This window comes from Mycetocola lacteus, assembly GCF_003667575.1.
Classification (GTDB): domain Bacteria; phylum Actinomycetota; class Actinomycetes; order Actinomycetales; family Microbacteriaceae; genus Mycetocola; species Mycetocola lacteus.
Genome location: NZ_RCUY01000015.1, coordinates 164692 through 221279, shown reverse-complemented (window position 1 = coordinate 221279; position 56588 = coordinate 164692). Strand labels below are relative to the sequence as shown.

Sequence of the window (56588 nt, the reverse complement as noted above, 5' to 3'; positions counted from 1 at the left end):
GTGTGGCCGAGACGCTGAACCTCGGTGGTATCAGCGGTGGCGATCCGAAGGGTTACACGGTCAGCGTGAACTGGGGCGATGGCAGTGCCGCCGGCACCGCCACCCTGGGATCGCCGACGCTCGGGGTCTACCCGGTTTCCGGTTCGCACACCTATGCCGAGCCCGGTGAGTACCGGGTCACCGTGACCGTCACCGACGGGGCGTCCACCGCCTCGGCGATCCTCCCGATCACGGTGGACTACCTGGAGCCGGGCAGCCTGCGGGCGGCCTTCGACAGCCAGTGCATCGCCGATGACGGTGTGGGCGCCAACTGTGACGCCAAGGGCATCTCGTTCCCGCGCAAGGGTCTCGCCGATGGTGGCCTGACCCAGGGTGTGGAACACGGCGTCCCGGGCACCGACCTGCGCTTCACCATCCCGGTGATCCCCGCGGGCGCTCCGGACAACGCCACCGGTGCCGGTCAGGTCATCCGCCCGAACCTGGGCGAGGATGCGACCAAGCTGTCCTTCATCGGTGCCGCTACCGAGAAGAACCAGGACACCACCGCCCTGGTCACCTTCACCGACGGATCCACCGAGACCATTCCGCTGCAGCTCTCGGACTGGACCAAGGGTGGAAACTCGCAGGCGACCCCGCTGTACGGCAACATCGAGGTGGTGAAGTCGAGCTATCGTCTGGCCGGGCCCAGCCCGTCCAACGTGCCCTCGTACTTCTTCTCCACGGTGCCGTACTCGATCCCCGCGGGAAAGACCGTGCAGACGATCACCCTGCCGGTTCAGCCCGGACAGCCGGGCGTTGAGGGTCGCGTGCACGTGTTCGCGATCGCCAGCAACGGCACCGCCGCGGACACCGCCTTCACCGCGACCGCGGGCACGGATATCGCCGTGGTTGCCGGAGAGAAGTTCTCCGCCGACCTCGCCACGGTGACCCAGGCCGCCGGTGCCATCGCGCCGAAGGCCCGCGTTCAGTGGGGTGACGGATCGGACATCCAGGATGTGGAACTGGGTGCCCTCACCGACGGCAGCGCGACCATCACCGCCGAGCACACGTTCACCGAGCCGGGCACCTACCCGGTTGTGGTGACCGTGTACGGCACCTCGGGCACGCAGCAGCTGCGCCTGAGTGCCGAGGTGACACCGGTCAAGGTGCCGTACTCGCCGACCATCGCGGTAGCCCCGGCCGGCGGCGTTCGCGCCGGCGGTGAGGCGACCATCACCGGTGCGGGCTTCGCGCCGAATGAGAAGGTCAACGTGAGCGTGGCCATCGACCCCGCCATCACCCGAGAGACCACCGCCAACGCGGAGGGCGAGATTTCGCTCACCGTGACCGTGCCGAAGAACACGCCCGCGGGCGTACTCGGAGTCACCGCGGTGGGGGAGACCTCGGCCGTTCCGGCCAGCGGAACCCTGACCGTGCTGGAGAACACCACCACGCCGGTCTACACCCCGCAGGTGCGCTCCAACGCCCAGAACGCCCGCGTGGGTGACCTGGTGGAGATCACCGGTGAGGGCTTCGCTCCGGGAGAGAAGATCACCGTGGTGCTGCACTCCGACCCGATCACGCTGGGCACCGCCACCGCGGACCCGCGCGGCGGACTGGTGTTCTCCTTCACCGTGCCGAAGGGTGCGGAGGTGGGTCAGCACGAGATTGTGGTGACCGGTGCCACCTCGGCCGTTGATGCACGAATGGCGTTTGAGATCCTGCCCGCCCAGGTCCCGGGAGACGGGGGAACCGGCAACGGTGGCCCCGGATCGGTGGACCCGGTAACCGGGAAGCCGATCACCAAGCCGGGCGGCGGCATCGCCACCACCGGTGCCCCCGAGTCGAGCGCCCTGATCGCGGGCCTCGGACTGCTCACCCTGATCGCCGGAGCGGGAGTCTTCCTGCTGCGTCGTCGCCGGGCCACGCAGGACTAGCGTTCACCGCAGCGGCCCCTCCCGAATCCAGGATTCGGGAGGGGCCGTTGTGGTGTCGGGTCGGGGTTTTACGCGTTGCCCAGGGCGGCGGCCACGATCGCGCGGGCCTCCTCCTGCACCTGTGCCAGGTGTTCGGCACCGCGGAAGGACTCGGCATAGATCTTGTAGACGTCCTCGGTGCCGCTGGGACGCGCGGCAAACCAGGCGTTCTCGGTGACCACCTTGAGGCCGCCGAGGGCCGCGTCGTTGCCGGGGGCGTGGCTGAGCGCGGCGATGATGGTCTCGCCGGCCAGCTCGGTCGCGGTGACCGCGGCCGGGTCCAGCTTGCCCAGGGCTGCCTTCTGCGCCGGGGTGGCCGGGGCATCCACGCGCTCATAGGCGGGATCTCCGAACTCCTCGGTCAGTGCGCGGTACAGCTCGGAGGGGCTCTTGCCGGTGACCGCGCGGATCTCGCTGGCGAGCAGCGCCAGCAGGATGCCGTCCTTATCGGTGGTCCACACCGAACCATCAAAGCGCAGGAAGGAGGCACCGGCGCTCTCTTCGCCGCCGAAGCCCACGGATCCGTCGATCAGGCCGGGCACAAACCACTTGAAGCCCACCGGGACCTCCCACAGCTCGCGGCCGATGCGGGCGGTGACCCGGTCGATCATCGAGCTGGACACCAGGGTCTTGCCCACCCGTGCATCCGCACGCCAGTTGGTGCGGGTGCTGAAGAGGTAGTCGATCGAGACGGCCAGGAAGTGGTTGGGGTTCATCAGACCCGCATCCGGGGTCACGATGCCGTGCCGGTCGGAGTCGGCGTCGTTGCCGGTGAGAATGTCGTAGTCGGCGCGGTGCTCCAGGACCGAGGCCATCGCGTTGGCGCTGGAGGGATCCATGCGGATCTTGCCGTCCCAGTCCAGGGTCATAAACGCCCAGCGCGGATCGACCTCGGGGTTCACCACGGTCAGGTCGATCCGGTAGCGGTCGGCGATGGCCTGCCAGTAGGTCACGCTGGCACCGCCGAGCGGGTCGGCACCGATGCGGATGCCCGCCTCGCGGATCGCATCAAAGTTGATGATCTCGGCCAGCGCCTCGACATAGGCCCCACGGAAGTCATAACGCTCGACCAGTGCCGGCGGCTCGGCCGGGTTGATTTCGGCGACGCTCTGCACACCCTCCAGGTCCGCGGCGATCAGTTCGTTGGCGCGGTCGGCGATCCAGTTGGTGGCGTCGCTGTCGGCGGGACCACCGTGCTCGGGGTTGTACTTGAATCCGCCGTCGGCGGGCGGATTGTGGCTCGGGGTGACGATGATGCCGTCGGCGCGCTCGGCCCCGGTACGGGTGCGGTTGTAGTCGATGATCGCCAGGCTCAGCGCCGGGGTCGGGACCGCCTCATCGTGGGTGTCGATCAGCACGCGGATACCCGCGGCCACCAGCACGCGCAGCGCGGTGGCGAGGGCCGGGGCGCTCAGCGCGTGGGTATCAGCCCCGAGAAACAGCGGGCCGGTCAGGCCGTGCTGGGCGCGGTACTCCACGATCGCCTGGGTGATCGCCAGGATGTGAGTCTCGTTGAATCCGGTGCGCAGCGAGGAGCCACGGTGCCCGCTGGTTCCAAAGACCACGCGCTGTTCGGGGATGGAAACATCCGGGGTCAGCTCGTAGTAGGCGGCGATCAACGCATCAACGTTGATCAGATCGGATTCGGTGGCACGGGTGCCGGCACGGTCGCTCATATCCCCATTCTGCCAGGTTCCCCATCGAATACCGCGGAAGCCCGCGCTTCCGCCGAGACGGGCACTATGCTCGTACCATGTCTGACTCGCCCGTATCCGCGCCAACCCGTACCTATAGCTACCTGGGTCCGCGGGGCACGTTTACCGAGCGGGCCCTGGCTCAGGTGCCCGAGGCTCAGGGGCAGACCTGGCGTCCGGTGCAGAACCTGGGTGAGGCGCTGGACGATGTGATCACCGGGCGCAGCGATGCGGCGATGATCGCGATTGAGAACTCGATCGACGGGGGCGTCTCGGTTGCCCAGGACGCCCTGGCCACCGTGCCGGGCCTGCGCGTGATCGGCGAATACCTGGTGCCGGTGAGCTTTGACCTGGTGGCCCGCCGCGGCACCACGCTGGAGGATATCCGGGTGATCAACGCTCACCCGGTGGCCTATGCGCAGAGCCGCGAGCTGCTGGATGCACGCCTGCCCGGGCACGGCCACATTCCCGCCGCCAGCAATGTGGCCGCCGCCGCCGATCTGCTGGACACCCCGCATGCCGACGCGGCCGTGGCCCCGCCGGGCATCACCGACCATTACGACCTCGAGGTTTTGCTGACCGATATCGGCAGCAACAAAAACGCGGTCACCCGCTTCCTCCTGGTGAGCACCACCCAGGCGATTCCGCCGCGCACCGGGGCCGATAAAACCAGCCTGATCGCCGAGCTGCCGGGCAACGAGTCCGGTGCCCTGCTGACCATGCTGGAGCAGTTCTCCACCCGCGGGGTCAACATGTCGATGATCGAGTCGCGTCCGGTCGGGGACGAGATGGGACGCTACCGGTTCATCATCGACGCCGAGGGTCACATCCTGGATGAGCGGATGGCCGAGGCCCTGCTGGGTCTGCGTCGCAGCCTGGCCCGGCTCACCTTCCTCGGTTCCTATCCGGCCGCCGATCGCTCGGCCATCACCGTGGATTCGCGTTTCTCCGATTCGGTCTTCCTGGAGGCCCGTGAGTGGCTGCGTCAGATCCTGGGTGCCGATTCGCGCGGATAGCACTCGCGATCTGCGAGGTCCGATTCGCGCGGTTTGGGCGGCGGATGTGCAAGAAATTCCTCAAAATTGCGAACGTGCGTATTTACCGCGAGTTTCCGCGGAATTCCGCCGAATTTCAGGTACGTGAGGGTTCCCTAGAACGGAAAAAAGGTTGCCTGGGACGAATCTCGGATTGACGTGATGCCGCCGGACACGTGAAACTAACTCTTGGCCCCATAAGGGCCGCGAACCGCAACGTTGCGTTCTCCACTAGGAGTGGTCGGCGCACGCTGTCGGCCCTGAAGACCGCAGCGTTCCCCCCGTTCCGAGAGAGTTTCCTTCGTGTCTATCCCCTTTGCAACATCCGACACCGTTCGCCCCGTCTTTGAAGCCGCCGTTGCTCGCAACGCCGGAGAGCCCGAATTCCACCAGGCCCTGCACGAGGTGCTGGAATCGCTGGCACCGGTGCTCGCCGAGCACCCCGAGTATGTCGAGGCCGGCATCCTGGAGCGTCTGGTTGAGCCCGAGCGTCAGATCTTCTTCCGCGTGCCGTGGGTGGATGACTCCGGTGCCGTGCGGGTCAACCGCGGTTACCGCATCCAGTTCAACTCGGCCCTCGGCCCGTATAAGGGTGGACTGCGTTTCCACTCCTCGGTCAACGCGTCGATCATCAAGTTCCTCGGTTTCGAGCAGATCTTCAAGAACGCTCTGACCGGTCAGGGCATCGGCGGTGGTAAGGGTGGATCTGACTTCGACCCGCACGGCAAGTCCGAGGGCGAGGTCATGCGTTTCTGCCAGTCCTTCATGACCGAGCTGCACCGTCACATCGGCGAGTACACCGACGTTCCTGCCGGTGACATCGGCGTGGGTGGCCGTGAAATCGGGTACCTCTTCGGCCAGTACCGTCGCCTGACCAACCGCCACGAGTCCGGTGTGCTCACCGGTAAGGGCCTGGGCTGGGGCGGCGCGCAGGTGCGCACCGAGGCCACCGGTTACGGCGCCGTGTTCTTCACCCAGGAGATGCTCGCCACCCGTGGCGAGGAGATCGAGGGCAAGACCGCGATCGTGTCCGGTTCGGGCAACGTGGCGATCTACGCAATCCAGAAGGTTTCCCAGCTGGGCGGCAAGGCGATCACCGCCTCCGACTCCTCGGGTTATGTGGTGGACGAGGCCGGTATCGACCTGGATCTGCTCAAGCAGATCAAGGAGGTTGAGCGCCTGCGCATCTCGGTGTACGCCGAGCGTCGTCCCTCGGCTCGCTTCGTTTCCGGCGGCAGCGTCTGGGATGTTCCCGGCCAGATCGCCCTGCCCTGTGCCACCCAGAACGAGCTGAGCGCCGAGGCCGCGGCCACCCTGATCAAGAACGGTGTCCAGGCGGTTGCCGAGGGCGCGAACATGCCCTGTGTCCCCGAGGCCGTCGAGGCATTCCAGGCCGCGGGCGTGCTGTTTGGACCGGGTAAGGCCGCCAACGCCGGTGGCGTGGCCACCTCCGCGCTGGAGATGAGCCAGAACGCCGCGCGTCAGCACTGGAGCTTCGCCGATTCGGAGCTGCGCCTGCACTCGATCATGTCCGGTGTGCACAAGGCTTCGTTCGAGGCCGCCGAGCGCTACGGCCAGCCGGGTAACTACGTGCTGGGTGCCAACGCCGCCGGTTTCGTGCGCGTGGCCGACGCGATGCTCGCCCAGGGTGTTATCTAGTCTCTGCCGTCATAACGCCGCGGCCCGGCACCCCTCGTGGGTGCCGGGCCGCGGTGTTGTATTCCCTCGGTTCGCAAACAAAACAAAACAAAATTTGTTTTTGGTTTTGTTTTGCCGGGATCTGAGTGAGCCGGGCGGCGCTTCTAACCGCTTACTTCACCAGCGCCGGGTACAGCGCCGGGGTCGTGCGGTAGTGGGTCGCCTGCTCAAACGAGTAGGCGAGCCCGATCAGCGGACCCTCGGCGAAGTCGCGGCCGAGGAATTCCAGGTTGACCCCGGCCCCGACCGGTCCGCCGTCGGCGGCGATGGACTGACCCATCGGCACCGTGATCGCCGGCATGCCGGTGTTCGGGCTCAGGCGCATGTTGGTGCCCAGGCTCGCATACGGGTTACCCGAGGGGTAGACCAGGGCGTCGAGGTTCTGATCGTTCAGCATCCCGGTGACCAGGGTCTTCCCAGCGGCCAGCTGCAGCGTGTGCGAACCCTGCGGTCCCGCCCACGCCTGGTAGGTGTCCTCGGTGATGGCGGCTCGCTGCACGTAGGTGCTCCGACGCGAGGGAACAAACTTGCCCGAGTCCACAATCTGGGTGAGTGAGCGCGCGGCCACCTCGGGGGCGAGGTGCGCGGCCGCGTAGTTGTTGAGGTCGTGATTGAGCTCGTTGGTGCTGCCGCTACCCTCGGCAAGGACCCGGTTGAAGTCCGCGGTCGGGGCGATATCCACAACGGTGGCACCCTGGGCCTCCAAGGTCGCGCGGGCCTGGGCGAACAGGCGCACGGTGGTGGCGTTGGTGCCGATCATCGTGGTGACCACGCCGATCCGCTTACCCTTCAGCGCGTCCTTGTTCAGAGATGCGGTGTAGGAGGTGGGCACCTTGCCGGCCTGGCTCTGAGTGACCGGGTCGGCCGGGTCGATCCCCGGAACGGTATCCAGGGCAATGGCCGCATCGGTCACGCTGCGGGCGATCGGACCGCCGGTGTCCTGGCTGAGGGCCAGCGGGATGATGCCGTCACGGCTGGCCAGGCCCACCGTGGGACGGATGCCGACCAGCTGGTTGTAGGTCGAGGGGATCCGGATCGATCCACCGGTATCGGTGCCGAATCCGAGCCCGGCGAGGTTTGCCGAGACCGCCGCACCGGTACCGCCGCTGGACCCACCGGCCGACTGGGTCGTGTTGTACGGGCTGGCAACCAGGAGCGAGGATCCGGCGGGCTGACCGGCCGAGAACTCGGACACAAACCCGAACGCGAACTCGTCCAGGCTGGCCTTGGCGAGGATGATCGCCCCGGCCTTGCGCATCCCGGTAACCATCGCCGCATCGGTGCTGGTCTGGTTGTTGTCCCAGCAGCCGCAGCCGCCGGTGGTGGGCATGTCCCTGGTGTCGTAGTTGTCCTTGACCACGATCGGTACGCCGAGCAGCGGGCCGGTCATCCCGTGGGCCTTACGGTCGGCGTCGGCGGTGGCCGCGGCTGCGAGGGCCGTCTTATTGGTGTTGATGACCGAGTTGAGTGGACGCCCACCCGCGCCCTGGTCGACCAGGGTACGGTCATAGGCGGCGATGCGGTCCAGGTACTCCTGGGTGATCTTGACCGAGGACGTCACCCCCGCATTCATTGCCGCCTGCATGTCGAGCACCGAGGCCTCAACAAGGGAGAACGGGCCGTCGTTGTAGACCATCCGCTGGGACAGCGCGGCCACATCGTGCACCGTGATGACGCCGTCGCCGTCGGTGTCCGCCTTGGCCACCTTGGCCCAGTCGGCGTCGCCGGTGCGGGCACCCAGGTGGGTGGTGAGCAGGGTCAGATCCGCGGTGGTGACCTGGTGATCGCCGGTCAGATCCAGCTCGGTGTAGTACGGCGCGAGCAGCAGCCCACCGGGAACCGGGGCGGGTTCGGCGCTCGCCGCGGGGGCGACGATCGCGACCGTGCCGGTGATGATCAGGGCGGTGCCCAGTGCGGCGGCCGTGCGCAGGGTGCGGGGGCTGAGGGAGGTCATCGGGAAGGCCTTTCCAAAACGGGTGGGTGTGGTACTCATCGACGGGCCGCCTTTCGGCTCCGCAGGAGGACCAACCCGGCACCGAGTGCAACGAGGGCTCCCAGGAGGGAGAGCCCGATCGTGGCACCGGTGCCGGGCAGGCCGCCGGCGCTCCCGGCACCGGCGGTCGGGGACGCCGAGGAAATCGGTGCGGCGGAGCTGGGGGATCCCGGAGTGGCGGATGCGCTCGGGGAGGGGCTCGAGCCGGGATCGGCGGATGCGCTTGGGCTGGGGCTCGCGGTCGGCTCGGCGGCCGCGATCACTCGGATCGTGGTCTGAGGCAGGCTCGTTCCGGCAGTCTCGGTACCGGCACCGTCGACCAGGCTGAGCGCGGTCAGCGCCAGGGCGGTGGTTCCCGATCCGGTCGCGGTAAAGCTCAGGGTCAGGGTAATTTCTCCGTTCAGTGCGGGGGATCCGCCCAGTCGGGTGTGCACGATATCGATGCCGGTTGCCGACGGCGCAGCCGAGGTGAAACCGCCCTCGGGGCCGCTCACGCTGGACTCGGTGTAGTGCAGGAGTGTGGGGTCGGCGGCGAGGGTGGCCTGCAGGGCGAAGGTGTCGCTGACGCCGGTGAGGTGCAGGGTGACCGGCACCGCCTCGCCGGCCGTGACACTCTCCGGTGCGGTGATGGTCACCGTGGGGCTCGCGGGTGCTGCAACCGCGGGGCTGGCCAGGCCGAGTGCGCTCACGAGGGCGAGGGTGCCGATCAGGAGGGATGCCTGAAGGCGGCGAAGCCGGGACGAACCGGATGCTGTCTTGACGGCCGCAAAGTCGGGCTGCGGCCGTGTTTTGGGTACGGGAATGGGCATGGTGCAGGGTCCTTACTGCTGTGGGGACACCGGACCTAGCGCCCGTCGCGAACCCCCGCTGCCATCGGTGGTGGCGGCCGGGTGCGACGAAGGGGAATGGCGATGAGACGGTGGTGTTGGGGACACCCGTGGTGCGGGATTAACGCCGAAGCGGTTGTCCCCACAGTAGGGATGCCGTGTTCGGGCGCGATTGCGCGCGCGTTTCCGCCGTGTTACATGTATGGCAGGCGGGAGCATCGGACGGGCATCAGACGCCTGTCCACCGACTTCCTCCACAGGCAGGCAATTCCGCTGTTTTTCCACAGATCCCGTATCCCAAGCGCCCCCGGACATCGCCCATGACACGCTTCGTGCATGAGCGCTCCCGACCTTACCCCGGCCATCATGGCCCAGTTTGCGGCGTCCGGTGCGGACAAACACCTGACGCTCCTGCTCGGCGCGGGCGCATCCGTTGCCTCGGGCCTGCCCGACTGGAACGAACTCGCGGTGCGTCTGCTACTGCGCAGCGGTGCGGTGCGCGACCGCCGTCTCGCCGAACTCCTCGTCCGCGAGCAGGACCCCCTCCTGGTCGCCGAGGCAGCCAAGCAGAGCCTGGGCAGCGAGTGGGAGGCGAGCGTGCGGCAGGCACTCTACGGCAACTTTCAGGGGCCCGGGCCCTCGACCCTACACTTTGCCATTGCCAGGCATTGCTTGGATGAGCAGCCCGGAAAGACCACCCTCATCACGTTGAATTTTGACACCCTACTTGAACAGGCGGTTCGGTTGCTTTCCACCAGGCTGAGGGGCCGCGCGGGGGAATTTGCTGCTCAGGCCGAGTCTGGACATGAGCATGGAGTGAAGGCCCTGCCTCAACGCCAGGCTCGGGTTCATCACCTTCACGGCGTTGTCGGCCCCACCGGCACTAAAAATCTGATTCTCGCTCTTTCCGATTACAACGAGGTCCTCAGCGCCGGGATGCCCTGGCAGCAGGTTCTCCTGATCCAATCATTGCGTCGGGGTGCGCTCATCCTGGTTGGTACGTCATACCGGGACCCAGACGTCAGGAAATGGTTTCACCATGTGATGCGAGATCACCCGAGAAATCACTCGGCGATTGTCCTGCTCGTCCGCGAATCATTTCGGCTGGGCCGTGACGAGTTTGACGAGATTCTTCCTGCTCTTGCTAGTCAATGGAGGGCGATTGGCCTTGAGCCCGTGATCACTTCAGATTTTTCCGATGCGGTTCAGATTGTTCAGGAGCTCGCTCACATTCATCGTCCGGGATATCTGTCCCCGCAGGAGCGTGCCCGGCTTATTTGGGACGCTCACACGGCGAGGTTCAACGAGTATCAGGACTCATACGCGCGTCGGCTAGAGTCCGAAGCACACGACCTTTGTCACATGCTGCACGGTACCAACGTCCGAACGAGTTTATGGATCGCGGATGGTAACGGCTACTTGGTGAGATGGGCTGTAAGCGATCGTATATATCGGTCTCCGGACGTGCTAACGTCCGTGCCCACGGGGCAAGAAAGTTCGGTCCTTGCCGGGCGAGCTCTTTCCGCCGAGGCACCGCTCTGGGAAGAACCGACAGCGCATTCTGGTCACCAGTGGGGCTGCTCGCTAGCCATCCCCGTCTGGACCCAAATCCGGGAACTACCGCCCGCCGTAACCGCGGTGCATGTCATTGATTTTTTGGCACCAATTGGCCAGATGCGTGCCGCCCTCGAAATTAACGCGCTGGGGATCAACGGACTGGAAACCGGGTGGGGCGACCGCCTCTCCCATGTGGTATCCACCCACCCGGCTTAACGTGTGACCACCAAAATATGTGCGGCGCATCGACGCGCATGAGGAGATTCACATCATGAAAGGAGAGCGACATGACAAATTCCCGAACATACCTGCAGGACTTAGGCGGCGGGCGATACCGCGTACTGGGACTCCTGTTAGATCCGTGGACCGGCCGCTACATCACCGATGAGGAGGAGCTGGAACAGGCATGGAGGATTATGCGTGACGCGGCAGCCGAGGCTGAAGCTCCCGGCCCTCCCGGCTGATCCGCTTCTACGAGGTCAGCTCCACCAGCGGCACCCGCACCAGCAGGGTGCTCGGTTCGGTGCCCACACGGGCACTGACGATGCGGCCCAGTTCGTCGCCGTCGATCTCGAAGGACTGCGGTTCGTCCAGGCGGACGTTGACCTCGGCGGTGCGCAGGTAGCTGATGGTTTTGGTGCCCTTGCGGCCGCGGGTCACGGTGATGATGCGCTGGCCGATGCGGCTCTTGCGCAGCGAGCCATTCTCCCAGCGCAGCTTGCGCCACACCTTAAGCCAGCCAAACAGGCCCGCGGGCTGCAGCACGGCGAGGTCTAGCTGGCCGTCATCGATGGCCGCATCCGGCATCAGTTCGAGGCCCCCGGGCAGGCTGCCACAGTTGCCAAACAGGATCGTGGAGACACTGACGCTGTGCTCGGAGCGTCCGGCCAGCTGATAGCGCAGACGGAAGGGATGTGCGTTGGGCAGGGCGCGCATGCCCGCGTCCACATAGGCGAGCCAGCCCACGGCCTTTTTCAACGCCGGATTGGTATTGGCCATGACCGTGGCATCCAGCCCGATTCCGGCCATCACTAGGAATGAGTGTTCCGAGCCCCGACCCTGCTCATCAATCACGTTCATGATGCCCATGTCGATGGGACGCGACCGACCGGCGAAGCCGATGTGAGCGGCGGTGTCCAGATCGCTCAGCGGGAGGGAGAGGTTGCGTGCCAGCAGGTTGCCGGTGCCGCTGGGGATCAGGGCGAGCGGAACCTCGGCACCGCGCAGCGCATCGGCGACCGCCCGGACCGTCCCGTCGCCGCCGGCGGCGAAAATCAGGCTGGCCCCATCGGCGAGTGCGGTGCGGGTGATTCCCCCGCCCGGGTCGGCCTCGCTGGTCTCGTACCAGAGGGTCCGCGCCCATCCCTCATTCTCGGCGGCGGTGTTGATCGCGGCCTTGAGCTCGGACAGTTTGACCTTCACCGGGTTGTACACCACGGCTGCGCGCGGCCGGGAGTGATCGGGGCGAAGCGGATTCATGTTCCGACGATAGCGCGGTTTTGCTCGGATACGGCACGTTTGGCCGCGACACGGCCTAGACTGGGTGGGTGATTGATCCCGTACTTCTGCGTGAAAACCCCGACCGTGTCCGTGCCTCCCAGGCTGCCCGAGGGTCCTCGGTAGAGCTAGTAGACAGTGCTCTTGAGGCCGATGCGGCGCGTCGCTCGACGATCACCGCATTCGAGGAGCTCCGCGCCGAGCAGAACGCCTTCGGAAAGACCGTGGCCCGCGCGGCCAAGGAGGACAAGGCCGCCCTGGTTGCCCAGGCTCAGGAGCTTGCCGCCGCCGTGAAGAACGCGCAGCAGGTTGCCGGTCAGGCCGAGGAGACCTACCAGGCCGCGGTGCGCGCGATCGAGAACATCGTGATCGACGGTGTGCCCGAGGGCGGCGAAAAGGACTTCGTGACCCTGCGCGAGGTTGGCGAAAAGCCCACCTTCGACTTCGAACCGCGCGACCACCTGGCCCTGGGCGAGATCCTCGGCGCAATCGACATGTCCCGCGGTGCCAAGGTTAGCGGGGCTCGTTTCTACTTCCTGCGTGGCATCGGTGCGCGCCTGGAGATCGCCCTGATGAACCTGGCCCTGGACCGCGCCCTCGAGGCCGGTTTTGTGCCGCTGATCACCCCGACCCTGGTGAAGCCCGAGATCATGGCCGGCACCGGCTTCCTCGGTGCCCACGCCGACGAGATCTACCACCTGCCCGCCGACGACCTGTACCTCACCGGTACCAGCGAGGTCGCCCTGGCCGGATACCACTCGGATGAGATCCTCGACCTCGAAGCGGGCGCCATGCGCTACGCCGGCTGGTCCACCTGCTACCGCCGTGAGGCCGGTTCGCACGGGAAGGACACCCGAGGCATCATCCGTGTGCACCAGTTCAACAAGCTGGAAATGTTTGTTTACACCACCCCCGAGGAGGCCGAGGCGGAGCACCTGCGTCTGCTGGCCATGCAGGAGGGAATGCTGCAGGACCTCGGTCTCAGCTACCGTGTGATCGATACCGCGGCCGGCGACCTGGGTTCCAGCGCCGCCCGTAAGTACGACGTTGAGGCGTGGGTTCCCACCCAGGATGCCTACCGCGAGCTGACCTCCACCTCCAACTGCACCACCTATCAGGCTCGCCGCCTGGGCACCCGCTACCGCGATGGTTCGGGCAAGACTGCCCCGGTCGCAACCCTGAACGGCACCCTGGCCACCACCCGCTGGATCGTCGCCATCCTGGAGACCCACCAGCAGGCCGACGGTTCGGTTGTGGTGCCCGAGGCGCTGCGCCCCTACCTGGGTGGACTGGAAGTGATCACCGCCTAACCGATTACCCGGCACAGAGTGACGGGATCAGGACAAGACGGCCGTAATACGAGGAGTGGTGTGAGCGAACAGGTTGCCGAGATGGCTGCGGGACTCCCGGTGGAAAACACCGAGACGTGGCTGGTCGCCCTCGACATCGACGGAACCGTCGCGCACGAAAGCGGCAGGATTTCCCCCGAGGTGCGAGATGCCGTGCGGGCCGCCGTGGCGCGCGGGCACGAGGTGATGCTGGCGACCGGTCGTAGTTGGGGTGCCACGCACACCATCATGGCCGAGCTGGGGATCACGCCGAAGTACGTGGTGTGCGCCAACGGTGCGATGATCATGCGCCGCGAACCGGCCTCCCCGGATGCGGACCCGCAGGGCTACGTCATCGATCACGTGGAGACCTTCCTCCCCGACGACGTCCTGAAGACGATTCGACCGCACCTCAGCGACGGCCGCTACCTGATCGAGTATCCGGGTGGCTTCCGTCGCTATACCGAGGGCATGTACGAGTGGGACCTCAATAACGCCGAACAGGTGGAGTTTGAGGAGCTGCTGGGCACTCCGGTGATCCGTGTGGTGGTGGTTTCTCCCGAACATGATGAGGCTGAGTTCAGCCAGGTGGTGTCCGAGATGGGGCTGCACCAGGTGGCGTATGCCATCGGTTGGACCGCGTGGATGGATATCGCCCCGCTCGGGGTCAATAAGTCCACCGCGCTGGAGATCGTGCGGGACCACCTGAATGCGCCACCCGAGCGGATCCTGGTTGCCGGCGATGGCCGCAACGATGTGGAGATGTTTGAGTGGGCGCGCGAGCATGGTCGCGCGGTGGCGATGGGCCAGGCCCCCGAGGCCGTGTTGGCGGCTGCGGGCGAGATTACCGCGGGTGTGGCCGAGGACGGCCTGGTCCGGGTTCTCAATTCGTTGCCGTAGTTTTCTTCGGTCCTAGTAGGGTGCTGAGCGTCCGCTAGACTGGGAACGTTCGTGGGGAAACCCGCGAACTGGAGGGTTGTCCGAGCGGCCGATGGAGCTGGTCTTGAAAACCAGTGGGCAGAAATGTCTCGTGGGTTCGAATCCCACACTCTCCGCCAATGACTCCCCCGGGATTACCCGGGGGAGTTTTTTAGTACCCCCGTGGGACCCCCAGTCTGGGGGTCAAATAACGGGTCTTCGAAGACACCGGGCGTGTCACCAGGTAGCGTAGGAACGTTGCCTGTTGGTTACCCTGCCGCAGGCAACACGTTGCATCGTTCCGCGTGCGCCCACCCAGCGCCATACCCAACGGAACACCGCGGCGGCCTCACACTGTGACCCGAACTCAGTACGGAGAATAATTTCATGCTCGGCAGAAAACGCCGCTATTTGGCGCGCCACAAAACCGTTCAATCGCGAGGCTTTACCCCCTGGTCTCGCACCATGGCTATCGTGGCCACCGGAGTCAGCGCACTGCTGGTTGCCGGTTCGCTCGGTACCCTCCCGGCCCTCGCTGCCGGTGATCAGAAGCCCCAGTATCTGGGTGTGGAAAAGAGCGTCAACGCCGGTGCCGGCGACCAGAAATCGGTCAGCCTGAAGCCCGGAGACGAGTTCACCTACCAGATTCGGGTGACCTGTGATGAGGGCGACTGCACCGATGCGGTCCTCACCGACAACCTCCCGGCGGGCCTCGCCGGTTTTGAGGTACTCGAGGTGGGCACGACCGATGCGAAGGTGACGCTGACCGGCGTGAAGCCGGGCCAGGTTCTCGGTACGGCCGAGACCCTCACCGGCACCTTCGGCTTCCCGATTCCCTCGGGCGGCACGGGTCTGCCCGATCAGGGAAGCGTGATCATCTCGCTGAAGCTCCGGGTTCCCGCAAACCTCAGCCCCGACTGGGCATTCAACGGCACCGCGATTCAGAACACAGCGCGTGCCACCTCGACCACCGCGCGCGATGTGAACAGCAGCGCGAGTATCACCGTGGGCATCGAGAAGAAGACCGGGATCGCCACCACCAAGACGTGGGCGCCGGCGAACCAGCAGTTCAAGCCCGGCGACACCTCGACGATCACCCTGGGTGCGGGCAATACCGGCAACGTCGGGGCGAACCAGCTGACCCTGCAGGACCCGAGTGGTGCCGTGGACGGTGCCCCGGCGCTGGCCGCGGACAACCCGTTCTCGATTGTGGACTTCCAGGGCTTTGGCCCGGTCACCCTCGCGCAGGGTGCCACCCAGGTCGCCGTGGACGCCTACGTGTTTGACGGAACCAGCTGGAAGTGGGTGACCGGTGTCCCCGGTCCAGCATCGGCCATCGCGCTGCCCTCGGGCGTGAGCGCGTCGGATGTGGGCGGAATTCGGATCCGCCAGATCGGTGCCGACGGTTCGATCGTGGCGGGTGGGTCCGCCGGAACGATCGCGCTTCAGGTTGCCCAGCGCGAAACCACGCGCACGGCAACCCCCACCAGCCTGGTGGGTGGGGCCAAGCTCACCAACAAGGCTGCGGGAACCGTGACCTACCCGGACCTGGACCCGGTCACCACCACCGCGACCGCGCCGTTTGAAATCGGCGGCCTCAACGTCAGCGTGGGTGCCGGGAAAACCATCGATCCGAGCAAGATTCCCGCGGGCGGCACCGCCCGTGCGCACGTAACCGGTGCAAACACCTCCAACGGTCCGCTGAGCACCCTGGTGCTGAGCGACCTCGACTACTTCTCGCAGAGCCTGGCCTTTGGCGGCTTTAGCGAGGGCATCACCTATCCGCAGGGTGCGACGGCCGCAACCGTGACCTGGGTCTATGACGACACGAGCACCGAGGTGGTTCCCTTTGCCTCGGGCGAGACTCCGGCTGTCCCGGCGGGCAAGGTTGTGACCGGCTTTATCCTCACCTACACCGGTGCCATCGCTAAGGACGCGCAGACCGCCGCCGACTACCTGATCAAGCCGGCCGTGGACTATGTCAACGCCGAGACCGGCAAGGTCTCGACCAAGAACAATCTGAAGGTCACCGGAAAGAACGCCGCCGGGGAGTCCAGCCAGAATGCCTCGGCACCGCTGGACATCCACTTCCCCAAGGTGGATCTGGACCTCAAGAAGACCGTGACCCCGGGCTACCCGGTTGAGCCGGGCGCGCTGGTGACCACCGCGCTTGAGGCCACCACTCGAACCGGCACCGAGCTGGTGCCGTCCACCACAATCGTCATCACCGACGAGTGGACCACGGGGGACAAGACCACCAACTTCTGGGAGGCACACAACCCGGTGCGGGTGGCCCCGACGGTGATTCCGGCGAACACGTCGCTCACCGTGGAGTATAAGGACGCCTCGGGTGTCTGGCACGTCCTGGATGGGACGCCGACCGCCAGCGTACCCAAGGCCGGCAACTTCAGTGCCGATCTGCCCCGGGATGCCGTGGGCGTTCGCTACTCGTTCAGCAACCCCGACGGGTTCGCCCAGGGTGTCATCCTGAAGCCGTACACCACGTTTGAGGCGCGTGAGACCCTGCGCGGCACCGACAATATCCCCACCGCGGTGCCGGCCACGAACCCCAAGCCCAGCACCTACACCAACACCGCGACCACGAAGGCCACCGCCGAACGTCCCGGACTGCCGACGATCACCAGCGATACCAAGAAGTCGCAGGCCACCGCCCAGATTCAGATTCGAACGGATGACGGCTCGGGTATTCCCGGACCGCTGGTGAGCAAGGGGTGGTTCGACGTCACCAAGACCAACAACAAGGTTGGCATCCTGAACGCACAGTCCTCGGATCATGTGCTGACCAAGCTGGGCTGGGGTGTGACCCGCACCGGATTTAGCTCGGTCACACTGAACGAGCCCAATGGTGGGGAAAACACCCCGGAATCCACGGTTTTCCAGGCGTTTGACCTGGTGGGGATCGGGGCCGTCTCGCGGGCTGACGACCCGGCCCTGCACTGGGACCGCGTGAGCACGGTTGAGCTGTTCAACGGCACCGCCTGGACCGAGGTGAAGCCGGCTGGCGGCAGCTGGATGAACGCTGCCGGATTCATCGGGTATCAGCTGACCGATGCCGAGCGCGCCAGCACCACCGGTCTGCGGATCACCGTGGTGCCCGATGTGGATGCCCGGACCAAGAGCACCGATCCGCTGGCCCCGCCGGTGAATAGCGGGATCACGACCTCGGGCGGCGTTACCGCGAGCCGGATCATTCCGGTCGAGTGGAAGCTGCGCAACGTGCTGCGGGTGATTCCCGCCGACAACCCGGACAAGCGCTGGGTGGATGAGCGGGCCCCGTTCAACCTGCCCGCGACCGGATCGATCCGCAACACCCTCGGCGTGACCGGTGTGTATGACGGCCAGAATATCTCCGGCTCGGCCTTTGCCGATATTTCGCTGGCAAACCAGCCTCCGGGAGTCAAGGTCTTCAAGGACGCCAGCGCCGCCAGCGTGGTCCTGCCGAACCTGGCCGAGGTGCCCGAGGGCAAGTTCCCCGTGGTCACCTACCGGGTGGCGGCGATCAACAACTCCACCGCCGCCGCATCCTTCATCCGGGTCACCGATCCCACGATGTGTACGCTGGATAACTGCATTACCGATTCCCAGCGACCGGACTCGGTGATGTTTGGCACGAAGGCGTCGGACTACGATCCGGCAACCAACCCGTTTGAGCTGATGAACCTGCGTAAGCTCACCTTCACGCTGCCCGCCGGACAGGTGGACATCAACGCTTCGACCGTGCAGCTGTGGAAGCGGGATGCGGCCGGCACGCTGAGCGTTGAGACCGTGAGTGTGGCCCAGGCGGGTGCGCTGAGCGCCGCGGCGCTGGCCGATGTGGTGGGTGTGAGTGTGCTCTATCAGGGGACCAACCCCAAGCAGGACGGTGGTTCGATGCTCACCGGAACCCTGGATCCCAAGAACATTGCCAGCTCCAAAAACGTGCTGCTGATGAGTGTGGAGACCCAGGTTCGTGCCCACGACCGCAGCACCGGTGCGCTGGTAACCCCGGCGTCGGTGGATCGTTCGGTGGTGGCCAACACCAGCACCGCGCAGAGCTACGATCCGGTGCTCTACCCGAGCAAGGCCGGAACCGATGCGGCCTCGGCCGAGGTCAAGCTGCTGGATGGTGAGCTTCGGGTGAGTGCCACCAAGAAGATCGCTCCGGCCGCGCTGACCGAGGTGAAGAAGGGCGACCCGGTGACCCTGACCCTGGGTGCCGCCTCGAAGGATAAGGCCGGCGTCGAGTCGACCGTGTCCAGCCGCAAGGTTGTGATTGAGGACACCACGGACGCGTTCTGGAACGCCTATGCGCTGCAGCGCCTGGTCCCGAACCAGATCATGAAGCCCAACGGGGCCGACCGCGTGCAGGTGGATATTCGAACCGGTCTCGGGGCGGATGCCGTCTGGCACCTGGGCACCCCGGCCGCGGCCGCCGCGCTGCCCGCCGATGTGAGCGACCCGCAGACGGCATCGGGTATCCGATTCACCTTCACCAACTCCACCGGTCGGTCCTTCTCAACCACCGCACCGCCGGCGACCTGGAACGCGAGCGCGGTGCTGAACCTCGCCCTGCGGACGCAGACGCTGGATGGTCAGGCGATCGACTTTGCCAAGAAGAACACCATCACCAACACGGCAACCGTCGAGTCCAGCTACAACTACGCCCCGGGTACCCCCGTGGTGTACTCGCCGGCCACCGACAAGTCCCAGGCACCGATCGAAACCGGACCGGGACGCCACTCGCTGAGCCTGAGCAAGACCCCGGCCCAGCAGATCGTGCGGGTGGATGATGTGAACCTCTGGACGCTGAGCTTCACCAACTCGAATGAGTCGTACCTCAACATCACCCAGGTCGAGGACCGGCTGCCCGAATTCCTCAAGTGGGACGAGGAAAACCCGACCTTCGCCACCTCGGCCAACGGTCTGCTCTCGACCCAGGTGAAGACCGCGTTTGATCCCGAGACGCGCAAGATCACCTTCACCTGGCCGAGCGATAAAAACCGGATGGCCCCGGGGGAGAAGTTCACGATCACGCTGAACCTCGCCCTGCAGGCGGGACTTCCGCAGGGTGGTCAGGCGACCAACGCGCTCGTGGTTACCACCGTTCAGGACCTGGATTCCTGCTCGCGCGGCACCAACCAGGGCACCGTTGATGGGCTGGCACCCAACCAGTGCGGCACCACCAACTTCGTCAAGCAGCAGGCGGGTGCGCTGTTCCAGATCAGCAAGAGTGTCAAGGGTGAGCTGGCCGACCCCGACAAGAAGCTGACCTCCGGGGCAACCAACCGGGTGTCCGCCGACCGCGTATGTGCCCCGGATGCCGAGGGCTACTATGGTGCCGACTGTGTGGCCAACACCGTGGTGGGTGCCACCGACGGCTGGAAGCTGCGCATGGTCAACACCGGTGACACCTCGCTGACCACGGCGACCATCCTGGATATCCTGCCGTTTGCGGGGGATAAGAACCTCGTGGCCGGCGACAGCCGTGGCTCGACCTACCGTCCGATGTTTGACGGAGACTTCGGGGTCAAGCTGCGCGATGGTGCCCCCGTGGGAACAACCATGAGCTGGGAGATCACCACGGATCCGCGTGCCCGCGTCTGCGTGGGCGATGGGACCGGGTGGAAGGATGATCCCACCTGTAAGTCGGCTACCTGGCGGATGATGACCGCGGGAACTGTCCTCAGCGATGCCGAGGCCACCGCGGTGTCGGCGATCCGCGTGACCCTGGACTTCTCCCGTGTTCTCGGTGGGCTTGCCCCCGGCAAGGAGGCGGGCGTGGGCTTCCAGACGATCAACGTGCCCGACTCCGCCGATCACGTGGGCGGCGCCCATGTGGACCTGAGCGGCGCGAGCCGCGTGGCCGACGTGGCGATCAACCAGCCGGCCGCGCAGGGCGTCTTCGCGGGTGGTCAGACCCAGTCGCGTGCGTCCAAGTCGGTGGGTGTTCGAATCGCCACCGGCGTGCTGCCGCTGGCGAAGAACTTCACCGGTGAGGCGGCCAAGTACGCACCCGGTGGGGCTTCGGCGGACGTGTCCTGCCGGGTTCCCAGTGGGCGTAACGATGCAACCGGTCGTGCCCAGCTGATGCCGCTGAAGCTTGCCGACACCGGCAAGGTACTCTTCACCAACACCAATCGATTCGCGACCGTCTTCACCGGACTGCCGCTGGGTGCCCTGTGTGACGTGAGCGAATCCGGCGACCGTGGTCTCTTCGGTGAGACCGACCGTTCGGGTGGCGTGAAGAACATTCAGATCGTCGCCGGCGCGGCCTCGGCGCTGCCCACCGTGGCGCTGGAGAACCGTTACGACATGACCAGCCTGAAGGTGACCAAGAAGATTGACACCCTGGCCGATCCGGCGATCTTCGCCAACTTCTCGTTCGACTTTGCGCTCAGCTGCACCGCGGCCGTGAGCAAGATCCCGGTGACCTGGGATGGCGAAGAGGTGCTGAAGTTCTCGCTCACCCCGGGTGACGGGGAGAACGCCGAGCTCTCCCGAGAGGTCACCGGAATCCCGGTGGGTGCCACGTGTGAGCTGACCGAGACCGATACCCGAGGTGCCCAGCACACCACGGTCTCGCTGAACGGGCAGACGATCTCCGAGACCGATGCCGCGGCACCAACCGAGCCCGTGGCCACCCCGAGCGCCGTGTTCACCGCGGCCGCTGCGGATCCGCTGAAGGAGTTCGAGGTTGCCAACAACATTGAGGTAACCAACCGCTTCGACACCGGAAGGCTCTCGATCTTCAAGGAGCTGGCCGGTGCCGGTAAGGACACCTACGGTCAGGCCGAGGGTACCCACCTCACCGCCGCGGTGACCTGCACCTACGGCACCAGCCCGGTGCAGACCCTGTTCGAGGACACGGTTGCGATCACCGCGGGCGAGGCCACGGAGATTGAGCGCGACTTCCCGCTGGGAACCGCGTGCGAAATCACCGAGGTGAACACCGGTGGGGCGACCCACACGGACAACCCGGAATCCGGTTCGGTCATCATCACCGGCAGCGCGGTCACCGCGGACATCACCAACCACTTCGACGTGGGGTCCCTGGAGATCGTGAAAGAGCGCACCGGCAGTGGTGTGGACGCCTTCGGTCAGGGAACCTACACCGCCGCGGTGGTCTGCACCTGGCAGCGTGACGGGGACACCCTCACCGCGCCGCTGGTAAACGGTGGCATCGTGACCCTCGGCCCGGACAACAACTACCGTGCCGAGCTCACCGGAATCCTGATCGGTGCCCACTGCACCGTGACCGAGACCGACGCCGGTCTGGCAACCGCCGTGTCCTACGCCCCCGAGGATGGAACGGTGACCATCACCGATCCCGAATCCACGCAGGACACCGCCCGGGTAACCATCACCAACACGTTCACCACCGGCTCCCTGGAGATCCGTAAGAGCGTGCAGGCACCGCTGGCGGTGACCAACGGCGAGGTGACCTACACCATCGATGTCACCAACACCGGTGAGATCGAGGCCACCGACGTCCCGGTGACCGATGTTCTGCCGACCGGGGCTACCTTCCTGAATGCACCGAAGGGCACCTTCGCCAATGGCGAGGTGCGCTGGAACCTGGAGAAGCTGGCACCGGGGGAGAGCGTGAGCCTGAGCGTGACCGTCGCGTTTGCCCAGCCTGGCAAATTTGAGAACTGTGCCAGCCTGGTCAAGCCGAACGGTCCGTGGTCGGATACCGTCGTGCACAACCCGGGTGCGGACAAGAACGCATCATGCGTCAGCGTAACCGTGGTTCCGGGTAACCCAAACACCCCGCCGAGCGGCGATAACACGGTGATTCCGGGCCTGCCGAACACCGGATCCGATGTTCGAGGAATCATCGGCGGCACGTTGCTGCTGCTGTTGGCGGGTGCCGCGGTAATCTGGTTGGCACGTCGCGAACGATTCTCGAACGCGGCCTAGCCAGGCAACGACGCACGGGCGGAGGGGGTTTCCCCTTCCGTCCGTGCGGTCTTTCGGGGGTTTTCTCCCAGTGAATGTACAAAGAAACCTGGCAGCATGATGTGATTCTTACGTGCCGCAGTGTCGTGGGTTCTCGATGCGGTTACGTCCGCGCGGGCCACGGTGCCCGGCATCCGGAATCCTCGAACTCGTTTTGTTGCCATCCCAGCCCTCCCGAAAGGCCCGCATTGAGTAGCTCCCGTCAACGCCCCTCCCGCGTGCCCGCAGTCAGGCACGGTCAGTTGCGTCGATCGACCCCGTGGATCTCCGCGGCCAAGATCGTGGCCGGTGCGCTCGCCGTTGTTTTGGTGAGCGGTGCCAGTGTGGGGGCCTATGCGGTGTGGGACGTCGTGTCCTCGATTAAGCCCTCGGTGGACCTCGGTAAGGAGTCGCCCCCGCCCAAGTCGATCGACTCGATCGAGGGTGGCGTGAACCTCCTCCTGGTGGGCAGTGACTCGCGTCAGGGGCAGGACCCCAACCTCTTTGGTGACCCCACCAAGGAAACCGGTGTGCTCAACGATGTGACGATGCTGCTGCACATCTCCGAGGACCACAGCGCGGCAACCGTGGTGAGTTTCCCTCGGGACATGTTTGTGCCGATCCCCTCGTGCCCCAAGCCCGAGGGCGGCAACTATCCGGCGATGTCCTCGCAGAAGATCAACACAACCCTGGGTTATGGCGGGCTCGCCTGCACGGTGAAGACCGTCGAGGCACTCACCGGACTGGATATCCCCTATGCCGCCGAGGTGCAGTTCAGCGGCGTGATTGAGCTGTCCAACGCGGTGGGTGGTGTCGAGGTGTGTGTTGCCAAGGGCATTGCCGACCCCTACACCGGAACCTACCTGGATGCGGGTAACCACAACCTGCAGGGCCTGGCAGCGCTGCAGTTCCTGCGCACGCGGCACGGTGTGGGTGACGGTTCCGACCTCGGTCGGATCAGTAACCAGCAGGTCTTCCTGTCCTCGCTGGTTCGAACCCTGCAGTCCAGCAACACGCTGTCCGATCCGACCAAGCTCTTCTCGATCGCCAAGGCCGCGGTGAGCAACATGACCCTCTCCACGAGCCTGAACGACGTCAATACGATGGTCCAGATTGCCCTGGCGCTGAAGAACATTCCGCTGGACCAGATTGTGTTTGTGCAGTACCCCAACGCGATCGTTGATAAGCCCGGCCATAACGGTGTGGAACCGCTGCCGGGGCCGGCCAAGACGCTGTTTGACGCGATCAAGGCCGACCAGCACATCAGTCTCACCGGCGGTACCGGCCTCGGCTCGGTGGTGGAGCCTCCCGCCGGGGAAACGGAAACTCCCGCGACCCCGCCTGCCGGTGGAACCCACACTCCGGCCACGCCTCCGGCCGGTGGCACCCAGACCCCCGCGGCACCGCCCGCTGGCGGATCCTCCACCACTCCGACCGACCCGTCGGCCCCGCCTGCCGTGGTGGAGCTGCCCTCGTCGGTGACCGGGCAGAGCGCCGGCGAGCAGACCTGTTCGGCCGGAAATAAGCGCAAGTAGCCCGATTCGACGGGGCATTCGGAAATTTTCCCGGCCTTTTTCGCGCGTGGATTCGGCGCGGCGGCAAGGTTCCGATATGCTTGCAACGTACCTCGCTCGCGAGGTAAGGAGACGTCGCATAGTGGCCTAGTGCACCACCCTGCTAAGGTGGAGTCCCCCTAAGGGGACCGCGGGTTCAAATCCCGCCGTCTCCGCCACAAATAAAAGCCCCGGCATCCGCTCAGTGAGAGCGAGTGCCGGGGCTTTTGTCGTTTCGGCATGAGGGCGAGTCGGTTTCTCTCCACATGCTGTCCACACCCCCTCCGGCGTTTTGCACACCGGTTTCCACAGGTTTCAACAGAGTTATCCACAATCTGTGGAGAGCGTGTTCGTGGGGTTTCTGATCTCCAGGGTGAGACCCATCTGCTCCGCCAGTGTTTCGGCGGCGGTACCCACCGCATCGCGGAACTGGGCGAGGTTACCCCCGGGCTCGGGAAAGATCCCGTCCACGGCGAGCACTTTGCCGTCTCGGCGCACATCGACGCGCCCCATGAACCTGGTCCCCACCAGGACGCCGAGGACATAGTGGCCATAGACCCGCTTGGACGCTGGCTTATACGCCTCGAACGTGTAGTCGAAGTTGAAGACGCGGCGGCTGCGGTCACGGTCGCGGATCAGCGGATCGAACGGACCGATGAAGCGGGGATCCTCGGGAACGGTGCCGGGGGAATCGACGGCTGCGGTGGTGGCGGGATCGGGACTCAGCCAGGCCGGAGTGCCCCATCCCTCGACCCGGGCGGGCAGCGCATCGCCGTGCTCCAGCCCAAAGCCCGCGTCGGCGGGAACCAGGTTGTAGTGCCGCGCCACATCCGCGGTGGTGGCCACCCCCAGCGAGCGGATGGCGCGATTGGCGAGCCCCACCAGGATCTGGGCACGGGAGGGCACGCTGTCGCGCAGCTCTGCGGGAATGCGGCGTTCGGGCACATCGTAGACGCGGCGGTTGAGTCGGCGGTCGGTGCTGACCACCTCGCCGCGCCAGACCAGGTGCTCGGTAATGCGTTTGCTCTCGGACCAGTCCCAGCCGCCTCCCGCCCGCGGGGCTGTCTCCTCGATGCGGGCGAGGGTGAGGCCGTGATCACTCGCGCGGATGAGCGCGGTGACCCCGGAGAGCTCGGTGTCGCCGGGGGAGTCGCGGCGCAGCGCCGCGGACAGTCGATTGAGCCGGAAGAGTGGCCAGTCCTCGATCGGGATCAGTGCGGACGCGTGTGTGTATGTTTCGAAGGAGATTGCCTCACCGCGGGACCAGAGCTGGCCATCAATCTCGCGTGCTCGGGCGGCACGCGGCAGTCGCGCGAGGCAGGTGAGCCGGTGCGCCCGATCGACGCGGGTCAGTGAGTCCAACTGGATGAGCCCCACTCGGTGCAGAACCGTGCGGGGCTCATCGGCTTGCCCGGGTACGTGGCTGGCAATCACGGCTACGTGGCGGGCGAGCTCGGGGGTGAGGGTGATGGTGTGTTGCGGGGAGCTGTGGAGAGGCACGGAGTCTCCGTTCGTCTAAGCGCCGCCCGAGTCGGGCGGAGCATGCGACACCCTCAGCACGCTGAGGGCACACACCGGGAACGGTGCGGTGCCGACATACCGCGCGAGGGGTTCGCGCCGCCGCACAAAAGTAACCACGCTACCTGTGATTTATGCCCAAAAAAGCTAGGAGAAACCTGACTTTTCAGGCCAAAATCACGGACGTATGTTATTAGTCCACTTGCTATGCGGGGCCGGATCCGAACAGTAATCCGAGCAGGTAGGTCACGCCGGCGGCACCGAATCCGATGGCCAGCTGGCGCAGTGCACGCTTGAGTGGCGACGCCCCACTCAGCACACCGACGATGGCACCGGTGCCCAGGAGCGCGGCACCCACCAGGACGGCGGCGACCAGGACGGCGGCGAATCCACCGAGGCCAAACAGGTAGGGCAGCACGGGGATGATGGCCCCCGAGGCGAAGAAGAGGAAGCTGGAGGTTGCCGCACCCCAGGCGGTACCCAGTGATTCGTGGTCGGCCTCGGTTTCCTCGGCTACCGGAGCCTCCGGGGCACCGTCGTGGGTGCAGGGAAGTCCGGCGAGAATCTCCTGGGCATGATCGATAGATTCGTCCGTCTCCATGCCGCGGGCGCGGTACACCAGGGCCAATTCGTTGGCGTTGATGTCGAGGTGGGGGACCGCGCTCTGCGCCTCGGGGTTCGGGGCTGAGGCATCCAGGAGCTCGCGCTGAGAGCGGACGGATACGTACTCGCCCGCACCCATTGAGAGTGCGCCGGCGAGAAGCCCCGCCACACCCGCGGCGAGCACCACCGAGGTCTCCACTCCGGTTGCGGCCATACCCAGCACCAGGGCCAGGTTGGACACCAGGCCGTCGTTAGCGCCGAAGACGGCCGCCCGGAAGGATCCGGAGAGCTGGATGCGACTGCGCGCCGCCAGGCCCCGGACAACCTCCTCGTGGATGCGCTCGTCGGCGGCCATCGCGTCGGTCGCGTGAACGTCGGCGCCATACGGTGAGCGGGCCTCGGTGCGCTGCATGAGGGCCAGCACAAAGACCGGGCCGAAGTGGCGGGCAAGGAAGCAGCGGAAGCGGGTGCGGAGGGCCACCGGGCGGGGCTTGCCCGCGTTCTCGCCCAGCAGGTCGAGCCAGTGCTGTTCGTGGCGGCGTTCGGCCTCGGCGAGTGAGGTGAGGATCTCGCGTTCCTCGCCACTACGGGCGTCGGCGAGGTCCTGGTAGACGGCGCGCTCGGCGCGCTCGTCGGCGAGGTACCTGCGCCAGCGGCGGATCTCGGTGGGGGTGGGGGTTGTGGTCACGATACGGCTCCTGGCTTTGGGCCGAAGCGCTTGGATGGCGGCTTCGGCTACGGTCAATAAGTAGCCGAAGGTCTCGCTCGCCCCGCGTGCGGGGTGGGCTGCCGGGCTTGCGCCAGTATGTCGACAGACCGCTTTGCGATTGTGAAAATCGCCAGTGGGAACTACTCCCCTTCGTTCAAGCCAGTGTAGCGTAAATGGCTCTGACCAGGGATTCGGTGCACCGAACTTGTGTTTTCCCTACGCGGTCTGGGCGATTTCTGCCGCCCGGATCACATCGTGCAGGGTTTCGCGCAGGTTGGTGAGCTCGGGCAGGCTCATCCCCAGGGCCTCGATGATGCGCGGGGGAATCTTGGTCGCCTGCTGGCGCAGGTCGCGACCGGTTTCGGTGAGCTCGATATCGAGCACTCGCTCGTCCCGAGTGCTGCGAGTGCGCGTGATCAGGCCGGCATTTTCCAGGCGCTTGAGCAGAGGCGAGAGCGTCGGTGGCTCGAGGGCGAGAGCCACGCCGAGATCCTTGACCGAGCGTGGACTGGATTCCCAGAGGGCGAGCATCACCAGGTACTGGGGGTGGGTGAGGCCCAGTGGTTCGAGGATCGGGCGGTAGAGCGCCAGCACGTTGCGAGAGGCCACCGCCAGGGCGAAGCAGACCTGGTTCTCGAGTGCGAGGAGGTCGTCTGGGGTGGTGATGTTCTCTGACATGTTCCCAGTGTAACAAAACAGGTGTACGCTAATAGTTATGGCACGAACTAAAGGTGAGCCCGGGCCGATTCGGGCCGCGGGTGGCTTTACCAACTGGCTCAACGGAAAGCTGCGTCCCTACATTGGGCCGCCGCCCCTGGGCCCGTACAACGAGGAGCCGCTGCCGGATACGGCCGAGGCCGCCTGCCCCCTGTGTGGGCATCCGATGTCGCAGCACATCGTGGACCGCAGTGGTGAGCGCACCCAGCTGCACTGTCCCAAATAGACCCCTTACATAACAAAGGTCGCACCCGGTTGGGTGCGACCTTTGTTATGTTGTGGGCTGTTGTATTGTCGGCGAGGAGCCGAGGGCTTGGTTAGAGCGCCACGGGGAACCGGCTAGAGGTTGGAGGAGGTTGCCCAGAGGTTCACACCGGTGTCTCCGGTACCCACGGCCTCGTCAATGTCGGCGAGCTCCTGAGCGGTGAACTCCAGGTTGTCGAGGGCGCCGAGGTTCTCGTCCAGCTGCTTGACCGAGGAAACCCCGATCAGCGCGCTGGTGGCCCCACCCTCACGCAGCACCCAGGCGATCGCCAGCTGAGCCAGGCTCTGTCCACGACGCTGGGCGATCGCGTTCAGGGCGCGCAGGCGGGTGATGTTGTCCTCGCTGAGGAAGCCGTCCAGGAACGAGGTGCGTGCAGCCGAGGGGGCGGCACTCGGGTCCTGCAGGTACTTATCGGTCAGCAGACCCTGGGCCAGCGGAGTGAAGGCAATCGAGCCGAGCCCATTGGTCTTCAGGGTGTCCAGCAGGCCGTCCTCAACCCAGCGGTTGACCAGCGAGTAGGCGGGCTGGTGGATGACCAGCGGGGTGCCTAGCTCGCGGGCCGCGGCGATCGCCCGCTCGGTCCGCTCGGCCGAGTAGGACGAGATACCCACATACAGGGCCTTGCCCTGACGCACGGCCGTGTCGAGGGCGCCGATGGTCTCCTCAACCGGGGTGTCGGGGTCCACGCGGTGCGAGTAGAAGATGTCCACATAGTCGGTGCGCAGGCGCTCGAGGGACTCCTCGAGACTGTTGAGCAGGTACTTACGGCCACCAAAGTTGCCGTAGGGGCCCGCCCAGTGCGGCCAGCCGGCCTTGGTCGAGACGATCAGCTCGCTGCGGTACGGCTTGAAATCCGAGTGCAGCAGGCGGCCGAAGTTGTACTCGGCCGATCCGCCGGGAGGGCCGTAGTTGTTCGCCAGGTCGAAGTGGGTGATGCCGCGATCAAACGCGTGGGTGAGGATCTCCCGCTGGGTATCAAACGGGCGGTTGTCACCAAAGTTGTACCAGAGGCCCAGGGAGATCGGGGGCAGCAGCAGCCCGCTGTTTCCCACCCGACGGTAGCCGAGGTGGGTGTAGCGGTCCGCGGCGGCGCGGTAGGGCTGGTGGATATCGGGATCGTCGGCGCTGAAGCGAACCTCGTTGGTCATTGCTAGTCCTTCGTGATGTAGGTGGAGAGGGGGAGGAGGAACGAGGTTCCGGGTGCCGCGGCACCGGGCTCGACCCTGCGGTAGTCGGCCACATCGTGCAGGGTCGCCGCACGCACCTGACGCCGAATGGTCACCGGCGAGGTGACCGGGGTACAGCGCAGGTCGATGCGCGGGTTGGCCTCGGCGGCCGCATCCAGGGTGTTGTCCGAGTGGGTGGTACCGATCAGGTCGCCGCGATCCACGGTGACCTCGGAGAAGCGCACCGGACCGGTCGAGGTGAGGCGACTGGCGCAGGCATCCCAATCGCCCAGGTAGTGGGTGCCCGGGCGGCCATGCTCGAGGATGATGGTGTGGAACCCGGAGGCCGTGCGCGCGCTAATCAGCATGACATCGCCCGCCGCAGCCCCCGGGCCGAGCATCGCTCGACCCTCAAGGCTGAAGGTGTCGGGGCCGGTGACCGTCAGAATGGGTGCGTCGGGAGCGGGCTCGGCGAGGGCCCAGATCCACTCCTCGGCGGCGCTTCGGGTCAGCCACGGGCAGCGCTCTCCCGAGGCCGCGGTGGTGACGAGCAGGGTCAGCGTGCGGTAGTGGTCGGCCAGGATACGGGCGAGAACGTCATTGTGCTCGGCCAGGACCTGAACAACCTCGGTACCCAGGCGCAGGGGTGCGCCGGTACCGCCGTGTTCGCGGGGAATGGTGAGGGAGGCCAGGCCGCTCTCGCGCAGCAGATCCAGCGCGGCGCTCGGCTCGACGCCGCGTGCCTGCGCGGCCACGCGGGTGGCAACGGCTCGCCAGTGAGCCGGCGTAGCGGGGCTGGGGAGGATGCTGTTGGGGGTCATCGTTCGCTCCAGGGTTGATGGTCTGTGCCCCGAACCTAACAGGGCTGGCAGTGGCTGCCAAGAGGGTGTGTAACACGAACGGTTGGATTCGATCAGTATGACTAAACATGACCTGTTATGACAATCCGCGGTTGCGGACGGTCAAGCCGCTATTGTCATGGGTATGGTGTTGCGTCGCTATCGCTGGTCGATGATCCTGGCTGTGCCGGCCGGGTTCGTGATCGGTGTGGTGTGGGGGATGATGCTCACCGGGGGAGACCTGGTCGCCTGGGGTGAGTTTGTGTTGTCGCTCGGGTGGTTTTCTGCCTTTATAGCGGCGCTGGCCGCGTTCGGATTATTTCTGGGGGTGCACCTCGGGGACCGAGAGCTACGGCGTCGGATTGGATCCCGAGTGTTGCTCGGGGCCGCGGGCGCCGCAGGGGTTGTCTTTACGACGTTACTCCTGATTGGCCTGGTCACGCAGATTGTTGCTAATCCAGGGTATGCGAATCCGCTGGCTTTTGTGGTGCTCTGGGCCATTCCGATTTCGTTGGCGTCAGGTGTCGTGGCGGCGCTCGCCGTGTTGGCCACCGACGCCGGGTATCGAAAGCTGCGGATTCTCGCATGATGTCGGCGCGCGAGACGGTGTGGAGGCGGTACTGGCCGCTGGCCCTGATCGCGTTGCCCGAGGGCTTTGTGCTGGGTGGCCTCTACGGTTTGGTGACCGTGGGGGTTGCCAGCCCCGCACAGCTCTGGCCCACCTTTGCCGGTTTTGGGCTGGGCGGACTGCTGTTTACGGTGCCCGCGGTGATGGGATCGGCCCTCGCGCTGTGGCTGGGTGATCGCGGCCTGCGCCACACCCTGCGCGCGCGGGCGCTTCTCTCGGCCCTGGGTGCGGTCTTTGGTGTGGCCGTGATGGTCTTGATTTTGGATGTGGTCACGAGCCTGCAGGTGGTGGGGCAGGATTTCGGACTGCGCTCGGTACTGATCGTTGTGGTCCCCCTGGTGGGGCTTCCGGCGGCGCTGGTCGCGGCCGGTTCCGTGGTCGCCTGGGAGTGGCGACTCCGGCCTCGGAAGCGGTCTTCGACCACGGTCTGAAATTCCGCGGAATCACGCGCGACACGTCGAAGAAAAGCCTCGATTGGCGCGAGCCAAAAAGCTGCGCTAAGCTATCTAACGGCCCGAGGGTGAGAAACAAGCCCGAGGCCACAACTGAAAAATGCGCCCGTAGCTCAACGGATAGAGCATCTGACTACGGATCAGAAGGTTGGGGGTTCGAATCCCTCCGGGCGCACAATATGGAAAGAGCCTCATCGAAAGATGAGGCTCTTTCGTTTAACACCGGTTCGTTTAACACCGGTTCGTTTAACACCGGTTCGTTCAACACCGGGCGGATGTTGCCGGGCGAAGAGCCAGGGTCACCTACACGTTACGCGTGATAGTTGGGAGCCGCTGTGATGCCTTCGATGTGGTGGGGATGAGACTCCTTGAGCCCCGCCGCAGTGATCCGTATGAATCTGGCACGAGATTGGAGCTCGCTGACATCGCGTGCGCCGACGTAGAACATCGACTGTCGAAGTCCGCCGACGAGCTGGTGCAAGACATCACGAAGCGCCCCACTGTGCGGGATTCGTCCCTCGATCCCCTCGGGGATGAGCTTATCGTCGGCTCCAACATCAGCCTGGAAGTAGCGGTCCTTGGAGTACGAGGTGCGTGCACCTCGGGTCTGCAGAGCGCCGAGGGATCCCATGCCGCGGTAGGTTTTGTATACCCTGCCGTCCGCCAGCACGTGCTCGCCCGGGCTCTCGTCCGTTCCCGCGAGGAGCGAACCGAGCATCACCGTGCTGGCACCCGCAGCGAGCGCCTTCGCGATATCACCCGAGTACTGTAAACCGCCATCGGCGATGACCGGGACGCCGGCCTGCCGCGCGACCATTGACGCCTCGTATACGGCGGTGATCTGCGGGACCCCGACGCCGGCGACGACACGCGTCGTACAGATGGACCCGGGACCAACACCGACCTTGATGGCATCAACCCCTGCCTCGACCAGTGCTCGCGCTCCGTCGCGAGTCGCGGCTTGCCCGCCAATCACATCGACACCCTCAAACGCGGGATCCCGTTTGATCTTTCGAATAATGTCGAGAACGCCCTGGCTTTGTCCATTAGCGGTATCGACGACGATGACATCCACCCCTGCGTCGAGAAGCTCACCGGCCCGAGCCCAACCATCTCCGAAAAATCCGATGGCGGCCCCGACGCGAAGGCGTCCGTCCTCGTCCCGGGTGCCTCGGAAATTCTCGCTCCGTCCCACGGGTGTAGTGTCTGCCAGTTTGACCCGAGCGACCATGGCCGCCTGATCGGAGATCGATAGGTTTCGGTGCAGGATCCCGAGGCCTCCGAGCCTGGCCATTTCGATGGCCATTGCGGCTTCCGTCACGGTATCCATTGCGGCTGAAAGCAGGGGGATGCCGAGTGACACTCGTTTGGTCAGTCGGGATCGAGTATCGACCTCGCTGGGAAGCACATCCGTATGGCCAGGCATGAGCATCACATCGTCATAGGTGAGGCCGAGCGGGCCGAACGGATCGTAACCGGCGGAAGTGTCGGGCTCTTGGGTCATGATGCGCTCTTCTTTCACGGGGTCGGGTCGGGGAAACGTGCGGGCGGGAGGGCGTCAGTTATCGGGAGGTGATGACCCGGAGGAGGAGAAGGTGAAGGGTTTCCCGCTCCTGCGGGGACAGGGCGTGCAACAGCTCGTCCTCGATGCTGGCCAGCCGTGTGAAGGTTGTATCGAGCACGAGGGCACCCTCGTCTGTGAGCGCAACGATGTGGCGACGCCGGTCCGCATTGTCGCGGCGTCGGAGGATGAGGCCGCGCTCTTCCATTTCGTTAAGCAGCCCCACGACGTTGCTGGCATCCAAGCCGAATACGCGCGTGATGTCCTGCTGTGCCAGGTCTCCGCGCTCCTTCAGGAGCGTGAGCGCAAGGAGCTGCCTGTGTGTGATGTCTCCGGGTTGTGCCGATGCATCCAAGGCTCGCCAGCCTGCTCGCGCTAAATAGCTGACTAGGGGGAGTGTGCGACCGTTATTCAACCATTCCATATCGTTAACGTATCGCAAATCATTTGCGATGCACAAACTATTTAGTGTGCCGGCGGGATGGCGGCGAGGCGGATACCCTGGGCAGATGAGCACTCGCCGTCTCTCCCCGCTGCGTGGGGAAAAACCCACCCGGGAGGATCTCCCGCGCTTTGCCACCGACAATCCGAATGCGATCGACGACGTCATCGCCGAGGATGCGGACCTGCGCCTGCTGATTGTCGGGGTCAACCCGGGGCTGTGGACCGCGGCGGTGAACGCTCCGTTTGCGCATCCGGGGAATCGGTTTTGGCCGGCACTTGAGCGGGCGGGGCTCACCGGTTACCGGATCGACACCTCGCGGGGGCTCAGTGCCGCCGATGAACACCACCTGCACGAGCGCGGGATCGGGATCACCAACCTGGTGGGGCGGGCGAGTGTGCGTGCCGACGAGCTCAGCCGGGAGGAGCTGCGGGCCGGCGGAGAGCGCCTGGTGCGCCGGCTGCCCGAGCTGGCACCGCGGGCGGTGGCGATCGCCGGTATCACCTCGTTTCGCACCGCGTTTGGGTTGCCTCGGGCGGTGATGGGACGCCAAGACACCGCGCTGATTCCGGGCTGGCCCGCAGACATCCCACTCTGGGTGGTGCCGCAACCCAGCGGGCTCAACGCCCACGAGACCATCGATACACTGGCCCAGAAGTGGCGTGAGGTGTGGGCCGAGGGTGGCTGCGGGGATATCGCCTAGGGTCAGCCTCGCTCTGGCTGGACGATCGGTCCCGCACCGCGGACGATCGGTCGGGTGCGCGCCTGCGCGTGCGGCCAGAATCGAAACATGACAGTACCCGTAGCATCGCAGCATCCCGCGCGCACAGCGTGGAGCGCCATCCTGATCATGATGGCTACCAGCTTTATTCTCGTGACGGCCGAGTTCCTCCCGCCGAGCCTGCTCCCCACCATGGCCGCCTCGCTCGGCATCACCGAGGGCCAGGCCGGACAGGCGGTGACCGCAACCGCGATCATCGGCTTCTTCACCGCCCCCACCATCGGCATCATCTTCCCCCGGCTGGATCGCCGCAACCTGCTGGCGGTCCTCGCCGCGGCCGCCGCGGTGTCCAATCTCCTGGTCGCGATCGCCCCCAACCTCGCCCTGCTGCTGGTCGCCCGGCTGATTCTCGGGGCGGCGATCGGCGGATTCTGGGCCATGTCCATCGCCGTGGCCGCGCGCCTCTCCGAACCGCGACACCTGGGCCGTGCGCTGATGCTGGTCAACACCGGCACCACCGTGGCCACCGTTGCCGGGGTCCCGCTGGGCATCTTCCTCGGCTCGATCTTCGACTGGCGCGTGGTCTTTGGAGCCGCCGCGGTCATCTCGCTCGTGGTGGCCGCTCTGCTGCGCACGGTCCTGCCGCCGGTGGCTCCCGCTGCCGCGACCGGTTTCCGCGCCCTCGGTGACACCCTCCGGGTACCCGGCATGCCGTGGGGGCTGCTCGGCCACGTCCTGGTCACCCTCGGCCACTTTGCCGCGTTCACCTACATTCGCCTGGCGCTGGAACGTCTTCCGGACATCGGGGCCGGAGAAATCGCCCTGCTGCTCGCGGTCTTCGGCGTGGGCGGGGTCCTCGGTAACTTCATCATCGGGCTGCTCGTGGACCGCCATCTCACCGCGATGCGGTTCCTGGTGCCCGCCTTCATCGGCGGCGGAATCGCGGTGGTAACCATCTTCCCCACGCAGTTCTGGGTGGTGGCCCTGGCAGTCGCGATCTGGGGTCTCGGATTTGGTGCCTGGCTGCTCGTGGTCTCCACCTGGATGGGCCGCCTCGCCCCCGAGCGGATGGAGGCCGGCGGCGGACTGCTGGTGGCCGGATTCCAGCTGGCGATCACCATCGGCGCGGGCATCGGCGGCCTGATCGTGGACGGTGCGGGTATCACCGTGGCGTTGGCTGCGGCCGCGGCCTCCGCGCTGATCGGCGGGCTGATCTTTGGATTCGTGCGCCAGAGTGTGGCCGTTCCCGAGCGTGAGGCCGAGGATGTAGCTGTGGGGTAGTTGCTCGCGCGGGGATGCCCGGCGGGATCCGGTGGAGACCGGTCCCGTCGGGCATCGCCGTATGGGGGGCTGCGCCGACTCCCGTGCCTACGCCGCGGGCTGCGACGTGCCGCGACGGCGCTCGCGCCACACGGCCGGTGCGGAACCGGTGTGCCGACGGAAGGCGCGACTAAACCCCGCCTCGGACTCGTACCCCAGACGACGGGCGGTATCCGAGACGCTGAGCCCCTGCCGCGTGAGCAGCTCCATGCCCGCCTCCATCCGCACCCCGGTCAGGTACGAGGCCGGGGTTTGACCCACCAGGGTATGAAAGCGTTCGGCAAAGGACGAACGAGACATGGCGGCGACCCGGGCCAGGTCCTGCACACTCCAGGCACGGCCAGGTTCGGCGTGCAGGGCGTCGAGCGCGCGGGAGATATACGGGTCGGCAACCCGGTGCAGCCACCGCTCGGGCGCGCATCCCAGCTCGACCCACTGGCGCACCAGCGCCGAGACGATCATGTTGGTCATCAGCCCGCATACCACCAGGTCGCCATCCCGGCGCGGCTTGGAAATCTCCGTCTCGGTGGCGCTCAGCACGCACCGCGCCATCGATTCGATCAGCAGAGCCAGGTTGGGTTCGTGCTCGTGAAACCGGGTCACCAGGAGCGCATCGGGAAAGAGTCCCAGCGTATTTTGGCTGGGCTCCGCCGCGGCAAAGGTGACGCTGATGATCTCCGAACTCATCCCGGCCCGCACCTCGTGCAGGCCGCCGCGCGGATAGAACAGCACATCACCGGCCTCGAGCTCGATCCACTCGGATCCCACCCGCATCGAAGCCGTGCCCGATGACAGGTAGGAGAAACCGGGGGTGTCTACCGGGGAGAGCACCCGCTCGCCCGAGGAATACCGCGTCCGATGTGATTCGGACAGGACCCATTCCAACGACGCGAGCGCGCGATCCAGGGCTCCATAGACGGGCACGGCTTCCAGGGTGGGTGACATGTCTCATTCAACCGGATTCCGGGGGCGGGTTATTCCCCGGATGTGGACCGCCGCCGCGAGAGCGCCGCGCCGAGTCCGAGCAGTAGCGCGATGGCCGTGCCGAACAGGGGCACGCTGAGTCCCAGACCGGTCGAAGCCAGCGCCGGGTTCTGGGTGGCGGTGCCCGCGCCCGTGGTAACCGGGCTGCCCGCCGATGCTGAGGCGCTCGCGGTGGTGGGGTTCCCGGGGGTCGCGCTGGTGCCGGGGGTCGCGGGGGCGCTCGGCTCGGCCGACACCGGTCCGGTCGGAGCCGAGGAGGTGGGTGTCGCGGTGGCGGTGGCGGTCGGTGAGGACGTCGGGGTTTCGCCCCCACGAATATCCGTCACCGAGAGGGCCAGCGTCCCCGACGTTGAATAGTTGTAGGTCTGGCTACCGGGGGTCAGCGGTGCCTCCCAGGTCAGGGTTTTGGGACCAAAGGTGGCAAATGTGAAGGTGTTGGTGGCCGGGTCATAGCTAAACCCGGGGTCGGTCGAGACGGGGACGATGATCGACCCATCCTGATTGATGAGCGGATTGGTCACCGGGGTGAGCGGCCGCACCGGGGGCAGGGTTGCCTGCTGCGGCTCGGCAAAGAAGTAGTAGCGAACGACCAGATCCCCGAGCGTCGAGAGGTCGGTAATGTGGTTGCGTTCGATGTGAATGTCACTCAGGGTGCGACCCTCCCGGGTGAGGTTGCGGCCGAGTGCGCCCAGCGGGGCCGCGTCTTGAATGTTGTTGCCCGAAACATCGATGAAGTGGAGTCGGGTGAAAAACTCGATGCCGTCCAGACTGGAGATGCCAGCATCATTGCAGTGTGCCGAGAGGTCCATCCCGGGACCGGAAACCTGGCCGGGCAGGATGTCGGCGTCCGCGGGCTGGTCCAGCGCCGCGTTGAGGCAGGCTTTCAGCGCCGAATCGGGAATGCTGATCGGCGTTTCGGCGGCGTGTGCCGGCGCGGAAAGCGACAGCGCGCCCAGGAGCGTGCCGAGCAGTGCGGCCGTCCCGAGTGTCCCGGCAGCCGTGCGGTTTCGGGCAGCGAGGCGGGTGGATCGAGCGAAAAATGGAGAAGATGTCATGCGCGTTCCCTTGATCGAGCTCAGGGTCTCGACCGCGAGGGCCGCAGCGATGCCGTGAGCGGAGGGGAAGCGGCGGTCGCCGGCTCCCTGAGGGCCGACGCTAACAAGGTATATGCTACGTAACGTAATGATTTGCGCAGGTTTAGCGCAGGACCCGAGAAATCTGTCCCCAATACGGGGTCTTAGCTCCCGGCTGCGAGTGTTTCCAGCGCCTGGGTTGTGGCGCGGGCGATCAGCGCATTGCTGTATTCGGCGTCCTGCGCATCCTTGCTCGACATGACCGCGAGCACGAGCGGTGCCCCGGTGGGAGGCCAGAGGATTCCGATGTCGTTGCGGGTGCCGTAGTAGCCGCCGCCGGTTTTGTCGGCGACCACCCAGTCTGCCGGAACCCCGGCGCGGATCAGTTCGCCCCCGGTGGTATTGGCCTTCATCCAGGTGGTGAGGAGATTGCGTTTCTCGATCGGCAGGTGGTTCGATACGCCAAAGGTGGCGAGGGTATGGGCGTGGGCGCGCGGCGTGGTGGTGTCGCGCGGATCCCCCGGGGTAGCCTCGTTGAGGTCCGGCTCGATGCGGTTCACGTTGATTGTGGCATCCCCGATTTCGCGCAGCAGCTGCTGGAGGCCGGACGGGCCACCGAGGCGATCAAACATGAGATTGGCGGCGGTATTGTCGCTGTACTGGAGTGCGGCGGTGACCACCTCGTGCAGGAGCATGCCGTCCTCAATGTGCTGCTCGGTGATTGGGGAGTAGGAGACGATCTGGTCGGCGGTGAAGGTGACATGCTCCTCAAGTGCCGCAATGTCCCGGGTCTGTAGGATCGCCGCCGCCTGGTGCGCCTTGATCGTGGAGGCAAACGCGAAGCGTTCATCGGGGCGATACTCAACCGTGCGCTGCGAGCCGGTATCAATCAGGAACAGCCCGAGTCGGGCACCGTACTCGGCTTCCAGCGCGGCGAAGGCGGCGTCCGAGCGGAGGGGCGCGGGGGACGCTCCGCTGGCGGCGGTGCCGGCGGGTGTGGTCGGTGAGATTGAGTGCGCGGGGTTTGCGGTGCAGGCGGCGAGGAGGCCGGCCGCACCGATCGTGGTGAGGCCCAAGAATGTGCGTCGGGTGAGGTGCGTCATGATGGTTCCTTTCAGCTGGCGATTTCTCCCATTCTCCACACCAACTTGTGCATTAGCATAAAACCACCTAGTATTTCAGTACCGGCCTTCCTCTTCGGGGAGGGAGTGGCGGTAGGCCGTGCGAAAAGGGCACAGGGTAAGCCCGCGCAGCCGGTTCGGGGTGAGGTTCTTTCTTGACTCACCCCGAACCCACCCGGTCGCTAGGAGCAGGTGATGCGGGTAATGCCGGTCACATTTGCCGCACCGGATCCCGTGGAGATCGTATTCTTCAGCGTGGTACCCGCATAGGCGCGCACGGTGCTTGAGCCGCGGTTGTTGGAGATCGAACGAGCCTGCCCGATCGCCCCGAAGCTCGTGTTTGTCGCGGGGCAGGCGGAGAAGGTGAGCTTGTCGCCGCCGTAGTTGATTCGTGAGTAGGCGCAGTAGCGGCCACTCTCACAGTTGCCGGCGGCCAGCGCCGAAATCGAACGCGAGGAGACCTCGGACTCGGGGCTGAGGGTGGCAACCACGGCACCCTGATCCCAGCTAATTTCGTTCCAGGCAACCTGCTCGCCGCCGTGAGTGGCGATGATCGAGTCCACCCGCGCCTGCATTGCATCGGTGGGTAATCCCTGTGCGGACGCGATGCTCGGGGTCGAGAGGGCCAGCAGGGTCAGGGCTGCGGCAGCCAGGGTTGTGCGGAGAAGACGCATGTTTCGGGTATCCGTTTCGGGAGGGCACGCGGCGGGTGACGCGTGCGCGAGGGAGGATCCGCTAGCGCTCCCAGGCGACATAATCGACCACCGATGGGGAGGCGATATCGGTCCGTGAGCTTCCAACATAGAGGGTTTCGGCCGCCAGAATCTGCCCACTTTTGGGGGACACGATCAGGCGATCTTCGAACTCCGGGGAGCGGTCACGAGCCTGGAAAACGATGCCCGAGCGTCCCAGTCGATCGGTGGTCGCGCCCGCCACCGCGATGTTATCCAGGGTGGCTAAATAGCCCAGGAGCGCGGCCTCCTGATTGCGGGTGAGCGGGTAGTTCGAGAGGATGCCAGCGATTTCTCGGAGCGTCTGTCCGGCGCTCAGATTCGGGTCCTCGGTGAGGGTCGCTAGATAGGCACCCACCTCGCCGATGCTGGCGGGAGGGCCCGACTCGGCCGGGAATTCCCACTGACCGGAGGGGAAATTCTCATCCGCCAGTACGGTGCCCGGGCGGGGAAGCCCGGCAGCCTCCTGGCCGGGGAAGGGTGATGCCGCGGTGAGGCGCAGGCGGACCGAACCGTCGGCGGCAAACACGGTTTCGCTCTGCTGGGGTTCGGTGACCGAGGATTCGATTGAGCCGTCTTCGGCGATCGAGGTATTCAGCGCCCACATCTGCGCGCGAATGGTGGAACCGGCGGCGGGTTGAGTGCGTTGCATCTGGGCCATCTCCGTCAGCAGTGTGGGTGCCGAGGTAGACACCGGGGTGAGTTCAAGCAGCGGCGGGGTTGTCGCCATGGCCGGACCGGGATTGATCAGCGCGATGACAAAAACGGCCACCGCGGCAAACGTGGCCACGGCACCCGCGGCCAGGCTCAGGCGGCGACGTGGGCGACGTCGGCCGGAATCGGGGTGTCTGGGTGCACCACGGCGGGGGGCTTCGGCGGAGAGTGGATGCCGGGCGGCTGGACGCACCCGATGCTGGTGATGGCCCGTGGCGGTGGTGGCTGCCGCCTCGGCCGCCTCATACGCGGCCAGCTCGCCCAGGGCGCGTTCGGACAGTGGGGAGTCGCGGTGCACGGTGCCGGGATCCGCGGCGCGAAGGACATCGCTCAGGAGATCATTCATGAGTGGAAACCTCCGTGGTGGAGTGCAGGTCAAGGTCGGCGAGGGCGCTGCGCAGCAGGCGGCGGGCCCGAACCAGTCGGGTGCGGATGGCCAGCGGGGTGGTGCCGAGGATCTCGGCAATCTCCCGCGTGGTGAGGTCCTCCCAGTAGGTCATCATCAGAACATCGCGATGAATCTGGGGGAGTCTCTCGAGGGCGTCACGCACGTCGGCGTGGGTTTCGTCCACCGTGAAGGTATCGGAGCTGAGCTCTTCGCCGAGGTGGGTGTGCAGGTTTTCCTGACGGTCGCGGCGTCGGTATTCGTTCCCGATCAGGTTGCGCACAACCCCGTAGAGCCACGGGACGCTCAGTGGTTCCCCGGCCTGGTATCGCTCCCAGGCGATGCGGAACGCCTCGGTGGCGATCTCCTCGCCGTCCTGGCGCGAACTCAATCGGCGCTCGGCCACACCTACCACCAAGGAATGGTTGGCGCGGAAAAACTCCGAAAACTCGCTCACCGCACCGTCCCTTCACCACTCAGATGCCCGCGCTGCGTGGGCAGGGCCGGCACCCGGGACCGGTCGCACGCGAACACCGAACTGTAGCATTCGGCTGGTTTGGAGTGTGAAGGCATAGATTCTGAGGTGCGTGGTTGGCTGGCGGTTTAGTGTCGGCGAGGCGGGCCGCTCCCATGCAATAGGTATGCGTCCAGGCGTCCCGCACACACACCGAAAATCGCGAAGATCGCGCCCGCCGTGCCTAGTAACCGTCTCAGATTCACAGACAGCCCTCCCCCCGGATAGGCACGGCGGTTCACGCGTGCAGTGCAAGGCAGGTGCCTCATCTAGGTTGTTTCCGGAAGTGGGGGATATGTGACATTGGTCCCCAAACTTTTTTCGGAAAATATTTTCGGGGATGGATGGGCGGTTAGTTTTTGGGTGGCAGGGTGAGGATTTCGGCCCCGTGCTCGGTGATCGCCACCGTGTGTTCGGTGTGGGCGGTGCGCGCGCCCGTGGCGCTGCGCAGGGTCCAGCCGTCGGGGTCGGTAATCAGGCGATCGGTGTCCTCCATGACCCAGGGCTCCAGGGCGAGCAGCAGGCCCGGGCGGAGGGTGAAGCCGCGGCCGGGGCGTCCGTCATTGGAGATGTGTGGGTCCTGATGCATGGTGGACCCGATGCCGTGACCGCCAAACTCCAGGTTGATCGGGTAGCCGGCCCCGCTCAGGACGGTGCCGATCGCGTGGGCAACATCCCCGGTGCGTGCACCCGGGCCGGCGGCGGCGATCCCCGCGGCCAACGCGCGCTCGGTGGTTTCGACCAGCGCGACGCTCGCCGGCGGGCGGGCCTCGCCCACGATAAAGCTGATCGCCGCGTCCGCCGAGATGCCATCGAGGGTGACTGCCAGATCCAGGGTGAGCAGGTCGCCATCGGCGAGCATGTAGTCGTGGGGGAGGCCGTGGAGGACGGCATCATTGACGGCGGTGCAGATGTAGTGCCCAAACGGCCCGCGTCCAAATGAGGGGGCGTAGTCCACGTAGCAGGACACGGCTCCGGCGTCGAGGATCATCGCGCGAGCCCAGCGATCAATCTCCAGCAGATTGGTGCCGATGCGGGTGCGGTTTTTGAGGGTGTGCAGGATGGTGCCCACCAGTGCGCCGGTCTTGCGGGCGCGGTCGAGCTCGTCGGGGGTCAGGATTTCGATCATGGGGGCCTCTCGCCAGAATCCAATAACTATACCGGTCAAACTATACCGGTATAGGATTGGCTCATGGTTAGACTGCCCCTCACCCCGGAAGAGGTCGCGCGCGGGGAGCGCCTCGGTGCCCTCCTGCGGCGTGCCCGCGGCGAGCGATCGATGCTCATGGTCGCGCTGGATGCGGGGATCTCTCCCGAGACGCTGCGCAAGATCGAATCCGGCCGCGTGGCCACCCCGGCCTTTTCCACCATCGCGGTGATTGCCGGAGTTCTGGGGCTCTCCCTTGATGCCGTCTGGGCTGAGATGAGCCCGGTCGAGTGCGTGGACGAGGCGGCCCGGGTGCAGCCGCTGGCCTCCTAGGGGTACCCTTGCGGCCGCCTGGCCGCTGCGTGGGTGCCTCGTCTTTGAGTGGGTGCCTTGGTGTTTGTGTGGGCACCCGGTCTTCTGGCGAGCAGATCGACAAGCGGGCGAGACCATGCCGGTCTCGCCCGCTTTCGTGATTAGCCGTTATTGATTGCGGTGGCCACGATGGTGGCCCGGCCGAGGATGTGGCCGAAGATGTTGAACCCGAGGAAGGCCGGAGTCGCATCGGGGCCCACGCCCAGGTCTGCCACATCGAGGGCGTGCACGGTGATGAAGTAGCGGTGTTCGCCGTGGCCGGCGGGCGGGGCCGAACCGAGGAAGCGAGCCGCGCCGCTGTCGCCGCGCAGCTGGAGCGCCGCATCCGGGAGGCCCGATCCGGTTTCATCCCCGGCACCCTCGGCCAGCTCGGTGACCGAGGCGGGAATACCCGTGACCGCCCAGTGCCAGAAGCCCGAACCGGTGGGTGCGTCCGGGTCAAAAACGGTGACCGCGTAGCTCAGGGTGCCCTCGGGGGCACCGCTCCAGGAGAGCTGCGGGGAGCGATCCTCGCCGCCGGGAACCCCGAACAGGCCCGAGTACTGGGCGGGACCAAACGCCTCACCGTCGGCGACGGTGCTGCTGGTCAGGGTGAAGGAGGGGACTTCGGGAAGCCGAGCAAAGGGATTGTTGAGGGTGGTCATGAATGCTCCTTGTGAGTGGTGGGGGACGGGAGACGGAGGAGGGCGAGGACGATCAGGGGAACCAGGCCCACGCCGACCATCATGGCCCCGATAGCTGAGGGTCCGGTGATACCGAGTGAGGACTCCAGGGCCAGTCCGGCAACCCAGGATCCCAGCGCGACGCCACCGTTGTAGGCGGCAACCGCGGAGGCCGCGGCGAGGGTGGGGGCGGTGGGGGCGAGCCGGATCGAGAGACCGGTGGCCAGCGGCGGCACACACATGCCCGCGGCACCCACAACAAAGAACAGGACAAAGCTCCAGACCGGGTTGATCGAGAGCGGAACCAGCAGGGCCAGGGCGATCGCCCCGATCAGCGTGGCACCGAGGTAGGTTGCGATCGCGTGCCGGTCACCCAGGCGTCCGGCCAGGTTGGTACCCAGCAGACAGCCGACGCCATAAACCACCAGCACGATCGGAACGCTCCAACCGGGCAGGCCGGTGCGGTTCACCAGCAGCGGCTGAATGTAACTGAATGCGGCCATGACTCCGCCGCTGACCACCGCTGTGGCCGCGAGGACCAGCCAGATGCGAACCTGACCGAACGCGCGTAACTCGGCACCGATGGAGGTTTGGTCGCCGGTGTTGTGGGTGAGGGTGATGCGGGAGATGATCACCGCGGCGATCGCGGTGAGGATGGTGAGCAGCCAGAAGGTACCGCGCCATCCCACCAGCTGTCCCACGAAGGCACCCAGCGGAACGCCGGCAACGGTGGCCAGCCCCACACCGCTCATCATCAGCCCGAGGGCGCGGGAGGCCAGCGCCGGACCGGCGGCCGAGGTCGCGACCACCGCGGCGACGGCCCAGAACGCGCCGGTGGCCACCGCCGAGATGAACCGGGCAACCAGGCTCATCTCGAAGCTGCTGCTCAGCGCGGTGAATGCGTGACCCAGTGCGAAGATCACCAGCGCGCCCACCAGGGTCACGCGCGGATGCAGTTTTCGAGTGGCCACGGCCATCACCGGTGCCCCGATGACCATGCCGATTGCGAAGATGGTGATCAGCAACCCGGCGCGAGCCTCGGTGACCTGGAGATCGCCGGCAATCTGCGTGAGCAGACCGGCCACGATGTTCTCGGTGGTGCACATGAGGAAGGCACCCACCATCAGGATGGGGACCACGGCCGGCATTTTGCCGGGAGTGGTGTGCTGGGCGGTCGTGCGGCCCGGGGGACTCTGGTGTGACATGGTGAGCTTTCTGTTGAGGCACGGGGATCGCGGAGCCGGATAACACGCGGCTCGACACGAAGGTCATGCTTCTAGAAAACGCCGTTTGCTCAGGGCGCGGAACGCCCGCTCGAACAGTGGTCTGGCCCACCCAGGGTCTGGCAGGGCACCCCACAACCCTCCCGCCCAGACCTAGGATGTTGCCCATGGACAATCGACGGGCAGAGATCAAAACCTTCCTCGCTTCCCGGCGTGCCCGGGTTACCCCCGAGGAGACCGGCGTACCAACCTTTGGCGGGGTGCGACGGGTTCCCGGCCTGCGGCGCGAGGAGGTTGCGTTCCTGGCCGGAGTGAGCGTCGACTACTACGCGCGGATCGAACGTGGCCACACCGCCGGTGTTTCCCCCGAAGTACTGGACGCGATTGCCGGTGCCCTGCGCCTGGACGAGGCCGAGCGCGAACACCTGTTTGACCTGGTGCAGGCCACCCGCCCGGTCGGCCCCGGCAAACGGGTGACCCGCAATGCGGCGAGCAGCCGGGTCTCGCTGAGTGTTCAGCTGGTCCTCGATGCGATCGCCGTGCCCGCGTTTGTGCAGAACATGCGCGGAGACCACGTGGCCTCCAACGCGATCGGCCGCGCGCTGTACGGCGACCCGAGCGATGACCCCACGGTGCCCTTCAACTACTCAAGATTTGTGTTTCTCAACCCGCGCGCCGCCGATTTTTATCGAGACCTGGACCGGATGAAACGCAATAACGTGGCACTGCTGCGACAGGCAGTGGGACGAGCGCCCGAGGACGCGGGCCTGCAGAAACTCGTCGGTGAGCTCTCCACCAACAGCACCGAATTCGCCGACCTTTGGGCCTCACACGATGTGTTGCGCTACCGTTCCGGCACCAAGCGTTACCACCACGCGCTGGTGGGAGACGTGGAGTTTGGATACGAGTCCTTCGAGGTGACCAGCGCCCCCGACCTGCTCATGCTTGTGTACACGGTCGAGCCCGATTCCCCCACCGCGCAGGCCATGCAGCTCCTGGCCAACTGGAGTGTTCCGGCGGAGAACACCCACTGACGGAGGGATCCCGAAGTCTGCGATTGGCCGCGCTGCGGACCGGGAGGCTTAGTCGGCCCGATCACTGGTGCGAAAGCGCTGCTGAAACACGCTGGGCGGCATGCCGAGGCGGGTGACAAAGAGGCGACGCATGGTCTCCGCGCTCTGGAATCCGGCTCGGCGGCTGGTGACACTCACCGACTCGCCGCGCAGGAGCAGAGCCTTGGCCGTGTCCAGTCGCACCCCCTCGACAAACCGGGCCGGGGTCATGCCGAACTCGGCCTGGAACAGGCGTGAGAGGTGGCGGGTGCTGAGCCCCGCCGCGGCGGCGAGGTCGGTGATCGTGTGGGCGGCGGCCGGGGCCTCAATGATGATCTCGATGACCCGCTGCACCGCATCATGGCTCCCGCGGGACACCTCGTTCAGGGTGGAGAACTGCGATTGTCCACCCGGCCGCCTCAGGTACACCACCAGCTGACGGGCGACTTCGCGGGCGAGCTCGGGGCCAAGATCGGTCTCGATCAGCGACAGCGCCAGGTCGATACCCGAGGAGACTCCGGCGGAGGTGTGGAAGCGACCGTCGCGAACAAAAATGGAGTCCGGGGTGACGGTGATGCCCGGATACAGTCGGGCGAGAAGGCCCGCATGGGCCCAGTGGGTTGTGGTGCGGCGTCCGCTCAACGCGCCGGTGGCCGCCAGCAGGAAGGCCCCGGTGCACACCGAGGCGACGCGGGCCGAGATATCGACCAGTCTTGCGGTGGCCTCGAGGATCTCCGGGGGAATCGCGGCCGTGGGGAGGGCGTCGCCGCCGGGGATGATCAGCGTGTCTGCGCGGGTGAGATCCCGAGCACGGGTGGTCGCGGGGAAGGGGGCGCCGATCGAGGTGGAGACCGGAGCGCCGTCCGCCGAAACATACAGCAGCTCGTAGTGGGCGCCCAGCCGGTTCGCCTCGGCAAAAACCTCGGCCGGGCCGACGATATCCAGCTGTTTGACACCGGGAAACAGCAGGAAGGCGATCGAGTGGCTGGGCATCCTCCAGTATGTCCGTATTCGAGGGATATCTGTCAATTTGGACACTGTGAGATTGGCCGCGACCGGGGGAGCCTGGATGCAGGCTCCCGAGCGGTTCGGCGGGCCGCACACTCAAGGAGAACACCATGACCGAAACCATCGCCGGAATCACGATCCCCGACACCGCCCTTGTCCGCGATATCACCGAGTATGTGCGCGAGCATGAGAGCGAGCTGCTCTTCCACCATTCGCGCCGCGTGTTCCTGTTCGGTTCCCTGATGGGGCAGCGCCGCGGTCTGAGCGTCGACCCCGAACTGCTCTACGCCGGTGCCATGTTCCACGACCTCGGGCTGACCGAAACCTTCCACTCCTCCCAGCTGCGCTTCGAGGTGGACTCGGCCAACGCCGCCCGGGCGTTCCTGACCGCCCGCGGCGTGAGCGCTGCGGATGCGCAGAAGGTCTGGACGGGCATCGCGCTGCACACCACCCCGGGCGTGCCTGAGTTTATGGAGCCCGAGGTTGCCCTGGTCACCGCCGGGGTGGAGACGGACGTGTTGGGGATCTGGTACCACGAGCTGAGCGCAGAACAGCGGTCCGCGGTCGTCGAGGCGCACCCGCGTCCGGACTTCAAGAACCGGATCCTGGCGGCGTTTACCGCGGGCAACGTGCACCGACCCGACTCGACCTTTGGCAATGTGAACGCCGATGTCCTGGCCCACTATCTGCCCGGGTTTGAGCGCGGTGACTTTGTCGAGGTGATCCGGCAGAGCCCCTGGTCCGAGTAGCGGGAGGTGCGGAGGCGGGTGGCGGATTGGCCGCCCGTCGCCTTGACGAGTGGTGGCGGATTGGCCGCCCGTCGCCTTGACGAGTGGTGGCGGATTGGCCGCCCGTCGCCTACCGGATGGGTTCCAGTGCGGCGTCCAGCGCGCGGATGACCGCCAGATGCTGAAGCTGCGCCGTCCAGACCTCGGGGTTTCCGGCGGCGAGCACGCACACCCCCTCGGTGGTGGCGGCGAGAAGCGCCGCCCGGGCTTCGGCTTCGGCATCGTCAATCCCGGGAATCGCCGCCTGGATGAGCCGGGTCAGGCGAATTCGGAAGGACCCGCTGTGCAGTGCGTGACGTTCGGCGAGCACCTCATCGCCGAACGCCGAGGCGAGAAATCCCACCCACACACGCGCGTTTGCCAGCCCGTCGGGGTCGGCGGCGAGGGTGCCCAGCGCGACCGAGCGGAGCGCGTCAACCGGATCCGATGCCTCGGCTTCGAGGCGCTCGGCGCGCAGTCGGGTGCGTTCATGCAGTCGATCCCGAGCGTCCAACAGGAGCGCCTGCTTATCGGTGAACGTGTGCAGAACCAAGCCGGTGGTGCAGCCCGCCCGTTCGGCAACGGCGCGGAGGGTGAGCCCCCCGGGTCCGTGTTCGGCCAGGGTCGCCCAAACGGCTTCGGAGAGCAGCTGGCGTTGGGCATGAGGGTCTCGGATTCGAGGCATCCACTCAGCGTAACATGTGTTACGGTAACAGATGTTACGAAAGGATTGAGGCATGAACTGGCAGATCGAAAGCGTCCCCTGGGATGATCCCGAGGGGGCCGCGCTGCGCCTCGCCCAGCGGGCTGAACTCGATGCCCGCTATGGGAGCGACGATCACGAACCCGGACACGCCCCCACCGCCGATGAGGTGCCGGTCTTCCTGGTGGCCCGCGACGAGTCGGGACGGGCCCTCGCCTGCGGCGGCCTGCGCAACGTTGCCGAGGACGTGCTGGGCCCCGGACACATTGAGGTCAAGCGGATGTTTGTTACCCCGGCCGCCCGCGGCACCGGCCTGTCCACGGCGATGCTGTACCGCCTGGAAGAGGCGGCCCGGGCTCTCGGTGCACATCGCCTGGTGCTGGAAACCGGCGAGCGTCAGCCCGATGCGATCCGCTTCTATACCCGCGAGGGCTATGAGCCGATCCCCGGCTTTGGTGACTATGCGGGTGCCCCCGAATCGGTGTGCTTCGGTCGGGATCTGACGCCACGAAACTAGCCGACGGTCAGGTCCGATTTTGGCCAGCGCCCGGTTCGTCGAGGTGTTTGACTCGAACCATGAACTCGATGGAAACCTTCAGAGCCCTCCACTCCGCCCGCACCCCGCTCCTACTGCCCAACGCCTGGGATGTGGCCGGGGCACGCATTCTGGAGGAGGCCGGCGCTACGGCCATCGCCACCACGAGCGCGGGCATCGCCTGGGCTCAGGGCACCGCCGATGGTGGAGTACTCAACCGCGATCGGATGCTGGTCACCCTGGAATCGATTGTCGCCGCTGTGGCGGTCCCGGTTACCGCGGATATCGAGGGTGGCTACGCCGAATCCCCGGAGGGGGTGACCGAGACCGTGCGGTTGGTGTGTGCCACCGGCGCCGCGGGCATCAACATCGAGGACGGCCCGCGCACGCCCGAGGACACGGTCGCGCGCATCCGGGCGGCCCGGGAAGCTTCAGAGGGCCTCTTCATTAACGCGCGCACCGACGTGTTTCTGGCGGGTGGCGGGGATATCGCCGCCCGCATTGCCAAGACGATTCGCCGCGCGGACCTGTATCTGGCCGCCGGTGCTGACGGAGTGTTTGTGCCCGGAGTGGTAGATGCCGAAACCATTGGGGAGCTGGTGCGGGGGATCGCCGGTCCGCTCAACGCGATGATTGGCGAGGCCACCCCCGGTATCGAGGAGCTGCGCTCCCTCGGGGTCGCAAGACTCAGTTCGGGTTCGGCCTTCGCCCAGTCGGCCTATGCGGGTCTGCGCCGAGACGCCGCGCAATTCCTGACCTCCGCGCGGTGGCCGGCCACGCAGATGGACTACGCCGAGCTGAACCGCCTGTCTGCCCGGGGGTAGGGTGCGAGTATGAGGGAGAATCGTGCGGAGGGGCCTGCCGGGGCCGCGTGCCGGCCGGGGGACCCGGGGTTTGCCGCGCGCTATCGGGCAATCGATGCCCGGGATACCCGGTTTGATGGCCAGTTCTATACGGCGGTGTCCTCGACCGGGATCTACTGTCGTCCGTCCTGCCCCGCCCGCACCCCGGCCGAGCGACACGTGACCTTTTACGGTTCGGCGGCGGCCGCCCAGATCGCCGGTTTTCGGGCGTGCAAACGCTGTGTTCCCGATGCTGTGCCGGGAACCCCCGAGTGGAATCTGCGCGGGGACCTGGCCGGACGGGCAATGCGGCTGATCGCCGATGGCGTGGTGGATCGCCAGGGGGTGGACGGCCTGGCCGCCACCCTCGGATTTACCCCGCGGCATGTGGGACGGATCCTCACCGAGCAGCTCGGTGCGGGCCCGCTCGCCCTGGCCCGCGCCCGCCGCGCGCAGACGGCGCGAGCGCTACTGGTGGGTACCGATCTGGACATCGCCCAGATTGCCTTCGCCTCGGGATTCGGGTCGATTCGGCAGTTCAACAACACGATTCTTGAGGTGTTTGCGCAAACACCCGGCACGCTGCGCGGGCGCGCGCGTCCGGCTCACCCCGAGCGAACCGCGGGGGAGGCCGTGCGTATTAGCCTCGATTTGCCGATGCGGGCCCCCTACGATGCTCGGGGAGTTTTCGCGTTCCTGGCGGCCCGTGCAATCGCGGGCGTGGAGGCCGTGGACCTCGCTGATTCTGGGCGTCTGCGCTATGCACGTACGCTGCGTTTACCCGGTGGCCCCGCCGCGGTTGAGGTACATGCCGATTTGGGAATGCAAGGCTGGAAGCTGCGCGCGGAGCTTGAACTCTCGGACCTGGCAGACCTCGGTACCGCTCTTTCGCGGCTGCGTCGACTCCTCGATCTGGACGCCGATCCCCAGGCGGTGGATGCCGCGCTGTCCCGTGATCCGCACCTGGCCCCCCTCGTGGCGGCGGTCCCCGGAGTGCGTGTACCGGGCACCGCCGACGCCCAGGAGACCGTGATTCGGGCGCTGATTGGCCAGCAGATTTCGGTCGCCGCCGCCCGCACGCATCTGGGCCGGATCGCCGTCGCTCTGGGGCAGCGGTATACGTCACGCTTCGCGGGGCTCTCGGTGCTGTTTCCCACGATGCGGGCGCTGGCCGAGGGGATCCCCATCCCCGAGCCGGGGGTCGCCCCGGATCCCGAGCGCATCCTGAAGCTTCCCGGACGTCAGGTTAAGACCGTGCGTGATACCGCCGCCGCTCTCGCCGGGGGAGACCTGGTGGTACACGTCGGGGTGGAGGGTGAGGCGCTGCGTGCGGCGCTGACTAAGCGCCCCGGGATTGGACCATGGACCGCCGGCTATATTGCGATGCGGGTGTTGGGGGATCCCGATGCCTGGCTCGAACGCGATGTGGCGCTGCTTGCTGGGTCCCGTGTCCTGGGACTGGGCGATCCAAGCCAGAGCGCGGCCGCCGCTCATCTGGCGCTGGCCGAGACTGCCGGCACCTGGGCCCCGTGGCGTTCCTACGCGGTGATGCACCTGTGGCGGGTGGCCGCGGCATAGGGTGCGCATGCGTCGGGGTGGCGGGACGCGCGCGGGTTGGTGAGTGCCCAGCCGCGGCATAGGCTGGGCGCATGGATTGGAACGGAGAGCTACGCCGTCGGATGTTCGTGGACACCGGTGAGGGGGATGGGGAACTCACCGAGTACAACTGTGTGCTCTTTCCCGGGGAGGACCACGAGTTGACGATTCAGGCCTACGCGCCCGGACTCGAGGAACTCAGCCGGTTTGTGCTGCCCGAGGTGCGTGAGTTCCTCGACGGACTGGACGCCCTGATCGAGAACCGGGACGAGCTCGATGCCGACCTCGCCCAGGTGATTCACTATCGCGGTCGCGTGGGACTGGTGTGGTGGTCGCGCGGGATGAACAACGAGTTTGTGGGCATCTACCGGCCCGATCCTGCGGGCTGGCGGTTTCTCGGGTTTGGCGACATCTTCGAGGACTGATCGCGCCTGGCCGTGGCGGCTTCGACGGAACCCACGGGTACCGGGTTTGCGTGGACGAAACCTGACGCGGTAATCGTCGGGTGACCAGGCAAAGAAAATGCCCGGGGTTGGTGGGCCGCAGCGGACGGTTTACCAGGGGGAATAACGCTGCGGGGCCACCAACCCACGGGCGGGGGATCCGAGAATTACGTTACGCCGCCGGTTCGGCGAAGGCCAGGGTTCCCCGGAAGCATTCAGGAATCTCCCTGCTAGCTATCGGATTCGGTCGACCGCTCGGTTGTGCCCGACTGCTCGGTTGATCCCGACGACTCGGTCGCACCCAGTAATTCGGCCACGTCCAGCAGTGGCGAGGACTCGATCAGGCGCTCGCCCGCGGGTCCGTGCAGCAGCGCCTGGTCATCCCGGACCGGCACGATGCGAAAGCGGTCGGCATAGCGCGCCAGGGTGCGCTGAATCAGTACCAGGGGGTACGGCGGCAGGAGGCCGTCGGCGTGGGGGAGAACCACCGCGTCGGTCAGGCCGAGGCCGGTGGTGTCGGTGCCGGCGTGCAGCCCCTTGGGGTCATCCAGCGGGCCGATCGGCTTGATATCCGGACCGGCCAGAACCGAGCCGGCGCTCGATCCGATATACGGCAGGCCCGCCTCCACCCGCTGCTTCAGCAGGTCTGCTGCGCCGGCCGTGCGGACGGCATCCAGAAGGGCAAACGTATCGCCGCCGGCCACATAGATTGCGTCCACCTCATCCAGGGCCGCGGCAAGAGACTCGGAGGTGTGGGCGGAGAGCGGGATCTCGATGATCGGGTTGCCCAGTGAGGCCAGGGCCTCGCGCTCGGCACGCACAAACGGCGCGTCGGTGAAGTCGCGGGTGGCGTCGGGAATGTAGCCGATCAGCGGGGTCTTATGGGGCACCGTTGCCGCCAGGAATGCGGGGACGGCACCGAGGCCGCGGGAAAGCAGGAGAAGATGAGTCACCCACCTACGGTACTCGTCCGCGCCGACATTTGCTCGGACCGGAGCCTGGGAAAGCCGTTAGCGCGCGGTGTTGACGCTGTGGGCTGGTGACCGCTGGGCGCCGCCGAAAGCCGAGCCGCGGATGTGCCATGTTCTGGGGCGGTGGAGCATCGTCATCCATCTATACACTCAATGTATAGTGGCGTCATGGACAACGCACAGACCCTGCTCGGCCTACTGGAAGCCGCCCCGAGCCACGGGTATGACCTCAAGGGTGAGTACGACCGCTTCTTTGGTGGCAGTAAGCCGATGGCCTTCGGTCAGGTGTACTCCACGCTTGCCCGACTGATTCGGGACGGACTCATCCTCGAACTCGCCGCCGAGGGCCACTCGGGCGGCCCCGAGCGCAAGAGCTATGCGGTGACCGACGCCGGCCGGATCCGGGTGCGGGAGTGGATGTTTACCCCCGACATCCCCGAGGCTGCCCTGCAGAGCAATCTGTTTGCCAAGACGGTGATCGCCCTGCTGCTGGATGAGGACGCTGGAACGCTCCTGGATGCCCAGCGCGCGTGCCACCAGGCCCGCATGCGCGAGCTCACCGCGGCAAAGCGCGGTGCCGACCTAGCGAGCGTGCTCACCATCGACCACGCGCTGTTCCACATCGAGGCGGACCTACGCTGGATCGAACTCACCGGTGCCCGCCTCACCGAGCTGCGGGCGGGGGTGCGCGGCGCATGAGCGACTTTGGTACCGATGTTGTGATTCGGGCACGCGATCTGCACCTCAGCTTTGGCCAGACCCAGGCGCTGCGGGGGATCAGCCTGGACGTCTATCCGGGCGAAATTCTGGCGGTCATGGGCCCCTCGGGGTCGGGAAAGTCGACCCTGCTACACGCCCTCGCCGGTGTCCTGGTGCCCGACGCGGGCACCGTGCGGATCGGCAACCGGATGCTGGGAGAGCTGGACCAGACCGAGCGCGATGACCTGCGCCTGCGCGAGTGCGGCTTCGTCTTCCAGTCCGGGCAGCTGCTGCCCGACCTCGGCGCGCTGGACAACGTGACCATCCCGTTGCTGCTCGCGGGGGTTAAGCGGCGCGAGGCGCTTGCTCGCGCCCGCTTCGAACTGGAACGCCTCGACATTGCCGAGTGCGCCACCCGCTACCCGGCCGAGCTCTCGGGTGGTCAGGCCCAGCGTGTGGCGATCGCCCGTGCCCTGGTTGCCCGGCCGCGGGTCCTCTTTGCCGATGAGCCCACCGGTGCACTCGACTCGCTCGCCGCCGAACACACCATGATTGCTCTGACCGACCTGGCCCGCGCCGACGGCACCGCGATCGTCCTGGTCACCCACGATGCCCGCACCGCCGCCTACGCCGACCGCGAGATTATTGTGCGGGACGGAAAAATCAGCGCGGGGATCGCGGTGCTCCCCACGTCCGACGGTACGGCCGCGTTCACCGCCACCGGTCCGCGCCGATGAGGCTCAGTCTGGCGCTGGTTCTCTCGCAGAACCGGCGTGCACGCGTGCGCATTCTTGGCATCGCCGCGGGCATCGGGATCGGCATCATGCTGCTCCTGCTGCTGTGGGGTGGATACCGTGCCCTGGAAACTCGCACCGAACGCTGGGATTCCTACTCCCGCTTCGCACCGGATACCGACCAGAACTCGGCGGCGATTGTGCCGGGTTCCGGGCAAACCTTGGCGATGGGCAGCACCGATCGTTTTCGGGAGTGGGAGATCCAGCGCATCGACGTGTCCGCGCCGGATGCGCGGCCCGCGCTGTTTGAGACGGCGGTGACGTTGCCGCAGGCCGGCGCGTACCTGGCATCTCCCGCCCTCGCCCAGCTCGTCGCCGAGACCGCACCGGCCGAGCTCGGCGTGCGGTTTGGATCTCCGGCCGGGATCCTCCCCGACTCCGTGTTGCCGACCCCCGACAGCCTGGTTGCGGTGGTGGTCCATACCGAGCAGGAAATGCTGGACAACTACGACGCGCGGGTCCTGCCCGAGACCGATCCGTCGGGCACCGGATTCGGTGGAATTCCGGTATACGGTTTCGTCGCGATCCTGGGGGCGCTCGCGGTGGCGGCCCCGGTGCTGCTACTCATCGCGATCGTGGCCGATCTCGGGCAGGTTGCCCGCCGGGAACGCACGGCCCAGCTCCGTCTGCTCGGTGCCGGGCGCGGAGTCATCGCACACCTCGCGGCGCTCGAGATGATCCCGGCGGCTGTTCTGGGTGTGCTGATGGGTGCGCTGGGGGCCTGGCTGACGGTGCCGCTGTTTTCACGGGTTTCGGTCCTGGACGGGACATTCTTCGCCTCGGATCTTCGGGTCCCGCTGGGCCAGCAGATCGTGGTGCTTGCCCTGGTCGCCGCCTTCGTTCCGCTGGTGGCGGCGATCCGCGCCCGCCGCGGCGACCGCGGGGCGTTGCCCGGCAGCGTCTCGGTGCCCGAAACCGTGCCGAGTGCATGGCGGATTGTGCCGCTGGGGGTGGGGGTACTCGGCATCCCGGCACTGATCGTGCTGGTTGATGTGTTGCACGGAATGATCTACTGGGTTGCGGCGCTGATCGTCCTGATCCTGGTCTGTGTGGGGCTGATAATCGCCGGACCCTACCTGACCCTGCTGCTGGGACGCGTGCTGTCGGGCCGAGCACAATCGGCATCGCGGGTGATCGCGCTGGGACGCACGGTCCGGCTCCCTCGGGCCGCGTTTCGCGCGGTGAGTGGCCTGGTGATCGCCCTGTTCCTGGTATCCATGTTCCAAATCGCGATGACAGCGAACGTTGATGAGTTTGCCCAGGCCGATCATCTTGGTACACAGGAGGCCGGATTTACCCGGATGGTGACGGTCGAAAACCGCAGTGAACGCGCCGACCTGCCCGAGCGCCGCCGGAAGGTTCTGGAAAATATAACCGGAGTGGAATATGCGGTCAACGTGTATCAGCAGGCCGGGGGTGCGGGATTGACCGTGGTGAGCGCCGAGGATGCACGGTCCCTGGGTTTCACGCCGACCGCGGAAGAAGCGTTTATTGCGATTTCCCCGGCGATCTTCTCGGGTTTCGCCCCCGAGCCAACGGGTGACCGCGTGGACCCCGACAGTGAACGTCTGAACATCGCGACCGTGGCCCTCACCGATGGAACCCCCGAGGCAATCGAGCGTGCCCGCAGCGCCATATGGGCGCAGGGTGTCGCCTTTGACACGGTGCCCGAGGTTTTAGCGGAGCGTCAGTATACCGACGGCCTGAGCTATTTCGGACGCTTCTCCACCCTCGCATCGATCGGCGCCGCGGTGGCCGGTGGCATTTCGATGCTGGCCCTGGTTGTGGCGACCATCATCGGCGTCGCTGATCGGCGCGCGGTCTTCACCCGGCTGCGGCTGATCGGCGTGCGTGTGGGTACCCTCCGGCGTGTCATTCTCGCCGAGAACCTCATCCCCTTGGCCGCGATGAGTGCGCTGGCGGTGGCGCTCGGGCTCCTTGCGGGCTGGGTGGTGATCCGGGTCTTCAGTGGCGGAAACCGGCAGGTGGGGTGGCCCGGTGCCGAGTATCTGATCACGCTGGCGCTGCTCGTATTCTTTGCGGCGGTGGCCCTGGGGCTGGCGATGCTCAGCGTGCGCGGTGCCACCAGCGGGGCGCGGTTGCGCGAGGAATAGCCGGCGAGGCCGTGGGATCGGGGGGATCGCCACGGCCCCGGACGGGGTGGCCCGCGGGGTGGCCCGGGTAGGCTGAATGCACCGTGCGGGATTCCGCTCGGCGAGGAACGCGGGAGGAAAGAGGGCCCGATGCCGGATGTGGCACGCAACCAGCAGGGCGCGCGCGAGCGCCGCGACGCCATCGTGACGCTGCTGCGCGAGCGCGGTAGTCTCGCCGTCGCCGAGCTGCCCGAAACCTTTGAGGTGTCCCCGGAAACCATTCGCCGCGACCTGCGCGAGCTTGAGCGTGAGCGCCGGGTCGAGCGCCGCTACGGCGTGATCCGGATGGTGGAGAGCGGCGCGGTGGAAACCCCGATCGCGTTCCGCGAGACCAACCACACCGCCGAGAAGGTGCGCATCGCCCAGGCCGCCGCCGGTCGCCTGGCGCAGGCGCGCACGCTATTCCTGGACGAGGGGTTCCTGCCCGCACTGGTGGCCGAATCCCTGCCCGATGATCGCCCACTCACGGTGATCACCGCCTCGATTCCCGCGGTGCTACGCCTGGCCAATCGGCCGCGAATCGAGGTCATCATGCTCGGCGGGCGGATCCGCCCGGCAACCCTCGGCGCGGTGGACTTTTGGGCAACCCGGGCGCTGGAGGGCTTTGTCCCCGACCTGGCGATCCTCGGTGCCAACGGCGTCTCGGTGGACGGCCTGCTGACCACCCCGGATCCGGCGGTGGCTGCGGTGAAGGAAACCGCGGTCAGGGTGAGCGCGCGACGGCTGTTCGTGGGTGACCACAACAAGTTCGGACGCACCAGTTTTGTGCGCTTCGCCAACGTCACCGACTTCGAAACCATGATCACCGGACAGGCGCTCTCGGCTTCGATCGCCCGCGAATATGCCGAGCGTGGGGCGCGGATCGTCCGGGTCTAACCCCGCCGGGTGATCCCGGTTGCGGGCGGGCGGCGGTCGTCTCCGTCGGCCACCGCGCACAACGGTCACCGCTCGGGTGCAACCGGTCAAGTTGGGACCGGTCACATCCCACAGAGCCCCGAAATACACGGATCTGGGTGCACACACATCGGTCACAAACCCACCATTCAATCGGTGGATCGCATCCCGTGTCGCGTGAAAGTCTGGGGGAACGGGTGAACACGCCCCGTGAGTCCCCAAAGGAGCAGACCGATGACCACCCAGCCGATTCCCGTGCCCATTGCCACGCT

The 56588-nt window shown here is 66.3% G+C and carries 50 protein-coding genes and 3 tRNA genes (2 of these 53 only partly in view); 30 read left to right on the top strand and 23 right to left on the bottom strand.

What is annotated here, in order from left to right; translation table 11 throughout:
- Window positions 1-1916: the final stretch of a GH92 family glycosyl hydrolase gene (locus D9V34_RS16415; RefSeq protein WP_121689602.1), read on the top strand. The gene continues 4030 nt to the left of window position 1, outside the view; 1916 of the gene's 5946 nt are visible here — the last part of the coding sequence; the start codon falls outside the window, past its left edge; the stop codon is at window positions 1914-1916.
- Window positions 1917-1984: 68 nt separating this feature from the next.
- Here D9V34_RS16415 and pgm read toward each other — a convergent pair whose 3' ends face one another.
- A complete protein-coding gene (pgm, locus tag D9V34_RS16410) occupies window positions 1985-3631 on the bottom strand; it encodes a phosphoglucomutase (alpha-D-glucose-1,6-bisphosphate-dependent) (protein WP_121689531.1) in 1647 nt (548 codons plus the stop codon).
- Window positions 3632-3708: 77 nt separating this feature from the next.
- Between pgm and pheA the strand changes: the two genes are divergently transcribed.
- On the top strand, window positions 3709-4665 hold the full coding sequence (gene pheA / locus D9V34_RS16405; protein WP_121689530.1) for a prephenate dehydratase: 957 nt from the start codon (window positions 3709-3711) through the stop codon (window positions 4663-4665).
- A 327-nt stretch (window positions 4666-4992) separates the two neighbouring features.
- Window positions 4993-6342 carry an NADP-specific glutamate dehydrogenase gene (gdhA, locus tag D9V34_RS16400; protein WP_121689601.1) on the top strand — a complete coding sequence of 450 codons (1350 nt, stop codon included), beginning with the start codon at window positions 4993-4995 and terminating at the stop codon, window positions 6340-6342.
- 151 nt (window positions 6343-6493) lie between these two features.
- On the opposite strand, the gene D9V34_RS16395 is transcribed toward gdhA, so the two are convergent.
- Window positions 6494-8374 (bottom strand): amidase family protein, encoded by a 1881-nt coding sequence (locus D9V34_RS16395; protein WP_245992061.1) that lies wholly within the window; start codon window positions 8372-8374, stop codon window positions 6494-6496.
- Complete coding sequence (locus D9V34_RS16390) at window positions 8371-9183, bottom strand: cohesin domain-containing protein (RefSeq protein ID WP_121689528.1); 813 nt, start codon at window positions 9181-9183, stop codon at window positions 8371-8373. The genes D9V34_RS16395 and D9V34_RS16390 overlap by 4 nt, the downstream gene beginning before the upstream one ends.
- Window positions 9184-9537: 354 nt before the next feature.
- Here D9V34_RS16390 and D9V34_RS16385 point away from each other — a divergent pair, with 354 nt between their 5' ends.
- Together D9V34_RS16385 and D9V34_RS17910 are read left to right on the top strand one after the other, a co-directional pair.
- Complete coding sequence (locus D9V34_RS16385; protein ID WP_121689527.1) at window positions 9538-10974, top strand: SIR2 family protein; 1437 nt, start codon at window positions 9538-9540, stop codon at window positions 10972-10974.
- 71 nt (window positions 10975-11045) lie between these two features.
- A complete protein-coding gene (locus D9V34_RS17910; RefSeq protein WP_183092014.1) occupies window positions 11046-11222 on the top strand; it encodes a hypothetical protein in 177 nt (58 codons plus the stop codon).
- Between the two features lie 7 nt (window positions 11223-11229).
- Here the strand turns inward: D9V34_RS17910 and D9V34_RS16380 are convergent, their stop codons facing one another.
- Window positions 11230-12237 carry a diacylglycerol/lipid kinase family protein gene (locus D9V34_RS16380; protein WP_121689526.1) on the bottom strand — a complete coding sequence of 336 codons (1008 nt, stop codon included), beginning with the start codon at window positions 12235-12237 and terminating at the stop codon, window positions 11230-11232.
- A gap of 68 nt (window positions 12238-12305) precedes the next feature.
- Here D9V34_RS16380 and serS point away from each other — a divergent pair, with 68 nt between their 5' ends.
- The 6 genes from serS (at window position 12306) to D9V34_RS16350 (ending at window position 24171) form a co-directional block, all read left to right on the top strand.
- Entirely contained in the window at window positions 12306-13565 is a 1260-nt protein-coding gene (gene serS, locus D9V34_RS16375) for a serine--tRNA ligase (RefSeq protein ID WP_030149399.1), read from the top strand.
- Window positions 13566-13625: 60 nt separating this feature from the next.
- A complete protein-coding gene (locus D9V34_RS16370; RefSeq protein WP_245992060.1) occupies window positions 13626-14483 on the top strand; it encodes an HAD family hydrolase in 858 nt (285 codons plus the stop codon).
- Between the two features lie 70 nt (window positions 14484-14553).
- Window positions 14554-14641: transfer RNA gene (locus D9V34_RS16365), tRNA-Ser, on the top strand.
- Window positions 14642-14966: 325 nt separating this feature from the next.
- Window positions 14967-22421 carry a DUF5979 domain-containing protein gene (locus D9V34_RS16360; protein ID WP_183092013.1) on the top strand — a complete coding sequence of 2485 codons (7455 nt, stop codon included), beginning with the start codon at window positions 14967-14969 and terminating at the stop codon, window positions 22419-22421.
- Window positions 22422-22678: 257 nt separating this feature from the next.
- Complete coding sequence (locus D9V34_RS16355; RefSeq protein ID WP_245992059.1) at window positions 22679-23974, top strand: LCP family protein; 1296 nt, start codon at window positions 22679-22681, stop codon at window positions 23972-23974.
- 107 nt (window positions 23975-24081) lie between these two features.
- Window positions 24082-24171: transfer RNA gene (locus D9V34_RS16350), tRNA-Ser, on the top strand.
- A 145-nt stretch (window positions 24172-24316) separates the two neighbouring features.
- On the opposite strand, the gene D9V34_RS16345 is transcribed toward D9V34_RS16350, so the two are convergent.
- The 3 genes from D9V34_RS16345 to D9V34_RS16335 all read right to left on the bottom strand — a co-directional run bounded on the left by D9V34_RS16345 (window position 24317) and on the right by D9V34_RS16335 (window position 27500).
- Window positions 24317-25492 carry a DNA glycosylase AlkZ-like family protein gene (locus tag D9V34_RS16345; protein ID WP_121689523.1) on the bottom strand — a complete coding sequence of 392 codons (1176 nt, stop codon included), beginning with the start codon at window positions 25490-25492 and terminating at the stop codon, window positions 24317-24319.
- Between the two features lie 223 nt (window positions 25493-25715).
- Window positions 25716-26804 carry a VIT1/CCC1 transporter family protein gene (locus tag D9V34_RS16340; RefSeq protein WP_121689599.1) on the bottom strand — a complete coding sequence of 363 codons (1089 nt, stop codon included), beginning with the start codon at window positions 26802-26804 and terminating at the stop codon, window positions 25716-25718.
- Between the two features lie 234 nt (window positions 26805-27038).
- Window positions 27039-27500 carry a MarR family winged helix-turn-helix transcriptional regulator gene (locus D9V34_RS16335; RefSeq protein ID WP_121689522.1) on the bottom strand — a complete coding sequence of 154 codons (462 nt, stop codon included), beginning with the start codon at window positions 27498-27500 and terminating at the stop codon, window positions 27039-27041.
- Between the two features lie 37 nt (window positions 27501-27537).
- On the opposite strand from D9V34_RS16335, the gene D9V34_RS16330 reads away from it, so the two are divergent.
- Entirely contained in the window at window positions 27538-27765 is a 228-nt protein-coding gene (locus D9V34_RS16330) for a hypothetical protein (RefSeq protein WP_081864149.1), read from the top strand.
- A 113-nt stretch (window positions 27766-27878) separates the two neighbouring features.
- Here the strand turns inward: D9V34_RS16330 and D9V34_RS16325 are convergent, their stop codons facing one another.
- Together D9V34_RS16325 and D9V34_RS16320 are read right to left on the bottom strand one after the other, a co-directional pair.
- Entirely contained in the window at window positions 27879-28952 is a 1074-nt protein-coding gene (locus tag D9V34_RS16325; protein ID WP_121689521.1) for an aldo/keto reductase, read from the bottom strand.
- Between the two features lie 2 nt (window positions 28953-28954).
- The gene (locus tag D9V34_RS16320) at window positions 28955-29791 is read right to left on the bottom strand and encodes an acyl-CoA dehydrogenase family protein (protein ID WP_121689520.1); all 837 of its coding nucleotides are present in this window, start codon (window positions 29789-29791) and stop codon (window positions 28955-28957) included.
- Window positions 29792-29948: 157 nt separating this feature from the next.
- On the opposite strand from D9V34_RS16320, the gene D9V34_RS16315 reads away from it, so the two are divergent.
- The 4 genes from D9V34_RS16315 (at window position 29949) to D9V34_RS18315 (ending at window position 31209) form a co-directional block, all read left to right on the top strand.
- Window positions 29949-30398 (top strand): hypothetical protein, encoded by a 450-nt coding sequence (locus D9V34_RS16315; RefSeq protein WP_121689519.1) that lies wholly within the window; start codon window positions 29949-29951, stop codon window positions 30396-30398.
- On the top strand, window positions 30395-30868 hold the full coding sequence (locus D9V34_RS16310; RefSeq protein ID WP_147441719.1) for a hypothetical protein: 474 nt from the start codon (window positions 30395-30397) through the stop codon (window positions 30866-30868). Before D9V34_RS16315 ends, D9V34_RS16310 begins: the two co-directional genes overlap by 4 nt.
- 123 nt (window positions 30869-30991) lie before the next feature.
- Window positions 30992-31064: transfer RNA gene (locus D9V34_RS16305), tRNA-Arg, on the top strand.
- Window positions 31065-31068: 4 nt separating this feature from the next.
- Window positions 31069-31209 (top strand): hypothetical protein, encoded by a 141-nt coding sequence (locus D9V34_RS18315; RefSeq protein ID WP_121689517.1) that lies wholly within the window; start codon window positions 31069-31071, stop codon window positions 31207-31209.
- Here D9V34_RS18315 and guaB read toward each other — a convergent pair.
- Window positions 31200-32393 (bottom strand): IMP dehydrogenase, encoded by a 1194-nt coding sequence (gene guaB, locus D9V34_RS16295; protein WP_121689516.1) that lies wholly within the window; start codon window positions 32391-32393, stop codon window positions 31200-31202. The genes D9V34_RS18315 and guaB overlap by 10 nt on opposite strands.
- A gap of 58 nt (window positions 32394-32451) precedes the next feature.
- A complete protein-coding gene (locus D9V34_RS16290; RefSeq protein WP_183092012.1) occupies window positions 32452-32874 on the bottom strand; it encodes a MarR family winged helix-turn-helix transcriptional regulator in 423 nt (140 codons plus the stop codon).
- Window positions 32875-32959: 85 nt separating this feature from the next.
- On the opposite strand from D9V34_RS16290, the gene D9V34_RS16285 reads away from it, so the two are divergent.
- Together D9V34_RS16285 and D9V34_RS16280 are read left to right on the top strand one after the other, a co-directional pair.
- Entirely contained in the window at window positions 32960-33595 is a 636-nt protein-coding gene (locus D9V34_RS16285; RefSeq protein WP_121689515.1) for a mismatch-specific DNA-glycosylase, read from the top strand.
- Between the two features lie 87 nt (window positions 33596-33682).
- Window positions 33683-34894, top strand: coding sequence for an MFS transporter (locus tag D9V34_RS16280; protein ID WP_121689514.1), 1212 nt, complete (start codon window positions 33683-33685; stop codon window positions 34892-34894).
- A gap of 87 nt (window positions 34895-34981) precedes the next feature.
- Here the strand turns inward: D9V34_RS16280 and D9V34_RS16275 are convergent, their stop codons facing one another.
- From D9V34_RS16275 to map, 7 genes are all read right to left on the bottom strand, one after another.
- A complete protein-coding gene (locus D9V34_RS16275) occupies window positions 34982-35878 on the bottom strand; it encodes an AraC family transcriptional regulator (RefSeq protein ID WP_121689513.1) in 897 nt (298 codons plus the stop codon).
- A 29-nt stretch (window positions 35879-35907) separates the two neighbouring features.
- Window positions 35908-36972, bottom strand: coding sequence for a hypothetical protein (locus D9V34_RS17905; protein WP_183092011.1), 1065 nt, complete (start codon window positions 36970-36972; stop codon window positions 35908-35910).
- A 182-nt stretch (window positions 36973-37154) separates the two neighbouring features.
- A complete protein-coding gene (gene bla, locus D9V34_RS16265) occupies window positions 37155-38093 on the bottom strand; it encodes a class A beta-lactamase (protein WP_121689512.1) in 939 nt (312 codons plus the stop codon).
- A gap of 200 nt (window positions 38094-38293) precedes the next feature.
- A complete protein-coding gene (locus tag D9V34_RS16260; RefSeq protein WP_183092010.1) occupies window positions 38294-38785 on the bottom strand; it encodes a peptidase inhibitor family I36 protein in 492 nt (163 codons plus the stop codon).
- 61 nt (window positions 38786-38846) lie between these two features.
- Window positions 38847-39902 carry a hypothetical protein gene (locus D9V34_RS16255; RefSeq protein ID WP_121689510.1) on the bottom strand — a complete coding sequence of 352 codons (1056 nt, stop codon included), beginning with the start codon at window positions 39900-39902 and terminating at the stop codon, window positions 38847-38849.
- On the bottom strand, window positions 39895-40398 hold the full coding sequence (locus tag D9V34_RS16250) for an RNA polymerase sigma factor (RefSeq protein ID WP_121689509.1): 504 nt from the start codon (window positions 40396-40398) through the stop codon (window positions 39895-39897). The genes D9V34_RS16255 and D9V34_RS16250 overlap by 8 nt, the downstream gene beginning before the upstream one ends.
- Before the next feature lie 409 nt (window positions 40399-40807).
- Entirely contained in the window at window positions 40808-41584 is a 777-nt protein-coding gene (gene map, locus D9V34_RS16245; RefSeq protein ID WP_121689508.1) for a type I methionyl aminopeptidase, read from the bottom strand.
- Window positions 41585-41647: 63 nt separating this feature from the next.
- On the opposite strand from map, the gene D9V34_RS16240 reads away from it, so the two are divergent.
- Entirely contained in the window at window positions 41648-41935 is a 288-nt protein-coding gene (locus tag D9V34_RS16240; protein ID WP_121689507.1) for a helix-turn-helix domain-containing protein, read from the top strand.
- A gap of 140 nt (window positions 41936-42075) precedes the next feature.
- Here the strand turns inward: D9V34_RS16240 and D9V34_RS16235 are convergent, their stop codons facing one another.
- Both D9V34_RS16235 and D9V34_RS16230 read right to left on the bottom strand, forming a co-directional pair.
- Window positions 42076-42618 (bottom strand): YbhB/YbcL family Raf kinase inhibitor-like protein, encoded by a 543-nt coding sequence (locus D9V34_RS16235; protein ID WP_121689506.1) that lies wholly within the window; start codon window positions 42616-42618, stop codon window positions 42076-42078.
- Window positions 42615-43841: an MFS transporter gene (locus D9V34_RS16230; RefSeq protein WP_121689505.1), complete on the bottom strand. Its 1227-nt coding sequence runs from the start codon at window positions 43839-43841 to the stop codon at window positions 42615-42617. The genes D9V34_RS16235 and D9V34_RS16230 overlap by 4 nt, the downstream gene beginning before the upstream one ends.
- A gap of 185 nt (window positions 43842-44026) precedes the next feature.
- Between D9V34_RS16230 and D9V34_RS16225 the strand changes: the two genes are divergently transcribed.
- A complete protein-coding gene (locus tag D9V34_RS16225) occupies window positions 44027-44893 on the top strand; it encodes a helix-turn-helix domain-containing protein (RefSeq protein ID WP_220700613.1) in 867 nt (288 codons plus the stop codon).
- Window positions 44894-44941: 48 nt separating this feature from the next.
- Here the strand turns inward: D9V34_RS16225 and D9V34_RS16220 are convergent, their stop codons facing one another.
- Entirely contained in the window at window positions 44942-45904 is a 963-nt protein-coding gene (locus D9V34_RS16220) for a GlxA family transcriptional regulator (RefSeq protein ID WP_121689503.1), read from the bottom strand.
- A 125-nt stretch (window positions 45905-46029) separates the two neighbouring features.
- Between D9V34_RS16220 and D9V34_RS16215 the strand changes: the two genes are divergently transcribed.
- Complete coding sequence (locus D9V34_RS16215) at window positions 46030-46668, top strand: HD domain-containing protein (RefSeq protein WP_121689502.1); 639 nt, start codon at window positions 46030-46032, stop codon at window positions 46666-46668.
- 109 nt (window positions 46669-46777) lie between these two features.
- On the opposite strand, the gene D9V34_RS16210 is transcribed toward D9V34_RS16215, so the two are convergent.
- Window positions 46778-47371 carry a TetR/AcrR family transcriptional regulator gene (locus D9V34_RS16210; RefSeq protein ID WP_121689501.1) on the bottom strand — a complete coding sequence of 198 codons (594 nt, stop codon included), beginning with the start codon at window positions 47369-47371 and terminating at the stop codon, window positions 46778-46780.
- A gap of 52 nt (window positions 47372-47423) precedes the next feature.
- Here D9V34_RS16210 and D9V34_RS16205 point away from each other — a divergent pair, with 52 nt between their 5' ends.
- The 4 genes from D9V34_RS16205 (at window position 47424) to D9V34_RS16190 (ending at window position 50787) form a co-directional block, all read left to right on the top strand.
- On the top strand, window positions 47424-47906 hold the full coding sequence (locus D9V34_RS16205) for a GNAT family N-acetyltransferase (RefSeq protein WP_121689500.1): 483 nt from the start codon (window positions 47424-47426) through the stop codon (window positions 47904-47906).
- A gap of 68 nt (window positions 47907-47974) precedes the next feature.
- Window positions 47975-48748 carry an isocitrate lyase/PEP mutase family protein gene (locus D9V34_RS16200; RefSeq protein ID WP_220700612.1) on the top strand — a complete coding sequence of 258 codons (774 nt, stop codon included), beginning with the start codon at window positions 47975-47977 and terminating at the stop codon, window positions 48746-48748.
- A gap of 9 nt (window positions 48749-48757) precedes the next feature.
- Entirely contained in the window at window positions 48758-50344 is a 1587-nt protein-coding gene (locus tag D9V34_RS16195; protein ID WP_121689498.1) for a DNA-3-methyladenine glycosylase 2 family protein, read from the top strand.
- Between the two features lie 71 nt (window positions 50345-50415).
- Window positions 50416-50787, top strand: a complete 372-nt coding sequence (locus tag D9V34_RS16190; RefSeq protein ID WP_147441718.1) for a hypothetical protein — start codon at window positions 50416-50418, stop codon at window positions 50785-50787.
- Window positions 50788-51035: 248 nt separating this feature from the next.
- Here the strand turns inward: D9V34_RS16190 and D9V34_RS16185 are convergent, their stop codons facing one another.
- Window positions 51036-51758, bottom strand: coding sequence for a Type 1 glutamine amidotransferase-like domain-containing protein (locus tag D9V34_RS16185; protein ID WP_121689496.1), 723 nt, complete (start codon window positions 51756-51758; stop codon window positions 51036-51038).
- A gap of 186 nt (window positions 51759-51944) precedes the next feature.
- On the opposite strand from D9V34_RS16185, the gene D9V34_RS16180 reads away from it, so the two are divergent.
- From D9V34_RS16180 to D9V34_RS16160, 5 genes are all read left to right on the top strand, one after another.
- Window positions 51945-52475: a PadR family transcriptional regulator gene (locus tag D9V34_RS16180; protein WP_121689597.1), complete on the top strand. Its 531-nt coding sequence runs from the start codon at window positions 51945-51947 to the stop codon at window positions 52473-52475.
- Entirely contained in the window at window positions 52472-53212 is a 741-nt protein-coding gene (locus tag D9V34_RS16175) for an ABC transporter ATP-binding protein (RefSeq protein ID WP_121689495.1), read from the top strand. The genes D9V34_RS16180 and D9V34_RS16175 overlap by 4 nt, the downstream gene beginning before the upstream one ends.
- Entirely contained in the window at window positions 53209-55383 is a 2175-nt protein-coding gene (locus D9V34_RS16170) for an FtsX-like permease family protein (protein ID WP_121689494.1), read from the top strand. Before D9V34_RS16175 ends, D9V34_RS16170 begins: the two co-directional genes overlap by 4 nt.
- A gap of 129 nt (window positions 55384-55512) precedes the next feature.
- Window positions 55513-56298, top strand: a complete 786-nt coding sequence (locus D9V34_RS16165) for a DeoR/GlpR family DNA-binding transcription regulator (protein ID WP_030149127.1) — start codon at window positions 55513-55515, stop codon at window positions 56296-56298.
- Between the two features lie 252 nt (window positions 56299-56550).
- Window positions 56551-56588, top strand: partial view of a mannitol dehydrogenase family protein gene (locus D9V34_RS16160; protein ID WP_121689493.1) — the 5' portion only. Its footprint extends 1444 nt past the window's final position; only the first 38 of its 1482 coding nucleotides appear in the window; it begins with the start codon at window positions 56551-56553; the stop codon falls past the right edge of the window.

Excerpts from the sequence above, each read along its gene's own strand:
- pgm (WP_121689531.1), bottom strand. The coding sequence starts at position 3,631 with ATGAGCGACCGTGCCGGCACCCGTGCCACCGAATCCGATCTGATCAAC.
- pheA (WP_121689530.1), top strand. The coding sequence starts at position 3,709 with ATGTCTGACTCGCCCGTATCCGCGCCAACCCGTACCTATAGCTACCTG.
- D9V34_RS16395 (WP_245992061.1), bottom strand. The coding sequence starts at position 8,374 with ATGAGTACCACACCCACCCGTTTTGGAAAGGCCTTCCCGATGACCTCC.
- D9V34_RS16390 (WP_121689528.1), bottom strand. The coding sequence starts at position 9,183 with ATGCCCATTCCCGTACCCAAAACACGGCCGCAGCCCGACTTTGCGGCC.
- D9V34_RS16385 (WP_121689527.1), top strand. The coding sequence starts at position 9,538 with ATGAGCGCTCCCGACCTTACCCCGGCCATCATGGCCCAGTTTGCGGCG.
- D9V34_RS17910 (WP_183092014.1), top strand. The coding sequence starts at position 11,046 with ATGACAAATTCCCGAACATACCTGCAGGACTTAGGCGGCGGGCGATAC.
- D9V34_RS16380 (WP_121689526.1), bottom strand. The coding sequence starts at position 12,237 with ATGAATCCGCTTCGCCCCGATCACTCCCGGCCGCGCGCAGCCGTGGTG.
- D9V34_RS16360 (WP_183092013.1), top strand. The coding sequence starts at position 14,967 with ATGGCTATCGTGGCCACCGGAGTCAGCGCACTGCTGGTTGCCGGTTCG.
- D9V34_RS16335 (WP_121689522.1), bottom strand. The coding sequence starts at position 27,500 with ATGTCAGAGAACATCACCACCCCAGACGACCTCCTCGCACTCGAGAAC.
- D9V34_RS16330 (WP_081864149.1), top strand. The coding sequence starts at position 27,538 with ATGGCACGAACTAAAGGTGAGCCCGGGCCGATTCGGGCCGCGGGTGGC.
- D9V34_RS16325 (WP_121689521.1), bottom strand. The coding sequence starts at position 28,952 with ATGACCAACGAGGTTCGCTTCAGCGCCGACGATCCCGATATCCACCAG.
- D9V34_RS16320 (WP_121689520.1), bottom strand. The coding sequence starts at position 29,791 with ATGACCCCCAACAGCATCCTCCCCAGCCCCGCTACGCCGGCTCACTGG.
- D9V34_RS16315 (WP_121689519.1), top strand. The coding sequence starts at position 29,949 with ATGGGTATGGTGTTGCGTCGCTATCGCTGGTCGATGATCCTGGCTGTG.
- D9V34_RS16310 (WP_147441719.1), top strand. The coding sequence starts at position 30,395 with ATGATGTCGGCGCGCGAGACGGTGTGGAGGCGGTACTGGCCGCTGGCC.
- D9V34_RS18315 (WP_121689517.1), top strand. The coding sequence starts at position 31,069 with ATGGAAAGAGCCTCATCGAAAGATGAGGCTCTTTCGTTTAACACCGGT.
- guaB (WP_121689516.1), bottom strand. The coding sequence starts at position 32,393 with ATGACCCAAGAGCCCGACACTTCCGCCGGTTACGATCCGTTCGGCCCG.
- D9V34_RS16290 (WP_183092012.1), bottom strand. The coding sequence starts at position 32,874 with ATGGAATGGTTGAATAACGGTCGCACACTCCCCCTAGTCAGCTATTTA.
- D9V34_RS16285 (WP_121689515.1), top strand. The coding sequence starts at position 32,960 with ATGAGCACTCGCCGTCTCTCCCCGCTGCGTGGGGAAAAACCCACCCGG.
- D9V34_RS16280 (WP_121689514.1), top strand. The coding sequence starts at position 33,683 with ATGACAGTACCCGTAGCATCGCAGCATCCCGCGCGCACAGCGTGGAGC.
- D9V34_RS16275 (WP_121689513.1), bottom strand. The coding sequence starts at position 35,878 with ATGTCACCCACCCTGGAAGCCGTGCCCGTCTATGGAGCCCTGGATCGC.
- D9V34_RS17905 (WP_183092011.1), bottom strand. The coding sequence starts at position 36,972 with ATGACATCTTCTCCATTTTTCGCTCGATCCACCCGCCTCGCTGCCCGA.
- bla (WP_121689512.1), bottom strand. The coding sequence starts at position 38,093 with ATGACGCACCTCACCCGACGCACATTCTTGGGCCTCACCACGATCGGT.
- D9V34_RS16260 (WP_183092010.1), bottom strand. The coding sequence starts at position 38,785 with ATGCGTCTTCTCCGCACAACCCTGGCTGCCGCAGCCCTGACCCTGCTG.
- D9V34_RS16255 (WP_121689510.1), bottom strand. The coding sequence starts at position 39,902 with ATGAATGATCTCCTGAGCGATGTCCTTCGCGCCGCGGATCCCGGCACC.
- map (WP_121689508.1), bottom strand. The coding sequence starts at position 41,584 with ATGATCGAAATCCTGACCCCCGACGAGCTCGACCGCGCCCGCAAGACC.
- D9V34_RS16240 (WP_121689507.1), top strand. The coding sequence starts at position 41,648 with ATGGTTAGACTGCCCCTCACCCCGGAAGAGGTCGCGCGCGGGGAGCGC.
- D9V34_RS16235 (WP_121689506.1), bottom strand. The coding sequence starts at position 42,618 with ATGACCACCCTCAACAATCCCTTTGCTCGGCTTCCCGAAGTCCCCTCC.
- D9V34_RS16230 (WP_121689505.1), bottom strand. The coding sequence starts at position 43,841 with ATGTCACACCAGAGTCCCCCGGGCCGCACGACCGCCCAGCACACCACT.
- D9V34_RS16225 (WP_220700613.1), top strand. The coding sequence starts at position 44,027 with ATGGACAATCGACGGGCAGAGATCAAAACCTTCCTCGCTTCCCGGCGT.
- D9V34_RS16220 (WP_121689503.1), bottom strand. The coding sequence starts at position 45,904 with ATGCCCAGCCACTCGATCGCCTTCCTGCTGTTTCCCGGTGTCAAACAG.
- D9V34_RS16215 (WP_121689502.1), top strand. The coding sequence starts at position 46,030 with ATGACCGAAACCATCGCCGGAATCACGATCCCCGACACCGCCCTTGTC.
- D9V34_RS16210 (WP_121689501.1), bottom strand. The coding sequence starts at position 47,371 with ATGCCTCGAATCCGAGACCCTCATGCCCAACGCCAGCTGCTCTCCGAA.
- D9V34_RS16205 (WP_121689500.1), top strand. The coding sequence starts at position 47,424 with ATGAACTGGCAGATCGAAAGCGTCCCCTGGGATGATCCCGAGGGGGCC.
- D9V34_RS16200 (WP_220700612.1), top strand. The coding sequence starts at position 47,975 with ATGGAAACCTTCAGAGCCCTCCACTCCGCCCGCACCCCGCTCCTACTG.
- D9V34_RS16195 (WP_121689498.1), top strand. The coding sequence starts at position 48,758 with ATGAGGGAGAATCGTGCGGAGGGGCCTGCCGGGGCCGCGTGCCGGCCG.
- D9V34_RS16190 (WP_147441718.1), top strand. The coding sequence starts at position 50,416 with ATGGATTGGAACGGAGAGCTACGCCGTCGGATGTTCGTGGACACCGGT.
- D9V34_RS16180 (WP_121689597.1), top strand. The coding sequence starts at position 51,945 with ATGGACAACGCACAGACCCTGCTCGGCCTACTGGAAGCCGCCCCGAGC.
- D9V34_RS16175 (WP_121689495.1), top strand. The coding sequence starts at position 52,472 with ATGAGCGACTTTGGTACCGATGTTGTGATTCGGGCACGCGATCTGCAC.
- D9V34_RS16170 (WP_121689494.1), top strand. The coding sequence starts at position 53,209 with ATGAGGCTCAGTCTGGCGCTGGTTCTCTCGCAGAACCGGCGTGCACGC.
- D9V34_RS16165 (WP_030149127.1), top strand. The coding sequence starts at position 55,513 with ATGCCGGATGTGGCACGCAACCAGCAGGGCGCGCGCGAGCGCCGCGAC.